Source organism: Cupriavidus pauculus, assembly GCF_008801835.1.
In the GTDB taxonomy this organism is placed as follows: domain Bacteria; phylum Pseudomonadota; class Gammaproteobacteria; order Burkholderiales; family Burkholderiaceae; genus Cupriavidus; species Cupriavidus pauculus.
On sequence record NZ_VZOW01000024.1, the window covers coordinates 1 to 56546 of the forward strand.

General features: G+C 63.4%; 52 protein-coding genes and 1 pseudogene (1 of these 53 running past the window's edge). 41 read left to right on the forward strand and 12 right to left on the reverse strand.

What is annotated here, in order from left to right; genetic code table 11:
- The 4 genes and pseudogenes from F7R19_RS29835 to F7R19_RS20930 all read left to right on the forward strand — a co-directional run.
- A pseudogene (locus tag F7R19_RS29835) lies at positions 1-186 on the forward strand (SEL1-like repeat protein); the annotation flags it as partial.
- A gap of 36 nt (positions 187-222) precedes the next feature.
- Entirely contained in the window at positions 223-1416 is a 1194-nt protein-coding gene (locus tag F7R19_RS20920) for a hypothetical protein (protein WP_150981861.1), read from the forward strand.
- A 1-nt stretch (position 1417) separates the two neighbouring features.
- Complete coding sequence (locus tag F7R19_RS20925; protein ID WP_223506087.1) at positions 1418-4930, forward strand: ImcF-related family protein; 3513 nt, start codon at positions 1418-1420, stop codon at positions 4928-4930.
- Between the two features lie 218 nt (positions 4931-5148).
- Positions 5149-5334 (forward strand): hypothetical protein, encoded by a 186-nt coding sequence (locus tag F7R19_RS20930; protein ID WP_061955897.1) that lies wholly within the window; start codon positions 5149-5151, stop codon positions 5332-5334.
- A 135-nt stretch (positions 5335-5469) separates the two neighbouring features.
- Here the strand turns inward: F7R19_RS20930 and F7R19_RS20935 are convergent, their stop codons facing one another.
- The 3 genes from F7R19_RS20935 to F7R19_RS20945 form a co-directional block, all read right to left on the reverse strand.
- The gene (locus F7R19_RS20935) at positions 5470-5847 is read right to left on the reverse strand and encodes a DUF427 domain-containing protein (protein WP_061955895.1); all 378 of its coding nucleotides are present in this window, start codon (positions 5845-5847) and stop codon (positions 5470-5472) included.
- A gap of 311 nt (positions 5848-6158) precedes the next feature.
- Positions 6159-6848, reverse strand: coding sequence for a GntR family transcriptional regulator (locus F7R19_RS20940; RefSeq protein WP_061955893.1), 690 nt, complete (start codon positions 6846-6848; stop codon positions 6159-6161).
- A 69-nt stretch (positions 6849-6917) separates the two neighbouring features.
- A complete protein-coding gene (locus F7R19_RS20945) occupies positions 6918-7673 on the reverse strand; it encodes a TerC family protein (RefSeq protein ID WP_061955891.1) in 756 nt (251 codons plus the stop codon).
- Positions 7674-7902: 229 nt separating this feature from the next.
- Between F7R19_RS20945 and F7R19_RS20950 the strand changes: the two genes are divergently transcribed.
- Together F7R19_RS20950 and F7R19_RS20955 are read left to right on the forward strand one after the other, a co-directional pair.
- The gene (locus F7R19_RS20950) at positions 7903-8919 is read left to right on the forward strand and encodes a 2-dehydropantoate 2-reductase (protein WP_150981862.1); all 1017 of its coding nucleotides are present in this window, start codon (positions 7903-7905) and stop codon (positions 8917-8919) included.
- 229 nt (positions 8920-9148) lie between these two features.
- Positions 9149-9883 (forward strand): GntR family transcriptional regulator, encoded by a 735-nt coding sequence (locus F7R19_RS20955; protein ID WP_061955887.1) that lies wholly within the window; start codon positions 9149-9151, stop codon positions 9881-9883.
- A gap of 136 nt (positions 9884-10019) precedes the next feature.
- On the opposite strand, the gene sucD is transcribed toward F7R19_RS20955, so the two are convergent.
- Together sucD and sucC are read right to left on the reverse strand one after the other, a co-directional pair.
- Positions 10020-10892, reverse strand: a complete 873-nt coding sequence (sucD, locus tag F7R19_RS20960) for a succinate--CoA ligase subunit alpha (RefSeq protein WP_061955885.1) — start codon at positions 10890-10892, stop codon at positions 10020-10022.
- Between the two features lies 1 nt (position 10893).
- The gene (gene sucC / locus F7R19_RS20965) at positions 10894-12105 is read right to left on the reverse strand and encodes an ADP-forming succinate--CoA ligase subunit beta (protein WP_150981863.1); all 1212 of its coding nucleotides are present in this window, start codon (positions 12103-12105) and stop codon (positions 10894-10896) included.
- Positions 12106-12483: 378 nt separating this feature from the next.
- Between sucC and F7R19_RS20970 the strand changes: the two genes are divergently transcribed.
- From F7R19_RS20970 to F7R19_RS20985, 4 genes are all read left to right on the forward strand, one after another.
- On the forward strand, positions 12484-14238 hold the full coding sequence (locus tag F7R19_RS20970) for a thiamine pyrophosphate-binding protein (protein ID WP_150981864.1): 1755 nt from the start codon (positions 12484-12486) through the stop codon (positions 14236-14238).
- 51 nt (positions 14239-14289) lie between these two features.
- Positions 14290-15522 (forward strand): formyl-CoA transferase, encoded by a 1233-nt coding sequence (gene frc / locus F7R19_RS20975; RefSeq protein ID WP_061955879.1) that lies wholly within the window; start codon positions 14290-14292, stop codon positions 15520-15522.
- Between the two features lie 131 nt (positions 15523-15653).
- Positions 15654-17735 (forward strand): acetate--CoA ligase family protein, encoded by a 2082-nt coding sequence (locus F7R19_RS20980; protein WP_150981865.1) that lies wholly within the window; start codon positions 15654-15656, stop codon positions 17733-17735.
- Between the two features lie 101 nt (positions 17736-17836).
- Positions 17837-18613 (forward strand): fumarylacetoacetate hydrolase family protein, encoded by a 777-nt coding sequence (locus F7R19_RS20985; RefSeq protein WP_061955875.1) that lies wholly within the window; start codon positions 17837-17839, stop codon positions 18611-18613.
- A 100-nt stretch (positions 18614-18713) separates the two neighbouring features.
- Here the strand turns inward: F7R19_RS20985 and F7R19_RS20990 are convergent, their stop codons facing one another.
- Together F7R19_RS20990 and F7R19_RS20995 are read right to left on the reverse strand one after the other, a co-directional pair.
- Positions 18714-19031 (reverse strand): HAD family hydrolase, encoded by a 318-nt coding sequence (locus tag F7R19_RS20990; RefSeq protein WP_061955873.1) that lies wholly within the window; start codon positions 19029-19031, stop codon positions 18714-18716.
- A gap of 102 nt (positions 19032-19133) precedes the next feature.
- On the reverse strand, positions 19134-20099 hold the full coding sequence (locus F7R19_RS20995; RefSeq protein WP_061955871.1) for a LysR family transcriptional regulator: 966 nt from the start codon (positions 20097-20099) through the stop codon (positions 19134-19136).
- Between the two features lie 214 nt (positions 20100-20313).
- Here F7R19_RS20995 and oxlT (F7R19_RS21000) point away from each other — a divergent pair, with 214 nt between their 5' ends.
- From oxlT (F7R19_RS21000) to F7R19_RS21020, 5 genes are all read left to right on the forward strand, one after another.
- A complete protein-coding gene (oxlT, locus tag F7R19_RS21000) occupies positions 20314-21657 on the forward strand; it encodes an oxalate/formate MFS antiporter (RefSeq protein WP_061955869.1) in 1344 nt (447 codons plus the stop codon).
- A gap of 36 nt (positions 21658-21693) precedes the next feature.
- Positions 21694-22605: a LysR family transcriptional regulator gene (locus F7R19_RS21005; RefSeq protein ID WP_150981866.1), complete on the forward strand. Its 912-nt coding sequence runs from the start codon at positions 21694-21696 to the stop codon at positions 22603-22605.
- 248 nt (positions 22606-22853) lie between these two features.
- Positions 22854-23075 carry a hypothetical protein gene (locus F7R19_RS21010; protein ID WP_061955865.1) on the forward strand — a complete coding sequence of 74 codons (222 nt, stop codon included), beginning with the start codon at positions 22854-22856 and terminating at the stop codon, positions 23073-23075.
- A gap of 629 nt (positions 23076-23704) precedes the next feature.
- Complete coding sequence (oxlT, locus tag F7R19_RS21015; protein WP_150981867.1) at positions 23705-25039, forward strand: oxalate/formate MFS antiporter; 1335 nt, start codon at positions 23705-23707, stop codon at positions 25037-25039.
- A gap of 171 nt (positions 25040-25210) precedes the next feature.
- Positions 25211-26227, forward strand: a complete 1017-nt coding sequence (locus F7R19_RS21020; protein WP_150981868.1) for a zinc-binding alcohol dehydrogenase family protein — start codon at positions 25211-25213, stop codon at positions 26225-26227.
- Positions 26228-26395: 168 nt separating this feature from the next.
- On the opposite strand, the gene F7R19_RS21025 is transcribed toward F7R19_RS21020, so the two are convergent.
- Both F7R19_RS21025 and F7R19_RS21030 read right to left on the reverse strand, forming a co-directional pair.
- Complete coding sequence (locus F7R19_RS21025) at positions 26396-27301, reverse strand: alpha/beta fold hydrolase (protein ID WP_223506095.1); 906 nt, start codon at positions 27299-27301, stop codon at positions 26396-26398.
- 283 nt (positions 27302-27584) lie between these two features.
- Entirely contained in the window at positions 27585-28205 is a 621-nt protein-coding gene (locus tag F7R19_RS21030) for a TetR/AcrR family transcriptional regulator (RefSeq protein ID WP_150981869.1), read from the reverse strand.
- Positions 28206-28486: 281 nt separating this feature from the next.
- Here F7R19_RS21030 and F7R19_RS21035 point away from each other — a divergent pair, with 281 nt between their 5' ends.
- The 21 genes from F7R19_RS21035 to F7R19_RS21135 all read left to right on the forward strand — a co-directional run bounded on the left by F7R19_RS21035 (position 28487) and on the right by F7R19_RS21135 (position 47731).
- On the forward strand, positions 28487-28870 hold the full coding sequence (locus tag F7R19_RS21035) for a helix-turn-helix domain-containing protein (protein WP_084003942.1): 384 nt from the start codon (positions 28487-28489) through the stop codon (positions 28868-28870).
- Between the two features lie 387 nt (positions 28871-29257).
- Positions 29258-30586 (forward strand): homogentisate 1,2-dioxygenase, encoded by a 1329-nt coding sequence (gene hmgA, locus F7R19_RS21040; RefSeq protein ID WP_150981870.1) that lies wholly within the window; start codon positions 29258-29260, stop codon positions 30584-30586.
- 17 nt (positions 30587-30603) lie between these two features.
- Positions 30604-31875 (forward strand): fumarylacetoacetase, encoded by a 1272-nt coding sequence (gene fahA, locus F7R19_RS21045; protein WP_150981871.1) that lies wholly within the window; start codon positions 30604-30606, stop codon positions 31873-31875.
- 206 nt (positions 31876-32081) lie between these two features.
- Positions 32082-32843 carry a beta-ketoacyl synthase chain length factor gene (locus F7R19_RS21050; RefSeq protein ID WP_150981872.1) on the forward strand — a complete coding sequence of 254 codons (762 nt, stop codon included), beginning with the start codon at positions 32082-32084 and terminating at the stop codon, positions 32841-32843.
- The gene (locus F7R19_RS21055; RefSeq protein ID WP_150981873.1) at positions 32836-33615 is read left to right on the forward strand and encodes a lysophospholipid acyltransferase family protein; all 780 of its coding nucleotides are present in this window, start codon (positions 32836-32838) and stop codon (positions 33613-33615) included. Before F7R19_RS21050 ends, F7R19_RS21055 begins: the two co-directional genes overlap by 8 nt.
- Positions 33602-33871 (forward strand): phosphopantetheine-binding protein, encoded by a 270-nt coding sequence (locus tag F7R19_RS21060; protein ID WP_061955851.1) that lies wholly within the window; start codon positions 33602-33604, stop codon positions 33869-33871. The genes F7R19_RS21055 and F7R19_RS21060 overlap by 14 nt, the downstream gene beginning before the upstream one ends.
- 46 nt (positions 33872-33917) lie before the next feature.
- Positions 33918-34178: an acyl carrier protein gene (locus tag F7R19_RS21065; RefSeq protein ID WP_150981874.1), complete on the forward strand. Its 261-nt coding sequence runs from the start codon at positions 33918-33920 to the stop codon at positions 34176-34178.
- A 12-nt stretch (positions 34179-34190) separates the two neighbouring features.
- A complete protein-coding gene (locus tag F7R19_RS21070) occupies positions 34191-34748 on the forward strand; it encodes a COG4648 family protein (RefSeq protein ID WP_061955847.1) in 558 nt (185 codons plus the stop codon).
- Positions 34741-36420 (forward strand): AMP-binding protein, encoded by a 1680-nt coding sequence (locus F7R19_RS21075; RefSeq protein ID WP_150981875.1) that lies wholly within the window; start codon positions 34741-34743, stop codon positions 36418-36420. The genes F7R19_RS21070 and F7R19_RS21075 overlap by 8 nt, the downstream gene beginning before the upstream one ends.
- Positions 36417-37169, forward strand: coding sequence for a glycosyltransferase family 2 protein (locus tag F7R19_RS21080; RefSeq protein ID WP_150981876.1), 753 nt, complete (start codon positions 36417-36419; stop codon positions 37167-37169). Before F7R19_RS21075 ends, F7R19_RS21080 begins: the two co-directional genes overlap by 4 nt.
- Entirely contained in the window at positions 37166-38200 is a 1035-nt protein-coding gene (locus tag F7R19_RS21085; RefSeq protein ID WP_150981877.1) for an LpxL/LpxP family acyltransferase, read from the forward strand. The genes F7R19_RS21080 and F7R19_RS21085 overlap by 4 nt, the downstream gene beginning before the upstream one ends.
- Entirely contained in the window at positions 38178-38594 is a 417-nt protein-coding gene (locus tag F7R19_RS21090) for an acyl-CoA thioesterase (RefSeq protein ID WP_150981878.1), read from the forward strand. Before F7R19_RS21085 ends, F7R19_RS21090 begins: the two co-directional genes overlap by 23 nt.
- Positions 38591-39211: an outer membrane lipoprotein carrier protein LolA gene (locus F7R19_RS21095; RefSeq protein WP_150981879.1), complete on the forward strand. Its 621-nt coding sequence runs from the start codon at positions 38591-38593 to the stop codon at positions 39209-39211. The genes F7R19_RS21090 and F7R19_RS21095 overlap by 4 nt, the downstream gene beginning before the upstream one ends.
- A 1-nt stretch (position 39212) precedes the next feature.
- A complete protein-coding gene (locus tag F7R19_RS21100; protein WP_223506363.1) occupies positions 39213-41576 on the forward strand; it encodes an MMPL family transporter in 2364 nt (787 codons plus the stop codon).
- On the forward strand, positions 41573-42802 hold the full coding sequence (locus tag F7R19_RS21105) for an NAD(P)/FAD-dependent oxidoreductase (RefSeq protein ID WP_150981880.1): 1230 nt from the start codon (positions 41573-41575) through the stop codon (positions 42800-42802). Before F7R19_RS21100 ends, F7R19_RS21105 begins: the two co-directional genes overlap by 4 nt.
- Complete coding sequence (locus F7R19_RS21110) at positions 42790-43377, forward strand: DUF3261 domain-containing protein (RefSeq protein ID WP_150981881.1); 588 nt, start codon at positions 42790-42792, stop codon at positions 43375-43377. The genes F7R19_RS21105 and F7R19_RS21110 overlap by 13 nt, the downstream gene beginning before the upstream one ends.
- Positions 43374-44564 carry a beta-ketoacyl-ACP synthase gene (locus F7R19_RS21115; protein WP_150981882.1) on the forward strand — a complete coding sequence of 397 codons (1191 nt, stop codon included), beginning with the start codon at positions 43374-43376 and terminating at the stop codon, positions 44562-44564. The genes F7R19_RS21110 and F7R19_RS21115 overlap by 4 nt, the downstream gene beginning before the upstream one ends.
- Before the next feature lie 2 nt (positions 44565-44566).
- On the forward strand, positions 44567-45055 hold the full coding sequence (locus tag F7R19_RS21120; RefSeq protein WP_150981883.1) for an ApeP family dehydratase: 489 nt from the start codon (positions 44567-44569) through the stop codon (positions 45053-45055).
- Positions 45052-45783 (forward strand): 3-oxoacyl-ACP reductase FabG, encoded by a 732-nt coding sequence (gene fabG / locus F7R19_RS21125; protein ID WP_150981884.1) that lies wholly within the window; start codon positions 45052-45054, stop codon positions 45781-45783. Before F7R19_RS21120 ends, fabG begins: the two co-directional genes overlap by 4 nt.
- The gene (locus F7R19_RS21130; protein ID WP_150981885.1) at positions 45780-47015 is read left to right on the forward strand and encodes a beta-ketoacyl-ACP synthase; all 1236 of its coding nucleotides are present in this window, start codon (positions 45780-45782) and stop codon (positions 47013-47015) included. Before fabG ends, F7R19_RS21130 begins: the two co-directional genes overlap by 4 nt.
- Before the next feature lie 20 nt (positions 47016-47035).
- Entirely contained in the window at positions 47036-47731 is a 696-nt protein-coding gene (locus tag F7R19_RS21135; protein ID WP_227461243.1) for a 4'-phosphopantetheinyl transferase family protein, read from the forward strand.
- A 34-nt stretch (positions 47732-47765) separates the two neighbouring features.
- Here F7R19_RS21135 and F7R19_RS21140 read toward each other — a convergent pair whose 3' ends face one another.
- Positions 47766-48500: an IclR family transcriptional regulator gene (locus F7R19_RS21140; RefSeq protein ID WP_061955821.1), complete on the reverse strand. Its 735-nt coding sequence runs from the start codon at positions 48498-48500 to the stop codon at positions 47766-47768.
- A 248-nt stretch (positions 48501-48748) separates the two neighbouring features.
- Between F7R19_RS21140 and F7R19_RS21145 the strand changes: the two genes are divergently transcribed.
- The 5 genes from F7R19_RS21145 (at position 48749) to oxlT (F7R19_RS21165) (ending at position 53991) form a co-directional block, all read left to right on the forward strand.
- Positions 48749-49027 carry a helix-turn-helix domain-containing protein gene (locus F7R19_RS21145; RefSeq protein WP_150981886.1) on the forward strand — a complete coding sequence of 93 codons (279 nt, stop codon included), beginning with the start codon at positions 48749-48751 and terminating at the stop codon, positions 49025-49027.
- A complete protein-coding gene (locus F7R19_RS21150; RefSeq protein WP_170292625.1) occupies positions 49027-50352 on the forward strand; it encodes a type II toxin-antitoxin system HipA family toxin in 1326 nt (441 codons plus the stop codon). Before F7R19_RS21145 ends, F7R19_RS21150 begins: the two co-directional genes overlap by 1 nt.
- Before the next feature lie 364 nt (positions 50353-50716).
- On the forward strand, positions 50717-51025 hold the full coding sequence (locus F7R19_RS21155) for a hydroxyquinol 1,2-dioxygenase (protein WP_150981888.1): 309 nt from the start codon (positions 50717-50719) through the stop codon (positions 51023-51025).
- 76 nt (positions 51026-51101) lie between these two features.
- The gene (locus tag F7R19_RS21160; protein ID WP_223506098.1) at positions 51102-51902 is read left to right on the forward strand and encodes an alpha/beta fold hydrolase; all 801 of its coding nucleotides are present in this window, start codon (positions 51102-51104) and stop codon (positions 51900-51902) included.
- A 766-nt stretch (positions 51903-52668) separates the two neighbouring features.
- Positions 52669-53991 (forward strand): oxalate/formate MFS antiporter, encoded by a 1323-nt coding sequence (gene oxlT / locus F7R19_RS21165; RefSeq protein ID WP_150981889.1) that lies wholly within the window; start codon positions 52669-52671, stop codon positions 53989-53991.
- Between the two features lie 40 nt (positions 53992-54031).
- On the opposite strand, the gene shc is transcribed toward oxlT (F7R19_RS21165), so the two are convergent.
- Positions 54032-56059, reverse strand: coding sequence for a squalene--hopene cyclase (gene shc, locus F7R19_RS21170; protein WP_150981890.1), 2028 nt, complete (start codon positions 56057-56059; stop codon positions 54032-54034).
- Positions 56056-56546, reverse strand: the 3' portion of a protein-coding gene (locus F7R19_RS21175; RefSeq protein ID WP_150981891.1) for a TetR/AcrR family transcriptional regulator. It continues 91 nt past the right edge of the window; 491 of the gene's 582 nt are visible here — the last part of the coding sequence; its start codon lies beyond the right edge, outside the window — the gene reads right to left on this strand; it ends in the stop codon at positions 56056-56058. The genes shc and F7R19_RS21175 overlap by 4 nt, the downstream gene beginning before the upstream one ends.

The following is a 56546-nucleotide window of genomic DNA, read 5'->3' on the forward strand; positions in this document are numbered from 1 at the left end:
TGGTGCGTACCGCATGTGGCCCGCATCAAGCCGGATGCGACGCGGTACTTCAAGGAAGGCGACGTGATGCCGCCGCTGGTTTATGAAGACCCGCGACCGATCCCCGGTCTTGACCGGTTACTTGGCAAGCGCCAGCGCATATCGGATGTCGGCTGGCAATTGATCTCCTACGACGTCGATGCCTGACCGGCCGGCGATTCCATGCACTCACCGATCCACTGAATGTCCTGGCCAGTTCCGAAGCTATGCGCAATCAAGCGCCCCGAGCCATTCCCGTTGCGTGTCTGGCTTCCCGTTTCGCTTACGTTCGCGGCAGCATCGGCAGCGCTGGTGCTCAGATTCTGGCCTGCAGGCAAAGCGACGCAAGACATGCTTTTCTGGGGAGAACTGGTCGGGGTGCCGATTATCGTGGCCTGCCTTGTACTCGGCTGGAAATTAATTCCATGGCAGCGCGAGCAACTCTTGGCCGAGGAGGTGGAGCGTGAACACGCGCGTATCAAATCGCTTTGGAGTACGTGGTCGCGTCGGCACCTCGTCATACGGCACGTCGCGACATTTTTACCGGTGAAGGAGAGCGCAATCGAGCTGGGCAGAATGGGTACTGAACTGCCTGTGAATCTGCAGCGAGCGGTGGGCTTTGCATGGCTGAAGCCCGATACGGATGAATCGCGTTTTATGCGCATCCTTTGTCTCATCGCGGATCGATTCCGGCCTGCGCTCGAGGGGTTGTCGGCAGTCCATGTCGTGCTTCTTCTCGATACTTTTGATAGCACGGCAGTGGATTTGGGAACGGCCGATGCAGCAAAGGTGTTCACCAGTGCGATGCCAGGGATTGATGTCAGTGTGGAGGCCGCGAAGGCGGCTGATTGCGCGGAATGGATCACTGAGCAGGTTGACACCATTGATGGTATCGCCCGCCTGATGGTGGCCATACAGCTATGGGATGCGGGCGATGCGCCTGGCAACTTCAGCGAGGGTGCCGTGGGGATCCTTATCGAGCCTTCTGCGCATGCCACAAAGCCGGTGAGACAGGTTGCGCCGGAGGCCGGCTCCATTCTTCGTCCCATGATCACAGGCAGCGATATGTTGAACGAGGACCTCGCGCAACTCGTTGCCGTGCAACTCGAAGGCAACCGGCTCACGCATCTCTGGTTTTCAGGGTGCGGTGAGGAAACCGCCGTCATCACGTCAACGCTTCACCAGCTTGCGCCGGATCAGCGAGTCGATCGTCAGCTAGACCATATGATCGGCTTGCCGGGGCCAGTCAGCGGCTGGATCGCACTTGGCACGGCACTAGAAGCAGCAACCGAAGCGGCCGGCTCGCATTTGGTTGCCTGGAAAGAGAGGGCTAACGAGACGATCCAGCTGTGCGTGGTGACTGGAACACCAGCGCATGAATCGGGCAAGGAAGCATAAATTGAAAAATTACGTGTTGGGTCGCTGGCTGGTCTTGATTGGCGCCTTGGGGGCTCTGATTGCCTTTGTCTTTTGGACAGTGAGCTTGCAAGATCTGCAGAACTGGTTTGCCCAGTACGGCCTGCAATTGGGTGCCGTGATGCTTATCGTCACGGCTTTGCTTGTCGTTGAACTCCCCGGGCGGCGACAAACACGGCTCGCCATGCAGGATGCCTCCAAGGAGCAGGGCCTGGAGCCGCCCGAGGCTAAGGACAAGGCTGTTTTTGCGGCAATGTCCGCGCAAGCCGCCGAGCTGGAAGGCTTGAGCAATCTGCGCGCCGTACTGCGGGCCGATTTCGGTTGGCGCTGGCGCCACAAATTGCCTTGGTTGATGCTAAACGGCGACAACGCTGCAATTGGCCGACTACTTCCAAATCTGAGGGAACAAGGGTGGTCGGTCAGCAACGGTGCCGTGTTGTTGTGGGGCCGATCGGGTGCCGACGGCCAACCCGACGCCGCGTGGCTCAAGCACGTATGCAAACTACGTCGCCGTCGACCAATTGACGCGGTCGTGCTCGTGACGGATGGCGACAAGGACCTGCCGACACAGCGGCGGGGCACCGACGCACCTGGCATTCGCCTGGCGCGCATCGCCGAGATCTTGCGCTGGTCCGCCCCCATTTATGCGCTGGAAGTTGGACCGACCAGCGCGTCATCCATCGGAGACGCCCCTGTAGTCTTTTGCGGTATGCCGGGGCATGCCAACGCCAGGTCTGTCGAGGCAGCGCTGCAAAACCAGCGTTGTGAACTATCGCGCCGCAGTCTGGCGCAATTGCCGCAGACTGGCCAAGAACGCTATCTCGGTAAGCTCTCCCAACGGTTGGACGACCGGAGCAAGGCGTTGGCGGAGTGGCTGGCTGGACTCGCAGGTGCTGCCCGCGGGCAACTGCTGGTTCGCGGAGTCGGTTTTGCTCCGGCGTTCGGGCTCGAGGGAAGCCAGGACGCCGACACCGATTTGCCGATCTGGCAATACCTGGCCGACGCTGCGCGCCGCCACCCCGGCCGCCACACCGCCTGGCATCCGCTGACGATCGGTGTCTGGCTTGCGCTGCTAGCGATCGGGCTATGGACTGCCGCCATGCTCATCTCAGGCCTGCGCAATGAGCACGACCTCCAATCCGCCCATCAAGCAGTCCACAACATTCAGTCAGCGCCCACCACCGCCGCGCGCCTCAAAGCCCTCGACACCCTCCAGCAGCAGATCCTGCGCTACGAGTACCGCGTCCAGCATCACGCGCCGCTCTTCACGCGGTTTGGGCTGAACCGTGACACGGAGGTGCTGGCCGCGCTGTGGAAGCCGTACGCCAAGGCCAGCCAGGACATCCTGGTGACGCCCGTGGCGCAAAACCTCGAATCCACGTTGGTCGATCTTTCGCAATTGCGGACGGATGGATTGAGCGAAGAGACCGCCAAGTGGGCGCTGGATGGCCGCGACACGCTCAAGGCTTACCTGATGCTGGCGCACCCGGAGCGGGTGGAGCCTGCGTTCCTATCGCAGAAATTGGCAGCGCACTGGTCCACCGATGCCAGGATCACCCCGGGCCAGAAGCAGGACCTGGCCGAGCGATTCGGGAAGTTCTACGCCGAACACCTCAAGGCCCATTCCGACTGGCGTATCGAGCCCCGCCCTGATCTGGTGGCCGGCGCGCGTCAGACGCTGCTGGCCGTTATCGGCGAGCGCAATGCTGTCGATACGGTCTACCAGAACGTCCTCGATGGCGCCGGCACCAAGTATGCCGATCAGACGCTGGCATCGCTGACGGCCGGTACGGACTCGCGTGGCCTGCTGCGCGCTTCGGCGACCGTGCCGGGTGTCTTTACCCGACAGGCCTATGAGGGCTACGTAGAGGCCGCCATCGAGAAGGCCGCCAAGCGCCAGGACGTGGCAAATGACTGGGTGATCACCGATGGCAAGCCGCAGCCGGCCCAGCAGACGTCGAGCGCATCGGCAACAGATTTCCGCAAGGCGCTGACCGAGCGGTATTTTGCCGACTACGCCGAGCACTGGCAGCAGTTCTTGAACGGGATGCAGTGGGAGCCGGCCGCGACGCTGCCCGGTGTCGTCGATCAACTCAAGCTGATGGCCGACGCGCGCCAGTCGCCGGTCATCGCGCTCATGAAGTCGCTCGCGTATCAGGGGGGCGCCGGCGCGCACAAGGATTCTCTGTCGGACACCCTGGTGGCCAAGGCGCAGGGGATTCTGGGTCGGAAGGACGAGGCCCCCGCAGCCATTAGGCCCGATCCGGCCGGCCCGCTCGCGGCAGCGTTTGGTCCGGTGCTGCGGCTGGTCGGGCAGGCCGGGCAGGGTGGTGGGAGTAGTGGTAGCACTGGCAGCAGCGACCTGAGCTTGCAGCGCTATCTCGACCGGATCACCGCAGTGCGTCTGCGCCTGCAGCAGTTGACCAACAGTGCGGACGCCGACATGCAGGCGCGGCAGATGGCCCAGTCGCTGTTCCAGGGTAAAGGATCGGATCTTGCCGACACGCAAGCCTATGGCCAGCTCATGGCAGCGAGCCTCGGCGCCGAATGGGCCGGCATGGGCGACACGCTGTTCGTGCACCCGATCGCCCAGGCACTGCAATCCGTCCTGCAACCGGCGCAGGCCAGCCTCAACGAGGCGTGGCGGCAGTCCATCGCACTGCCGTGGAACCGTGCATTTGCCAGCCGCTATCCCTTCGCCGACACGGCCAATGACGCATCGCTGCCCGAACTGGCGCGCCATATCCGTCCGCAGAGCGGTCTGATCAATGCCTTTCTGATGGCCGAACTGGCCGGCGTGCTGGTGTTGCAGGGCGACCAATGGGTGCCCGTCGGCAGCGGCGCGCACGGGCTGGCCTTCGACCCGGCTTTCCTTCAGTTCATCAACACATTGCAGCGCGTGGGCGCCCATCTGCTGGTGCTAGGCGACCCCCAGTACCGCTTCGAACTCAAGCCGATTCCGACGCCGGGCCTGACCGACACCGTGCTGACGATCGATAACCAGACGCTGCACTACTACAACCAGCGCGAAACCTGGCAGTCCATGACATGGCCGGCAAACAACCTGCAAGCGCCGCGCACGCTGCTGCAATGGCAGTCCGAGACCGCCAGCACGAACAAAAGCTTTGAGACCGAAGGTGTCTGGGCCTGGATCCGCATGCTGGAGCATGCGCGGGTGACGCCTGTGGATAGCGCGACGGTCCAGCTCACATTCCAGGCCGCGCCCGACACTTTAGGTGCAGGCCAAGGCAAGAACGGCAATGAGTCGGCAGACGCGGTAGATCGTCCGGAGCATCCAGAAAACCTGCTGCCGCGCGCAGCCCAGCTTGCCGCACCGGCTGACATGCGATATCCGATCCGCTACCAGATGCGCGCGGCCGTTGGGCGCGGGCCGCTGGAAGCGCTGGAGCTGCGCAATCTGCGGATGCCGGAAAGGATCTTTGTGGGAAGGGAGCGGCTGGCTCTAGCCGGAACCACGGCGGCAATGCGCAAGTAATCGCAATGAATTCAAATACAGCAGCGATTTTAAGTGCATCAAGATGCACAAATAGTAGCTAACGATCCGTCTCGCATTGAAGAGCGCTTGGTACGTGGCTTCTCACGCCCGCTGTTGCGCGATTGCATACGCACTATTACCTAATGCTGCAATGCGACAAAGCGTCTGCTACAATTCGGGAAAACCCCATAAGGGTTATCCCTGAAAGGAAGGACGCCATGAACACCCAATCCGATATCAAGCTGACCGATCAACTCGAACGCGACCTGATCGAGCGCGAACTGGGCACGCAAAGCCTGGGTTTTGCTAACGATGTGAAGCGCGTCATCGCCGCCGTGCAGAACGTTTTCACCCGTCTGCAGAACGAAGCGCGCAAGGCCAAGGTGGTCTACGCCAACGGCTGATCGGCCCAGGCAGACAAAAACGGGCGGCTCCACTTGCGCCCGCAAGCATTGAAAAACCGGCCGCCGCACACCGAATCCAGGTGTGCGGCGGCCGGTTTTTTTGCGTGGCCTTTTTGGGCTGTCTTGCGTTGCCCGTTATTCGCGGATTTCGATGCCGTCCACGCGATCCGGGTAGAACGCGACGAAACCGGCGATTTCGGCCACCGCGTCGTGCGGGTGTTCGTAAGTCCAGACTGCATTGTCGGCGCGCGCGCCGGCAGCGGAGATGCTGAAATAGGCGGCGTCGCCCTTGTACGGACAGTAGCTGCTGTGGGTGGTGCGGGACAACTGTGTCATATCGACGTCAGCCCGCGGGATGTACTGCACGGGCGGATACGACGCTTCCTTCAGTGTCAGCGCACGTCGGCTGTCGGCAATGACGCGGCCGCCTGCCGTGACCACCACGCGGCCAGGCTGTGGGGCGATCGAAATGGGATGGTCGTTGCCGGGAATCTTGACGGGCTTGTTTGTCATGATGGACCTCGGTTTGGCACGCAAAGTCGAAAAAAACCAGGCGCGGCAATCTGCCGCGCCCCGCGCCGACGGAATGTGCGGACGAACAATTTGCCGTTCGCGCCAGCGCCAATCATGAAAAAACCGCCACGGAGGGTGACGTGAGACCAAGGGGAGAGAGAGCCCCGGTCCTGCCAAGCACGATAGCGGTTATCGTCATTGCAAAAAAGGGCGCCAGCGGAACACACTTTTCGGCCCCATAAAACAATAGCCCCGAATGACGGGGCTATTTGTCGTGCATATCGGCGCGGGGCGGCCGTGTTTGCGTCCGCTTACATGCCCGACTGTTCCTCGATCCACAGCGACAACCGCACTTTGTACGCCTGCTGGATATGGCGACGCGCGATCTGTTCCGCCTGTTCCGGATTGCGGGCTTCCAATGCTTCGACCAGCGACATGTGTTCCTCGTACGATCCGCGCGCGCGACCCGGTACCGCCAGCGTCGAGCGGCCAAGCAACGCCATCGATTCGTGCAGCGAGCGCAGCGTTTTCAACAGATATCGATTGTGCGCGCAGCGATGCAGCGTCTCGTGGAACAGCCGGTTGTTCATTGCCAGCCGGTCGGGATCATCGGCAAAAGAGAGGTCGCGCTCGACAATATCGCGCAGCAGCGAGATTTCCACGTCGGTTGCATGGCGCGCCGCCAGCGCCGCGGCGGTGGATTCCAGCACCTCACGCATCACGTACAACTCGCTGACCATGCTCGCGTCCAGCCGGGTCACCATCATGCCGCGATTTGGCTCGTTGACGACCAGGCCTTCGGACTCCAGGCGCGACAGTGCCTCGCGAACCGGCGTACGGGACAAGCCGAGCGATTCCGCCAGTTCGACTTCACGCAGGCGCGTGCCCGGCGGCAGCTGGCCGGCCTGAATCGCCGCGCGCAACTGTTGATAGGCCCGTTCCGAACGTGGCAGGGAGGCACTCTGATCACCGTCGGTGCCGGCGAGGTCCGTGGGAAGCATGAAAACGTGATGTAGGGATGACAGCAGGACAGCCATCATACCGCGTCGCGCATCCGCCTCACTAGTGTGCTAGGTCGACGATGTGCTGTCCCGGGCCTTTGCGCGTCGCCGCCGCGCCAGCATGTTCAACCCTTCCACTGCCGTCGAAAACGCCATGGCCGTGTAGATGTAACCCTTGGGCACATGGTGGCCGAGCCCGTCGGCGATCAGTGTCATGCCGATCATGATCAGGAACGCCAGCGCCAGCATGACGATGGTGGGATTTTTGTTGATGAAATTGGCCAGAGGGCCGGCTGCTACCAGCATCACGGTCACGGCGGCGATCACGGCGACGAACATGATCGGCACGTGATCGGTCATGCCGACGGCGGTGATGATGCTGTCGATCGAGAACACCAGGTCCAGCACCAGGATCTGGCCGATTGCGGCGGCAAAGCCCGGCACGGCGCGCGCCAGCGCGGCGCCCTCGTGTTCCGGTTCCGGCGCCACGTGCTGATGGATCTCGCGCGTGGCCTTCCAGACCAGAAACACGCCGCCAGCGATCAGGATCATGTCGCGCCACGAAAAGCCCTTGCCGAACACCGTGAAGACCGGTTCGGTCAGGGCCACGATGATCGCGATCGTCGCCAGCAGGCCCAGACGCAGGATCAGCGCCAGGCCGATGCCGATGCGGCGTGCTTTCTCGCGCGTCTCTTCGGGCAGCTTGTTGGTCAGAATCGAAATGAAGATCAGGTTGTCGATGCCGAGCACGATCTCCATGGCGACCAAAGTGGCCAGTGCGGCCCAGGCGGCCGGATCGCGCGCCAGTTCAAGCAGCGTTTGCATGCGGACTCCAGGCTCCGAAACGTTCGTGGATGGGGGCCGAAGAGGGCCCACGTGGCGACGACAAGCGGACGACGGGAGACATGGTAGCGCACAGCACGGCACCCACGAAGCCAATACAGCACCAAAAAGGCGACCCGCTGCAATAAGTGGGTTGTGGAACCGTGAGAGTGAAATATAGTATGTGATATACCAATATATCCGTATCAAAAACCATCGAGGAGACAACCCCATGAAGATTTGTATCTACGGTGCCGGCGCGATCGGCGGTTATATGGGCGCACAGTTGGCGCTGGCCGGCGCCGATGTCAGTTTCATCGCACGCGGCCCCCATCTTGCGGCCATGCAGGCCAACGGCGTCCGACTGCAGATCGAAGGCGAGGAGCGTGTGGCCAAGGTGCGCTGTACCAACGATCCGCGCGAACTCGGTCCGCAGGACTACGTATTCATTACGCTCAAGGCCCATCAGGTGCCGGGCGTAGTTGGCTCCATGCAAGCTTTGCTAGGACCGGACACCGCGGTGGTCACCGGCGTCAACGGCATTCCCTATTGGTATTTCCACGAGCACGGCGGCGAGTTTGCCGGCCGCACGCTGGAAAGCGTTGATCCCGGTGGCACGCAATGGCGGGGCCTGGGCCCGGATCGCGCCATCGGCTGCGTGCTTTACCCGGCCGCCGAAATCGTGGCGCCCGGCGTGATCAAGCACGTATATGGCAAGAAGTTTCCGATCGGAGAGCCGGACGGCAGCCGCTCCGAACGCGTCGTGCGCCTTTCGGAATGGATGGTCAAGGCCGATATGGATGCGCCGGTACGCGACAACATCCGCGATGAAATCTGGCTCAAGCTGTGGGGCAATCTCTGCTTCAATCCGATCAGCGCGCTGACGCATGCCACGCTCGATGTCATCACGTCCGATCCCGCCACGCGCGCGCTGTCCAGGCAGATGATGCTGGAGGCGAAGGCGATTGCCGAACGATTCGGCGTGCACTTTCGCGTCGACGTGGAACGCCGCATCGATGGGGCCGGCTCGGTGGGGGCGCACAAGACGTCGATGCTGCAGGACCTGGAAGCGGGCAGGGCGATGGAAATCGATCCGCTGCTGACCGTGGTGCAGGAAATGGGCCGCATGACTGGGCAGCCGACGCCGATGATCGACGCCGTGCTCGGACTGATCAAGCAGCGGGACCGCATGGCGCAGACGGCAGTGGCCGAACGCGCGCCCGACGCCAAGGTGGCGCGGGCGGCGTGAAAGCAGCGGCCCGTGTGATGGCAGTCTTCGGCAGTCTGGTCATAGTGATATACCATATACGAAAGGCCGGACGCGTCCCTTTATGATGGCAAGCGCGCGGCATGGCGCCAGATTGATGAGCAATTCGCATGGCGCCATGCCAAACTTAACGCAATGACGTTCATAAAAGGGTGTGTGCCGCCGGACGCCAGCTTGGCGTTCGGGGCGCCGGCCATTGACGAGTGCATTCATGTCTGCCCAAAGCCAACCCGAAATCCAGCCCCAGGCCGCGCCGCAAGGCGGTTTGTCCCTTTCGCTGCAACCGATTAACGCCGGCGCCAGCCTGCGCGACCAGGCCTACGCGATGCTGCGCCAGGCGATTGCCGATGCCGATATCTATCAGTCGCGCGAGGAAGTCCGGCTCGATGAACGCGTGCTGTCCGAAGCGCTGGGCGTCAGCCGAACGCCGATCCGCGAGGCGATGACCCTGCTGGAGCAGGAAGGATTTCTGCGCACGGTGCCGCGTCGCGGCATCTACATCACGCGCAAGACCAAGCGCGAAATCGTCGAGATGATTCAGGTCTGGGCTGCGCTGGAAAGCATGGCCGCGCGCTTGGCCACGCAGCATGCGTCCGATGAGGAGATCGGTCGCCTGCGGCATATGTTCGACAGTTTCCGCGACGCCACGCCCGCCGAGCATATCGAGGAGTACTCGGATGCCAATATCGCCTTCCATCAGGCCATCGTGCAGTTGTCGAAGTCGCAGATCATCATGGACCAGATCAAGAATATTTTTGTCCATGTTCGCGCGATCCGGAAGATGACCATCTCGCAAAGCGACCGCGCGGCGCGTTCGATCGTTGACCATCTGCGCATCATCGAAGCGCTGGAAAATCGCGACACGGAACTGGCCGAACGTCTGGTGCGCCAGCACTCGCTGGATCTGGCCGAGTACGTGGAAAAAAACTGCGATTTCCTCGACTGAACGTCGATCGCCAAAGCGGCGCGAGGTCTTTCGTTGCCCATTGCCGAATCATCGTCCGATCAATCGGACGCTTGGCGATGCGAAGTAAAAAAGGCGCGGACACTCCGCGCCTTTCCTTTGTCCGCCGCCACAGTGCTTAGCGCATTGCCGCCGCCATGGTCTGCCCCAGCTCCGCGGGTGACGCGGCAACGTGGATACCCGCGGCGCGCATGGCCTCGATCTTCGCTTCCGCGGTGCCCGCGCCGCCCGAAATAATGGCGCCCGCATGACCCATGCGTCGTCCCGGCGGCGCAGTGGTGCCGGCAATGAACCCGACCACCGGTTTGTGCGTGCGGGCGTCGCGCAGAAACTGCGCGGCGTCTTCCTCGGCCGAGCCGCCGATCTCGCCAATCATGATGATGCCTTCGGTTTGATCGTCGGCCAGGAACATTTCCAGGCAATCGATGAAATCGGTGCCATTGACGGGGTCGCCGCCAATGCCGATGCAGGTTGATTGTCCAAGGCCCGCCGCCGTGGTTTGCGCCACAGCCTCGTAGGTCAGCGTTCCCGAGCGCGAAACCACGCCGATCTTGCCCGGCGTATGGATATGGCCCGGCATGATGCCGATCTTGCACTGTCCCGGCGTGATCACACCGGGACAATTAGGTCCCACCAGCCGGCTCGACGAGCCCGACAGCGCGCGTTTGACGCGCACCATGTCGAGCACGGGGATGCCCTCGGTAATGCAGACGATCAGCCCAATGCCGGCATCGACGGCTTCCAGGATCGCATCGGCGGCGAAGGGCGGCGGTACGTAGATGACCGACGCATCCGCGCCGGTCGCCCGGGCAGCCGCGGCAACGGTGTCGAATACCGGCAGGCCCAGATGCGATTCGCCGCCTTTGCCGGGGGTGACGCCACCCACCATTTTCGTGCCGTAAGCGAGTGCCTGTTCGGAATGGAAGGTGCCCTGCGCGCCGGTGAATCCCTGGCAGATCACGCGTGTGTCGCGGTGGATCAGAACGGCCATGTCACTTGCCTCCTTTCGATTGCACGGCGCGCACGGCGGCCACGACTTTTTCGGCCGCATCGGCCAGATGGTTGGCCGACAAGATCGGCAAGCCGGAATCGCGCAGGATCTTCTTGCCGAGGTCGACATTGGTGCCTTCCAGCCGCACGACCAGCGGCACCGTGAGATCCACCTCGCGCGCCGCGGCGACCACGCCTTCGGCGATCACGTCGCAGCGCATGATGCCGCCGAAAATGTTCACCAGGATGCCTTCGACCTTGGGGTCGGCAAGGATCAGGCGGAACGCGGCGGTCACGCGTTCCTTGGTGGCGCCGCCGCCCACATCGAGAAAGTTGGCCGGTTCGCCGCCGTAGAGCTTGATGATGTCCATGGTTGCCATGGCAAGGCCCGCACCGTTCACCATGCAGCCGATATTGCCGTCCAGGCGCACGTAGTTCAGCGCATGCCGGGCGGCTTCGGATTCCGCCGGGTCTTCCTCGCTTTCGTCGCGCATCGCGTCGATGTCGGGATGGCGGAACAGGGCGTTGTCGTCGAAATTGAACTTGGCGTCGAGCGCGATGACGTCTCCGCTGCCCGTCACCACGAGCGGATTGATCTCGACGATCGATGCATCGAGTTCGGTGAACGCGCGATACGCGGACAGAATGAAGCGCGTCGCCGCGCCAACCTGCTTGCCGGACAGCCCCAGACCGAAGGCCAGGCGCCGCGCGTGGAACGGCTGGATGCCGCTGGCAGGGTCGATCGCCACCTTGAGGATTTTCTCGGGCGTTTGCGCGGCCACTTCCTCGATTTCCATGCCGCCTTCGGTGGAAGCCATGATCGTGATGCGCGATGTGGCGCGATCGATCAGCATCCCCAGATACAGCTCGCGGGCGATGTCGCAACCTTCCTCGATATAGAGTCGGCGCACTTCGCGGCCGGCGGGCCCGGTCTGCTTGGTCACCAGCGTCTTGCCGAGCATCTGCGCCGCGTTGGCGCGGACATCGTCGATCGACTTGACCACGCGCACGCCGCCTTTGCCGGAAGCATCGCCGACAAACCGTCCGGCGCCGCGCCCGCCGGCGTGGATCTGCGATTTCACCACCCACACTGGCCCACCGAGCTTGCGCGCTGCATGCGCGGCTTCGTCAGGAGTAAACGCCACGCAGCCGTGCGGGACGGCCACGTCGTAGCGCCTGAGCAATTCCTTTGCCTGATATTCGTGAATGTTCACGTGTCTCCTCGCTTGTTGGCGTCACGTGCCGCAGGTCGGGGCCCGCCTGTTCGATTCTCCATGACGTGGAATATGGTATGTAATATATCAACAAGAAAATCAAGCGAAATCGCGATAGGGGAGATGAGGAAAAGCGGCACCGAGCGACCTAAAACGGTTTCGCATCAATGCCCTCACATTGATCGCACTCCCTTATATCGTGCGGGTTAACGCGATATCCCCAGAACCGATTGCCGCGCTGCGTCATGGAAAGTCGGAACCGCGCTGCATTTTCTCCTTGTTGTTTGGTGGTATATCACATACCGTATGTCATCAAGATCGACCGCTTTCCAATGCGTAACGATCGGCGATTCCCAAGTCCAATGAGGAGACCAAGACATGTCCGCTGTCGTATCCACCCGGCCCGACTCGACCACGGCCGAAGACACGCTGAAGCAAAAGTCCCGCGAAGCGGGTGTCGTATCAGGCGGCCACTTGGTGGCGCGAGCGCTGAAGAACGAGGGCGTCGATACGATCTTTACGCTGTGCGGCGGCCACATCATCGATATCTATGACGGCTGCGTGGATGAGGGCATTCGCATCATCGACGTGCGACACGAGCAGGTGGCCGCGCATGCCGCAGACGGCTACGCGCGCCAGACCGGCAAGCTTGGCTGTGTTGTGACGACCGCCGGCCCGGGCTGCACCAATGCGGTCACCGGCGTGGCGACGGCATTCCGTTCGGAAAGCCCGATCATCCATATCGGCGGCCAGGGCGCGCTGAGCCAGCACAAGATGGGCTCGCTGCAGGATCTGCCGCATGTGGACATGATGGCGCCGATCACCAAGTTTTCCGCCAGCATTCCCAGCACTGAGCGTGTGGCCGACATGATCTCGATGGCTGCGCGCGAATGCTTCAACGGCGCGCCTGGCCCGGCCTACCTGGAAATTCCGCGTGACGTGCTTGATCGCGAGGTCGATCTGTCGCGCGCGGTCATCCCGCGCCCGGGTCACTATCGCGCGTCGACCAGGTCGGTGGGCGATCCGCACGATATCGAGAAGCTGGCCGACATCCTGGTCAACGCAGAGCGTCCTGCCATCCTTTACGGGCAGCAGGTGTGGACCGCACGCGGCCATGAAGAAGCCATCGCGCTGCTGCGCGGCCTAGATATTCCGGGCTACTTCAACGGCGCGGCGCGCGGCCTCTTGCCGCCGGGCGATCCGCATCATTTCGACCGCACGCGCTCGCAGGCATTCGCCAATGCCGATGTGCTGATCATTGTCGGTACGCCGTTCGATTTCCGCATGGGCTACGGCAAGCGCATCAGCAAGGAGATCACGCTGGTGCAGATCGACATGGATTACCGCACCGTTGGCAAGAATCGCGAGATCGATCTGGGCCTGGTGGGCGATCCCGGCGCAATCCTGGGCGCGGTGCTGCAGGCGGCGAGCGGGCGCATCAAGAACGACAAGCGCCAGGCGCGAAAGAAGTGGATGGGTCAGTTGATGGAAGCCGAGGCGGTGGCAACGGAAAAGCTGATGCCGCTGTTCAAGTCTGAGAACACCCCAATCCACCCGTATCGCGTGGCCTATGAACTCAACGAGTTCCTGGCCGACAACACGATCTATATCGGCGACGGCGGCGACGTGGTGACCATCTCCGCTCAGGCCGTTCGCCCGCGCAATCCTGGCCAGTGGATGGATCCGGGCGCGCTGGGCTCGTTGGGCGTCGGCACCGGGTTTGCCATCGCGGCGGGCTTGGCCAATCCGGGCAAGGAAGTGCTGTGCTACTACGGCGACGGCTCGTTCGGCATGACCGCGTTCGATATGGAAACCGCCAATCGCTTTGGCGTGCCGTATCTGGCCGTGATCGGCAATAACTCCGCGATGAACCAGATCCGCTACGGCCAGTTGGCCAAGTATGGCGACGAGCGCGGCAATGTCGGGAATCTGCTGTCGGACGTACCGTTCTCGAAGTTCGCCGAGATGCTGGGCGGATACGGCGAGGAAGTGCGCGATCCGGGCCAGATCGCCAGCGCACTGCAGCGTGGGCGCGAGTCGATCGCCAAGACCGGCAAATCGGCCGTGATCAATATCTGGGTCGATCCGCGCGAATACGCGCCGGGCACCAAGAACCAGACCATGTACAAATAAGGCCGTCTGCACAGACATTGCCTTCACGAGAATACTCAAGGAGACAACGCCATGAACAACAAGGCTCTGGAAGGGGTCCGCATTCTGGACATGACCCATGTGCAGGCCGGCCCGTCGGCGACACAGCTGATGGCCTGGCTGGGCGCCGATGTGATCAAGGTGGAACTGCCCGGGCGCGGCGATATCACGCGCAGCCAGCTGCGCGATGTGCCAAACGCGGACAGCCTCTACTTCACGATGCTGAACTCGAACAAGCGCAGCCTGACGCTCAATATGAAGACGCCCGAAGGCAAGGCGCTGCTCGAAGACCTGGTGCAGCGCTGCGACGTGCTGGTCGAGAATTTCGGACCGGGAGTGCTCGATCGCGCGGGCTTCGACTGGGATCGCCTGCAGTCGCTGAATCCGCGCTTGATCTACGCATCGATCAAGGGCTTCGGCCCGGGTCCGTACGCCGATTGCAAGGCCTATGAAAACGTCGCGCAGTGCATGGGCGGTTCGGCCAGCACCACCGGCAGCGAGGACGGCGTGCCGACCGTAACCGGCGCGCAGATCGGCGATTCCGGCACCGGCGTGCATTGCGTGGTCGGCATTCTGGCCGCGCTGCTGCATCGCGAACACACGGGACGTGGACAGCGTGTGGAAGTGGCGATGCAGGATTCGGTGCTGAACCTGTGCCGCGTGAAGCTGCGCGACCAGCAGCGTCTGGCCGCGGGACCGCTGAAGGAATACCCGAACGCCGAATTCCACGACTATGTGCCGCGCGCCGGCAACGCGTCGGGCGGCGGCCAGCCGGGGGCGGCATTGCGCTGCGCTCCGGGCGGCGCCAACGACTACGTCTACGTGATCATCCAGCCGCAAGGCTGGGAGCCGCTGATGCGACTCTGCGGGCGCGAGGATCTGATCACCCATCCGCAGTTCGCCACGCCCGAGGCCCGTCTGAAGTGCCTGAGCGAGTGCTTTGGCATCGTCGAGAAGTGGACCAAGACCAAGACCAAGTTCGAGGTGATGGATGCGTTGAACGAGGTCGATGTGCCGTGCGGTCCGATTCTCTCGATGAAAGACCTGATCGAGGATGGCTCGCTGTACGAGCGCGGCTACCTGGTCGAACTGGACCATCCGGAACGCGGCAAGTATGTGCAGCTGGGTTGCCCGATTTCTCTGTCGGCGTCGCCGGTGCAGGTCGAACGCTCGCCGCTGTTGGGCGAGCACACCGATGAAGTGCTCGAATGGCTGGGCCGTACGCCGGCGCAGATTGCCGCATTGAAGGCCGCCGGGGCGGTGTAGCGCCGGCCTTTTTCCAGAAGTTTCTCCCGTGAAGTCTGCATGCCGCCCGCGTTTCCACGCGGGGCGGCTGCCCCGTTGCATGCCTAACGATACGCAAGCCGGAATCTCGCCGGAACAGATGGAGACCTGACATGGCACATAACAAGGATGCGGTACGCAAGATTCTTGCGACCGTCAAGGAGGAAGGGCGCAATGCGTTGACCGCGCCCGAAGGCAAGCTGGTTTGCGACGCCTATGGCATCACGGTGCCGGGAGAAGGGGTGGCCAAATCGCCCACGGGCGCCGTGGAACTGGCAACCAAGATGGGCTTTCCGGTGGTGCTCAAGATCGTGTCGCCGGACATCCTGCACAAGACCGAAGCCGGCGGCGTGCTGGTCGGATTGAAATCGGCCGCCGAGGTGGAGCAGGGCTATCGGACGATCGTCGATAACGCCAAGCGCTACAACGCCAATGCGGAAATCATCGGCGCCGTGACCGATCCGTCGTTCGGCAAGCTGGTGGCGTTTGGGCTGGGCGGCGTGCTGGTGGAAGTGCTCAAGGACATCACCTTCCGCATGGCGCCGGCCACCTACGACGATGCGCTGTCCATGCTCGATGGCATTGCGGCCGCCGAAGTGCTCAAGGGCGTGCGCGGCGCCGACCCCGCCAATCGCGAGGCGCTGGCCGGCATGATCCAACGTGTATCGGAACTGGTCAGCGACTTTCCCGAGATCTCGGAGCTGGACCTGAATCCGGTGTTCGCCAGCAAGGATGGCGCCATCGCGGCAGACGTGCGCATCGTGGTCGATTATTCACCGCAGCCCGAAAAATATCGGCCCAGCCAGGATGAAATCGTCCGCCAGATGAACCGCATCATGAAGCCCGATACGGTGGCGGTGATCGGTGCGTCGGCCGAAGACGGCAAGATCGGCAACTCGGTGATGAAGAATCTGATCAACAGCGGCTACCAGGGAAAGATCTACCCGATCCACCCCAAGGCCGAAGAGATCATGGGCATGACGGCTTACAAGAGCGTACTGGACGTGCCCGGCGATGTCGATGTGGCGGTGTTTGCCATCCCGGCCAAATTTGTCGCGCAGGCGTTGGAGGAGGTCGGCAAGAAGGGCATCCCGGGCGCCGTACTGATTCCGTCGGGCTTTGCGGAAACCGGCAACGTCGAAGGCCAGGACGAAATCGTCGCCATTGCGCGCAAGCACAATATCCGCCTGATGGGCCCCAACATCTACGGCTTCTATTACACGCCGAAGAACCTGTGCGCCACGTTCTGCACACCTTACGACGTGAAGGGCAAGGCCGCGCTGTCGTCCCAGTCGGGCGGCATCGGCATGGCCATCATCGGCTTTTCACGCTCGGCGAAGATGGGCGTGTCCGCAATCGTCGGGCTGGGCAACAAGTCCGATATCGACGAGGACGATCTGCTCACGTTCTTCGAGCAGGACGACAACACCGAGATCATTGCGCAGCATTGCGAGGATCTGAAAGACGGCCGCTCGTTCGCCGAGGTGGCGCGGCGCGTATCGAAGAAGAAGCCGGTGGTGGTGCTCAAGGCGGGACGCACCAGCCTGGGCGCGCGCGCTGCCAGTTCGCACACCGGCGCGCTGGCAGGCAACGACAAGATCTACGAGGACGTATTCAAGCAGGCAGGAGTGATCCGCGCCAGGTCGCTGCGAGATCTGCTGGAATTCGCGCGGGGCATTCCGAAGCTGCCGACGCCTAAGGGCGAAAACGTCGTGATCATCACCGGTGCGGGCGGCTCTGGCGTGCTGCTGTCCGACGCCTGTGTCGACAACGGCTTGTCGCTGATGACCATGCCTGACGATCTGGACGCCGCATTCCGCAAGTTCATTCCCCCGTTCGGGGCCGCGGGCAATCCGGTGGACATCACCGGCGGCGAGCCGCCCTCGACCTACAAGAACACGATCAAGCTCGGCCTCGAGGATCCGCGCATCCACGCGATTATCCTTGGCTACTGGCACACCATCATCACGCCGCCGATGGTGTTTGCGAAGCTGGTGATCGAAGTGAAGGAGGAAATGGCCGCACGGGGCATCGAGAAGCCAATCGTCGCGTCGCTTGCCGGCGACGTACAGGTCGAAGAGGCCGCCGAGTATCTGTACGAGCATGGCGTGCCTGCCTATGCCTACTCGACGGAAATCCCGGTGGCCGTGCTGGGTGCGAAGTACAAGTGGGCGAGGGGGGCGGGCAAGATCTGATGCGCGCAGCCGCGCTGGCATGACGGATCGGTAGTCGGCCCTCAACGGAACAGCTATCCGTTGAGGGCTTTTGTTTTCGCACAAGCGTACAAGGAGAGCCCATGCAGCAAGTCTGGATTCGATTCCGCAGTCCTCGCGGCGGTGTCAGTTTCGGTCGCGTGGAAGGCGATCGCGTGATCGTTTTCGACGGTCCACCCTATGCGGACCCGATGCCTACGGGCGCGGTGCTGCCGCGTGCCGAGCTGCAGCTGCTTGCGCCCTGCGAGCCCGGAAAGATCGTTGCGCTGTGGAACAACTTTCATGCGCTGGCGCGAAAGCTGGAAAAGCCGGCGCCGCTGCATCCGCTGTTTCTGATGAAGCCCGCCACTTCGCTGGCGGGGCCGGGCGACGCCATCGTGCGGCCTCCCAGCTATCGCGGCAAGATCGTCTACGAGGGCGAGCTTGGCATCGTCATTGGCAGGAAATGCCGCAACGTCAGCGTGTCCGAGGCGGCGTCATGCATCTTCGGCTATACGGTGGTGAACGATGTTACCGCTGCGGAGCTCATCGCGGAGGACCCCAACTTTCCGCAATGGACGCGTGCGAAGGGCTATGACACGTTCGGCTGCCTGGGTCCGGCCATCGTCACGCATTTCGACTGGCGCAGCGCCAGCGTGGTGACGCGGCTCGATGGCGCGGAGCGGCAGAATTATCCGCTGTCGGACATGATCTTTTCGCCCGAAGAACAGGTCAGCCGGATCTCGCAGGATCTCACGCTGATGCCAGGCGATGTGATCGCGGTCGGGACGTCGTTGGGCGTGGGATCGATGAAGGACGGCGCCGTGGTCGAGGTGTCGATCGACGGCATCGGCGCGCTGGTGAACCACGTCAAGGGATGAACGACGAGAGGAAAAGCAGCAAGGGCCCGTGCGGGCCCTTTTTGATCGTGGCGCTTTCAGTACCGCCGGGTCGCCGGCCGGCACATCGCGTAGTTTGCTGTCAGTTCATGCCCATGCCGTCCTTGGCTTTCATGTACTCGTTCTTCTTGTCGAAGATGAGCTGGCTGAGGAACGGCGCATCATAGGCATGGAGCAGATGCGCGTGATATTCCTCGATATAGCGCGTGACGCGGGTCTTTTCGCATTCGATGCCGCACAGCCAATCGAACATCGGCATGTCCCAGCGAAAGCGCAGCCCAAGCTCGGCGAACGCGGCGTTGTAGGCTGCCAGATGGACTTCACGATCATGGCGTTGCGTGTCGGTGCTGGCCGGGGAGGTTGCGGTGAAGGCAGGCGCGTCGGACTGGACGTGGTTCATGATCGTCTCCTGAAGTTGCACTCATGGTGAGCCGTGGTATGTGTGCAGCTTAGGCGGCGAGAACGATTTACGATAATTAAAGTTTCAGCTAAAAATCATAAGTCATTGCTTATGGATGGAATGACTTGCCAGGCGCGGCCGGATCAGGCCTTCTACGCCGGTAATCTGCTGGATCAGCGTGTGACCTTCTTCCATCAGGAAATGCTTGAACGCGAGCGCCACCGGCGGCAGCCGCTTGTTCTTGCGATGGACCACGTACCAATTCAGCATAACCGGAAAACCTTCGATATCGAGCACAGCCAGCTTGCCCGTCTGCAACTCCAGCCCCACGGTATGCGCGGACAGAAAGGCGATGCCCATGTTGGCGATGACGGCTTGCTTGATGGTCTCGGTGCTCTTGATTTCCATCGCGATGCGCAAGTTCGACAGCCGGCCTGCGAAACCTTCCTGCATCGAGTTCCAGGTGTCCGATCCCTTCTCGCGCGAAACGAACGCTTCTTCTGCAAGGCCGGCCAACGGAATGTTGCGCTGCCCGACCAGCGGGTGATTGGGTGCTGCCACGATGACATAAGGGTGCGGCGCAAACGACTCCGCGATGGTGTCAATGCCCTCGGGCGGGCGCACCATGACCGCCAGATCAGTCAGATTTCCCGCCAGCTGATGTAATAATTCTTCGCGATTGTGCACTGCAAGATTTAAAGTCACCGCATCATGGCGATTCATGAATTCCGCAAGCAGGCGCGGAAAGAAATAGTCGCCCGCACTGATCACCGCGACATTCAAACGGCCTCCGGAAATACCCTTAAGCTGGGCCATCGCATCTTCGGCTTCACGAAATTGCTGAATGATGCTGCGGCTGTAGTGGAGCATCTCCGTGCCGGCCGGCGTGAGGTAGATGCGTTTGCCAAGCTGCTCGAACAGGGGCAGACCCACGTGATGCTCCAACTGCCGAACCTGTGTGGAAACAGCGGGTTGGGTGAGATGCAGCTCCTCGGCAGCGCGTGAAAAGCTCAAGTGACGGGCCACCGTTTCGAACACTTTCAGCTGGCGCAGCGTGGCATTTTTCATTGCACGAGTTCCTGCAATCTATAAAGGATCGTCAATGATCATAATAAAAAACTTTATGCCGTGCTGATCTAAGTTTGAAGTAGCATCAATTCACGAATACAACGTGCCGCAATGTCAGGCGCGCTCATTCAGTAGTGAAAGTCGGGCGTCCCCCAAGGCCAGCCCACACCTCGCGCCGCAGAGCGCGAATGACACTAATGCAAGGAGACACGACATGGCGCACACCGATGCGACAGGCCCCGTTGCGGGCGATTCCAATGGTGGCCTGCTCCGCAACCGCTGGTTCCAGCTCTTTATCGGCGTCCTGTGCATGGGCCTGGTGGCGAACCTCCAGTACGGCTGGACGCTGTTCGTCACGCCGATGAATGCCAAACATCACTGGGGCGACTCTGCGATTCAGGTCGCCTTTTCCATTTTTATCGTCACCGAGACCTGGCTGGTGCCATTGGAAGGCTGGCTGGTGGACCAGTTTGGGCCGCGTCCCGTGGTCGCGGTCGGCGCGATCTGCGCGGGCCTCGCGTGGGTGATGAACTCGTACGCGACTTCCTTGCCGATGCTCTATGCCGCCGCGGTCATCGCCGGTATCGGCGCCGGCGGCGTGTATGGCACCTGCGTGGGCAATGCGTTGAAGTGGTTTCCGGATAAGCGCGGTCTTGCGGCGGGACTGACGGCGGCTGGCTTCGGCGCGGGCTCGGCGCTGACCGTGATCCCCATCGCCAACATGATCCAGAAATCGGGATACGAACATGCGTTCCTTACCTTCGGCATCCTGCAGGGCGTACTGATCTTTGCCATGGCGATGCTGCTGGTGAGGCCGCAGCCGCCGAAGGGCGCCCGCGCGAACAAGGCCAATCTGACCAACCCGGTCGAGTTCACGCCGGGCCAGATGGTGCGCACGCCGGTGTTCTGGGTGATCTACGTGTCGTTCGTCGCGGTGGCCGCCGGCGGCATCATGGCGACCGCGCAACTGGGTCCCATCGCCAAGGATTTTGGGTTTGCCACGATGCCGGTGACCATGCTCGGATTTACGCTGCCACTGCTGACGATGACCCTGTCGATCGACAATCTGTGCAACGGCCTGACACGTCCGTTGTGCGGATTCATCTCGGATCGCATCGGCCGGGAAAACACGATGTTCGTGATTTTTATTGGCGAAGGGCTGTCCTTGATCGGCCTTATGGAATTGGGTCAGGACCCCTACTGGTTCATGTTTTTCGCCGCGCTGACGTTCCTGTTCTGGGGCGAGATCTTTTCGATTTTCCCGGCGCTGTGCGCCGATACATTCGGCAGCAAGTTCGCTGCGGCCAATGCCGGTACGCTCTACACCGCCAAGGGAACGGCCGCGCTACTGGTGCCGCTGGCGTCGGTGCTGTCGCATCAGGGCGGCTGGAACCTCGTTTTCAGCGTGGCGGCGTTCATGACCGTGGCGGCGGGATTGTCGGCCAAATTCCTGTTGCAGCCGATGCGCCGGCGCTTTATCACCGGGCACGCCAGCGCGCAGCCTGTCAGCGATACGGCCGCGTACCTGGCTGGTTTTTCGGCCGGCAAAGGCGAATAAAAACATCGGCAGACCCTGCCAGCAAGGAGCGGCACCATGAATGTTTCGCTTCCGCAATTGAAGGCGTTTGCGGCCGTGGCGCGACAGAAAAGCTTTACGCGCGCCGCTGCCGAACTGGGCCTCACGCAATCGGCCATCAGCCGCAGCGTGCGCGAGCTTGAAGAAGAAATCGATCAGCGGCTGTTCGACCGCACAACACGGCAGGTGGAACTGACCGATGCCGGCGAAACGCTCTCGCAGCGCATCTGCCATCTGATCGAGGAAGTCGAACAGACCCTGCGCGAAAGCCATGGCACCGGCAAGCCGTGCCAAGGGACGGTGCAGATCGCGACCGATCCTGTGCTGTCATCGATGAGCGTGCCGATTTGGGTGGCGGGGTGCCGTAAGGCATGGCCTGGAATCGGCATCACACTGCGGGACCGTTCGCATGAATGCGTGTTGCAGAGTGTCCGTAGCGGCGAAGTCGACTTCGGCATTGCCAGCAATCCCGCACCTTGTGATGACTTGTATTGCGAACCGCTTTGCGCTGATCCGCTGCAGGCGGTGCTGCCAGCGGATCACCCGCTGGCCTCACGTGAATCGCTCGGCTGGGGCGAACTGGCCGATGCCGCGGTGCTGACGCTCGATCACAGTTCGGGTGTGCAGCCAGCCGTGGAGGGCGCGCTTTCCACTTACCACGTGAGACCAGGATCGCTGCAGTTGCTGGGGCATTTCGCAGCGATCTTCGGCATGGTCGCCATGGGGCTTGGCATCGGCATCGTACCGTCGCGGTCGCTGGCGAGCGGCATCGCACCCGCCGCGGTGCTTCGCCCACTGCGGCCGCAGGTAGCGTCCAACGTGGTGCTGGTGCGCCGCAAGGCGCGCTCATTGAAGCCGAACGCCGCTGCTGTGTGGGATAACCTGCGGGCACAGGAATACGACCATGCGCTGCTGAAGAAAGTGGGGTAGGGTGATGAACGCCTTTCACGTGCCGCAGCGCTACAACGCCGGAAGTGGGCAGCACACCACCTAGCGTAGGGTCGACCAGCGACTTTTAAGGATCTTGCTCCGTCCTTTGCGGCGGCTGACGCACCCTCACGGGTGCGTTGTCGTTTTAGAGCGAACACTCTCGTGATATACCACATACAGAATATTTACAGACCTCGCAGTGCAGCATATAATGAATTCACCTTGATCTTCATCACTTAGGAGTTTTCATGAACGCCACGCTGCTTTCCCTCGCCGCCCTTGGTCTGATCTCGTTGGGCGTGACCGTTACCTATGTCCTGGCCACGTTCGTCCCGATGGGCTTGCTGACCACGGCACAGGACCATGGTCGCTTTGCAGGATTGGGTTCCACCGAGGACGCCTCCGGCATCGGCAGCATTGGCGGGTCAGTATCCGACGCCGTTCTGCAGCCCCGTTTCCTGCACGCCTGATCGCCGGATTCCCGGCACATCGTGCCGTACTGAGTCGTTTTGTTCAGAGCCTTGTAGCGGCCGGCAATACTGAACAATTTGCAGCATCCCCATTCCCACGGCCGTTTTCTCCTTTCCCCCGCCATATCCCGGACCGCGCACACCGCCGCGGCATGACGTCTAGCGTTTCCCATACATTCCTGCCATTCCCTTCGCATATGAATGCGAAGCGATTCAACGGCATTAGCGGTGAATTCGACTGAGATGATGTCTCAGGATTTTCCCTAGGCAGGGCGGGTTGCTACGCGCAAGCCAGCGTCGTCTCGCGTCGAGGTCGCTCGCGACATTGATGTTGGGCTGGCATCTAACTCATTGATACGCAATGTCGGGTATCTGGTGGCAGCCGGGCATTTCATGCGGCGAGCGCACCAGTCGCGAAAACGGCGTAAATCCCTGCATTTCAAATGTCTGCACGACATATCAGGTAGCCATCCGAATCGGCTTGACATGGTTGATATACCACATACTGTATAGCACTAGAACGACTCAGTCGTTCGAAGTCAGCGAACGCAGCAGTGGCAAAAACACAGAGGCATCGCATGCAGATGCCCATTCCACAACGGCAGTCACAACTGCCAGAAGGAGACACCATGGAAAGTCAGCAAAGCGCCGGCGGCGCCGGTACGCCAACGTCCTGGTATTCATCGCCATGGACGCAGCTTGTATTTGGTGTGATTTGCATGGCAATGATCGCCAATATGCAGTACGGCTGGACCCTGTTCGTCAATCCGATCGACGATAAATATCACTGGGGCCGCACCGCCATCCAGGTGGCGTTCACGATTTTTGTGGTCACGGAAACGTGGCTGGTGCCGATCGAAGGGTATCTGGTCGATAAATATGGGCCGCGTCCGGTGGTGGTAGGTGGCGGACTGCTATGCGCGATTGCCTGGGTGCTCAATTCGATGGCCTCGTCATTGCCGATGCTTTATTTCGCCGCGGCAGTGGGTGGCGTGGGCGCCGGCGCTGTCTATGGCACCTGTGTGGGCAATGCGCTGAAATGGTTTCCCCATCGCCGCGGGTTGGCTGCAGGGCTGACTGCCGCGGGGTTTGGCGCTGGCTCGGCACTGACCGTGGTGCCCATCGCCAATATGATCAAAAGCAGCGGTTACGAAGCCACGTTCCTGTATTTCGGGCTGGGGCAAGGCATTATCGTCGTGCTGCTGGGCATGATGCTATTACCGCCGTCGGTGAAGATCCTGTCCGATGTGAAAGCCACGCTCAAGGCTGCCGCGACCTATAACGCCTCACCGCGCCAGGTATTGTCTTCACCGATTTTTTGGGTGATGTACGCGATGTTCGTGATGATGGCGGCCGGCGGCCTGATGGCAACCGCCCAGCTTGGCCCGATCGCGAAGGATTTCGGGTTGCACGATTCGCCCGTTTCGATTCTTGGGCTGACCCTGCCGGCGCTGACATTCGCACTAACGATCGACCGCGTCCTCAATGGCTTGACGCGCCCGTTCTTCGGTTGGGTTTCGGACAATATCGGTCGCGAAAACACCATGTTTCTGGCATTCGCGGTGGAGGCGGTCGGCATTCTGCTGCTGGCAAAATATGGGCAGAATCCCACGCTGTTCGTGATCCTGACCGGTATCGTGTTCTTTGCCTGGGGCGAAATCTATAGTCTTTTTCCCGCGACCTGCGGCGACACTTTCGGTCCGAAATTTGCCGCCACCAACGCGGGTATGCTTTATACGGCCAAAGGTACTGCCGCGCTGCTGGTGCCTTTTTCGAGCGTGATCACAGCGGCCACCGGCGATTGGCATGCGGTCTTCATGCTGGCCTCGGGCATGGCGGCAATCTCCGCGCTGATGGCGATTTTCCTGCTCAAGCCGATGCGCGAGGCTCATGCAAAAAAGTTCGTCCAGGACAATTCGACGGCGTCGATGGGCTATCGCCCGGTGCCTGATGACCTGACCTGACCCGAAATCCGCAAATATGATGGCCCGCCGTGTGCGGGCTTTTATGCTTCTCGATTGTCAGAAAATTCAGGAAAGTGATTGCGATATTTTCCTGCTTATCATTTGAGTATAGGGCGACTACGATGCAGGCATCGCATTGATCAACTGGCGCGTTGCCAAAGGATGCCCGACATGAAAGCCATCGGCCTGACCCAATACCTTCCGATTTCCAATCCACAGTCGCTCGTCGATATCGAGATCGACAAGCCCGAAGCAACCGGTCACGATTTGCTGGTCAAGGTGGAAGCCATTGCCGTGAACCCGGTGGACACCAAGGTGCGCGCACCGAAGGACAAGATCGAAAATCCGCCGCGCGTGCTGGGCTGGGATGCGGCAGGCACGGTGGTCGCGGTCGGTTCGGAAGTGACGCTGTTCAAGGTGGGCGATCCGGTGTTTTATGCGGGCAGCATTACCCGCGCCGGCGCCAACAGCGAATTCCATTTGGTTGATGAGCGCATCGCTGGCCACAAGCCGGCGACGCTCGATTTCGCCCAGGCTGCGGCGCTGCCGTTGACCGCCATTACCGCGTGGGAAGCATTGTTCGATCGTCTGGGCATCTCGCCGAAGGGTGAGGATGCCGGTAAATCGGTGCTGATTATTGGCGGCGCCGGCGGCGTCGGCTCCATCGGTATTCAACTTGCCAAGGTGCTGGCGGGAATGACGGTTATCGCGACGGCGTCGCGTCCCGAATCCGAAGCGTGGTGCCGCCGCCTGGGCGCCGACCACACCATCGATCATCGTCAGGACATGCCGTCGCAACTTCGCGCACTGGGCTTCGCGCACGTCGACTATATCCTTTGCTTCAACGATACGGATCGCCATTTCAAGGCAATGTCCGAGGCTATCGCACCGCAGGGCAAGATCTGCTCGATCGTCGAAAATGCGGGACCGTTGGCCATCGGCGACCTGAAAAGCAAGAGCGCTACCTTTGTTTGGGAATTCATGTTCACGCGCGCCATGTTCCAGACGCCCGACATGATTGCTCAGCATCGCCTGCTTAACGAGGTGGCGCGGCTGATCGATGCCGGCAAGCTGCAAACGACCGTTGGCGATAACCTCGGGAAAATCAACGCCGAAAACTTGCGCCGTGCTCACGCTTTGCTGGAGGGCGGTCAGACCATCGGCAAACTGGTTTTGCAGGGATTTTGAATCAGCCTGATTCGCAATTAACTGCCGAGCAGCGCGCGCAACCAAGAAAAAGGGCCGAGACAGCTGAGGCTGTCCGGCCCTTCAAATAAGACCGCTCACAGAGCCAGAGGGTGAGAACACGCGGGACGGGACCTGCATCGCGAATGCCTCCGTCCTGCGTTTTCCCCGTCAACTGTCCATTTGCTCCAGATGCGGGGTCGCCGCGCGAGGCAGGGCGGGCCGTTCGCCGAGATTCCGCACAAACGCGGCGATACGGCCGATCACGGCATCGTCGCGCAGAATACGTCGGTGCCCCAGGCCATTCGTCGTCATCAACTTTGCGTCAGGCCAGGCGCCGGCAATGGCGGCGCCGTCTTCCCAGCGCACTTCCTTGTCGGTGCGATCGTGAATGATCAGCGCCGGAGGAACAGGACGTGTACGGCCCACGTCGGGCACATTGAACGAGGACCAGCTTGCGCCGAGCCATTGCTCGCTGCGCCGTTGCATGCGCGAAAGGATATGCGGCGCAATGCCGAGCTGCCACGCCAGCGCGGAGCATGCGTCGTGCATGTCCGCGGGCGATCCGATCATGACCACACCGCGCACGGGTAGGCCTTCGCGGATGGCCAGCGCCGCAGCCGCACCGCCCAGCGAATGGGCGATCACGCAATGCACCGGCCCGACATGCCATGCCACGGCGAGCAGCGAGCGTGCCATTTCCAGTGCGGAGGTTTGCTGCGGACCTTGCGCGCCAGCGTCGGAAGCGCCGTGCGACAGCGCGTCGAATGCCACCACACGCATGCCGGCCGCCAGCAGCCCCTTCACGACCGCATGCCATTGGCCAGCATTGCCGCCCCAGCCATGCGCGAGGAGGGCGATCGGCCCCTTGCTGCCCCATCGATAGACACGTACCCGACGACTTCCGCCCTGACCGGTGACCAGCGCCCATTCGGTGCGCGCGGTATCGAGCAGCCGCAGGCCTTCGGCGCTTGGCTTGCCACGGGGCGGGGTGAACCACAGGCGTTCCAGCGCGCGCGATGTGGCGACGGGGAAGAACAGGCTGCCCGCTTGCCAGCGCAGCCGGCGCCAGGCCATCGCGGCGGATTCCAGGGCAGTCTTGCGCGGCTGACTGGGGCTGCGCGGAAGTGTTTCCGTTTGGATGGGTTGAGATGCTGATGGCAATACTTGCGACACGACGAACACCTCCAACTGATATTTTTTGGCCCCAGATCGGTGATTGACTCGCAGGCCCATCATTTTTTGTAATTTAAGACCGACCAGTCGTGCTATTTTCTGTGCAAGAAAAGGCGGCAATCGTGCCTTTGGATACACTGCGCCGCGGTATGGGGAGACGACAGCCGGGGGAACCGCGCAGCCTTCAATTTCCCGCCATGGCCGCCTCGGCGCGATTCTCCTTCACGTCATTGACCAGCCGTGCAAATGCGCGTTGCGCCATTGCCTCGGCATCGCTGCGTCCCATCAATCTGAACGACGACTGGAACGACATGCCAATGCCCGACATCTCGAACGCAAACTGACGCGGGTCGGTGTCGCGCCGCAATTCGCCCTCGTCGACCGCATCGACGACGACGCGCACGATGGTACTGTGCCAATCCTTGAACGCCTGAACAAGCTTGTCCCGTATGGCGCCGGGACGATCTCGATATTCCTGCGACAGCGTCATGAACACGCAGCCGCCTTCGATCGCCGTACCGCCCAGCCACGCCATATAGCCTTTGAACAGCATTTCCATGCGCGGGATACCGCGTCGTTCCCGCATCGCCGGCTGCACCACGAGTTCCGAGAATCGCTCCATGGCGCGCGCCAGCACAGCCTCTTGCAAGGCCTCTTTAGACTTGAAGTGCGCGTACAGGCCGCTTTTCGACAGATTCGTGTCAGCGGCAAGCGTGGCCAGGGACAACTGGTCGAAACCCACTTTCGTGGCCGATTGCAGTGCCCGGTCGATAATCGCGGCGCGCGTGGAATTTCCCTTTTGCATGGACGCAGAATAGCACGACCGGTCGGTTTGTCAACTTGCCTTGTGTCGCACATGGACGATACTGATGTGACGTCAACGCAAAGCGGGCAATGTCGTTATGTGGGGGCGGAGGAGGAAGTTGTGCTTTATCCGTCTTCTGGATGAGAGTCCGGGACGCGAGATGGGGCCATCATAAGAAATCTGTAAAAGTGTTCCACAACAGACCTTACGGAACGCTTTACGTGCTCTATACTCGAATGCACGTCCGCGCACTTTTTTTTCACTGGTGACTGGAGACCGACATGAACAGTACAGCCGTGCCAAGAGGCGCTAGCGAACCGTTCCGGCAACTGCGGGCGTTGCGTCGAGCGCGCAAGCTCAAGCAGGAGGACGTCGCCCGTAAGGCCGGGATTTCCCGGGAGGCTTATCTGCGCGCCGAATCGGGTCAAGCTGATCCGCGCATGTCTACCTTCCTGGCGGCTTGCGAGGCGCTGGGCCTGGAAGTCGTACTCGCCCCGCAGCATCTTGCGGCCGACGTCAACGCGTTCATTGCCAGCCGTAACGGCGGCGTGACAGCTGCCTCGATGGCTGGCCAGCCAGCCGCTTCGCAGGCGCAGCCCGCCTCGCCGTCTCCCGGTGGATTTGGATCGGGTCCCACGTCGGGCGAAGGCCACAAGCCTGTCTGATTGATTCACCGGAATCCGTGGCGGACGGCCTGGCCTGTTCCGCCACGGTTCTTGCGGGCATCGTCTGCCGATGCCCTTGGCGCTTTCACGTGCCGCCTCGACCCCTACCGCATCCCCAGCGGTAGGTGGTCGCCATTCCGCGACGCCTCGCTGCGCCTTTCGCGCGCCATCCCTTGTCTAGCCCTGTTCCTGACCGCGCGGTCTTTGATCGAATGCGTTCGCCATTGCTCGTCTATCGTAATTGGGGTTTGACTTGCCGCAATGTCGTGGATTACGATTTGGTGAATCGATTTTATAATTCGTAATTGTGGGTGGCTACGTCGCGAAGATGCGCCACCGTCGCACGGCGTGCCGGCGCAAACCGGCAAGGTGTGAGAGGAAGACTTCATGACACAAGCACATTTGCAGACGGCTGATACGCAATTGGCCGCATACATGAGCGGGTTCGCCAATGAATTCGCGACAGAGGCGTTGCCGGGAGCGCTGCCAGTCGGACGCAATTCCCCGCAACGCGCGCCTTATGGCTTGTATGCCGAACAGATTTCCGGCACCGCGTTCACCGCGCCGCGCGCCCATAACCGTCGTTCGTGGCTTTATCGGATCCGCCCGGCGGCCATGCACAAGCCCTTCGCGCGCATGGATTCGCCGCGCTGGCTGAGTCATTTCGACGAAGTGCCGCCGTCTCCGAATCAGATGCGCTGGAGTCCGCCGCCGATGCCCTCGGTGCCGACCGATTTCATCGACGGCATCGTCACTATGGCCGGCAACGGCGGCCCGGAGGCGCAGACCGGCTGCGGCATCCACCTGTATCTCGCCAACCAGTCGATGCAGGACCGCTTCTTCTACAACGCCGACGGCGAAATGCTGATCGTGCCGCAGGAAGGCCGTTTGCTGATCGCCACCGAAATGGGACGTCTGACCGTGGAACCGCAGGAGATCGTCGTGATCCCGCGCGGCGTCCGTTTTCGTGTCGATTTGCCCGATGGCCAGGCGCGTGGCTATATCTGCGAGAACTTTGGTGCGCTGTTCAAGTTGCCGGACCTCGGCGTGATTGGCTCGAACGGCCTTGCCAACCCGCGCGATTTCCTGACGCCCGTGGCCAGCTATGAAGACCGCGAAGGCAAATTCGAACTTGTGGCGCGATTCCAGGGCAACCTGTGGCGCGCCGAGATCGATCACTCGCCGCTCGATGTCGTGGCGTGGCATGGCAACTATGCGCCGTACAAGTACGATTTGCGCCACTTCAACACGATTGGGTCGATCAGCTACGACCATCCCGACCCGTCAATTTTCCTGGTGCTGCAATCGCCCTCGGACACGCCCGGGGTCGACACCATCGATTTCGTGATTTTCGGGCCGCGCTGGCTGGCGGCGCAGGATACGTTCCGCCCGCCCTGGTTCCACCGCAACATCGCCAGCGAATTCATGGGACTGATCGCGGGCGTCTACGATGCCAAGGCTGACGGCTTCGCACCGGGCGGCGCCAGCTTGCACAACTGCATGAGCGGTCATGGCCCCGACGCGCAGACGTTCGAACGCGCGAGCGTGGCCGATACCAGCGTGCCCCATCAGATCGCCGACACCATGGCGTTCATGTTCGAGACCCCGGGCGTGATTCGCCCGACCCGCTATGCGGCCGATTCGGCGCTGCTGCAGCATGATTACTACACGTGCTGGCAGGGCCTGAAAAAGCATTTCAACCCCAACGTGCGCTGATTCGGAGTATCACCACAATGACTGCCCCCCATTCCAGCTGGGTGACGTCGGCCAACGACGGCCTGACCCATTTTCCGCTGCAGAACCTGCCATACGGTGTGTTTTCGACTGCCAGCGGCGCGCCGCGCGTTGGCGTGGCGATCGGCGACCAGGTCGTGGATCTGGCTGCGCTCGATGAAGCCGGGTTGCTGCCCGTAGCGGCCAAAGGCGCATTTGCGCAGGCCAGTCTCAATCGCTTCATTGCGCTGGGCAAGCCGGTCTGGTCGGAAACGCGTGCGCGCTTGCGTGCACTGTTGTCCGCGGACGACGCTCTGTTGTCGGCCAATGCGACGCTGCGCAGCAAGGCGCTGTTGCCAATGTCGACGGTGACGCTGCATCTGCCGGTGGAAATCCCCGGCTACACCGATTTCTATTCGTCACGCGAGCACGCCACGAACGTCGGACGCATGTTCCGCGATCCCGAAAATGCGCTGCTGCCAAATTGGCTCGAAATCCCGATCGGCTACAACGGGCGCGCCAGTTCGGTGGTGGTCAGCGGTACGCCGTTGCGTCGCCCGAACGGCCAGATCAAGCTGCCCAATGAGGCGCGGCCGGTTTTCAGCGCCTGCAGAAAACTGGACTACGAACTGGAAATGGCGTTTATCGTCGGCAAGCCGTCCGCACTCGGTGAACCGATCGGCACAGCGGATGCGCCGGACCATATGTTCGGCATGGTGATCCTGAACGACTGGAGCGCACGCGATATCCAGCAGTGGGAATACGTGCCGCTTGGCCCGTTCAACAGCAAGGGGTTCGGCACCTCGATCTCCCCTTGGGTGGTGACGATGGACGCGCTGGAACCGTTCCGGCGCGACAATCCCGTCCAATCGCCAGAGCCGCTCGCTTATCTGCGGCAACAGGGCCGCAACGCCTACGACATCTCGCTTGAAGTGGCGTTGACGCCCGCCGGCGCGCCGTGCCCGACGACGGTATGCCGCACCAATTTCAAGGCGATGTACTGGACCATGGCGCAGCAGCTGGCGCATCACACGGTGTCGGGCTGCAACGTGCGGGTAGGGGACCTGATGGGATCGGGCACGATCAGCGGCACGACCGCCGATTCCTGCGGGAGCCTGCTCGAAACCACCCGCAACGGCGCTGAGCCGGTGACGCTGGCTGGCGGGGTCGAGCGTGGCTTCCTGGAAGATGGCGACACCGTGACCATGACGGGGTGGTGCCAGGCAGACGGATATCGCGTGGGATTCGGCGAAGTCAGCGGGCAGATCCTGCCGGCAATCGTCACAGCCTGAGGCGGTCCGCCGGCCTTTGCGGCCGGCGCCGGAAGTAGCGGAAAGCACGGACCCGGTAAACTGCCGGGTCTGTTTGTTACACTTTTGCATTCTAGTTACCTTCTGGCACAGCCCGCCAATGCGCGCGCATGGGAGAATGCGTCGCCGACCAGATATGGAAAAAAGCTGGCGGCTGGACAGGTCATTATTCTCCCCACGCGCACGGCATGGCACTTCAATTCGACATTCGCGCATGGGCGGCCTGTGCGCCGGCACTGCAGACGCACGCCGACTGGCAGGCATGGAGCCAGGCTCCGTGGCTGCCACAGGGTGCCGATCTGCCTGCGCTTGCGGCGATGGCGCCGATGTTGCGCCGTCGCGTCAACGCGATCGGACGTGCCGCGCTGCACCCTGCCTATGACACGGCGGCCACGGACGAGGCGCTTGACAGCGCCGGTAGTGGCCAGACGCCGGCCGTTTTCGCTTCCCGCCACGGCGATTCTCATCGCGCCTACGAAATGCTGTGCGAACTGGCGGCGGACCAGCCGCTGTCGCCCACCGCATTCGGTCTGTCGGTCCACAACGCCATTGGCGCGCTGTTTTCGATCGATCGTGCCGATACCGCCAATGTGCAGGCGATAGCGGGCGGACGCGACACCGTCGAGACCGCCATCGTTGAAGCCTGCGGCTTGCTGGCCGATGGTGCCGACGAGGTGCTGGTCGTCTGCTACGATGCGCCGCTGCCCGGCCCGTACAGCAGTTTCATCAACGAGCCGCAGGCACTGTTTGGCTGGGCCTGGCGGATTGGCCGGCCCGGGAGTGGCTCCGCGTCCTTTTCGCTCGATATCGTCGGCGCGCACCGTTCGACCGACGCGACGCGTCCATTGCTTCCCCATGGTCTCGACGTGCTGCGCTTCATGCTCTCCGGCGAGCCGACGCTGCTGCATCGCGGCGAACAGGCCGAGTGGAGGTGGCTGCGGCATGGCTGAGCATCTCGACCGCTTCTGGCGCGTGCTGGCCACGGGCCTGTGTTTCGTCGTTTTTGGCGCCGGCGCGCTGCTGATCCGGGCGCTGGTTTTCCCGCTGCTGGCGCTGGCGCCATGGCCCGCCGGCCGACGCCAGCAGATCTGCCGGGACGTGGTTCACTACGCGCTGCGGTGCTTTCTGTGGCTGATGGCCGCCGTCGGCGTGATCCAGTATGACGTCCGCAACGGTGAGCGCCTGCGCCGCGGCGGCTTGCTGATCGTGGCGAATCATCCGTCGCTGATCGACGCCGTCTTCCTGATGGCGCTGACGCGTGGCGCCGATTGTGTCGTCAAGGCCGATCTGGCCAGCAACCCGTTTACGCGCGGCGCCGTGCGCGCGACCGGCTGGATCCGCAACGACTGCGGCGGCGCCGCGATGGTTGACGACTGCATCGCGTCGTTGCGAGCCGGCAGCAGCCTGATCATTTTTCCGGAAGGCACGCGTACGCACCCCGGCGCGCCCCTGCGGCTGCAACGTGGCGCCGCCAACGTGGCAGTGCGCGGCGGCTTCGATCTGACGCCCGTGGTGATTCATTGCGAGCCGCCTACGCTGACAAAAGGCGGCAAGTGGTATCGCGTGCCGTCGCGCCGTCCGCGCTTCGTGATCGACGTCCATCCCGACATCGAGGTCGCCCGCTGGGTGCCCGACGGGCTGGAGGCCGTGCAGGCGGTGCGCCGGCTGACCCATTCACTATCCGACTATTTTTCGAGGGAGATCCGTCGTGAACGCGCTTGAACAGGAAATCAAGGAACTCATCATCACTTCCCTGTCTCTTGAAGACATCAAGCCCGACGATATCGACGCCGAAGCGCCGTTGTTCGTGGAAGGGCTGGGGCTCGATTCCATCGACGCACTGGAACTCGGTCTGGCGCTGCAGAAGAAGTACGGCGTCACCATGAAGGGCGACAAGGAGGAAATCCGCGCCCGTTTCGCCAGCGTATCGACGCTGGCTGCTTTCATTGCATCGCAACGCGGCCGGGCAACGATCTGAGCCGCCGATGACAGTAGATTCTTGGCGGGGGAATACGGAGCAATCCATGACGCATGACGAAATCTTTGCACGCGTGAAGGCGGTGCTCGAACAGATGTTCGAGATCGCGCCCGAGCTGATCACGCTTGACGCACGCCTCTACGACGATCTCGATATCGACAGCATCGACGCCGTCGACCTGCTGGTCCGCCTCAAGCCGCTGTTCGCCCAGCCGCTGAAGCCCGAGCAGTTCAAGTCGGTGCGGACGGTGCGCGACGTCGTGCACACCGTGGCAAGACTGATCGATTCCTCGGCGACGACTGCCTGACACCGGACACCTATGGCCTGGCGCAAATGGGGGCTGGGGCTGCTGACGCTGGCCTATCCGCTCGTCATCTATGTTGGCTTGACGCACTACTCGCCGCGCGTGATGGCGCTGGCGCTGCTGGCGCTGGCCGCGTTGCGCGCCGGCACCAGCCGCGAGGCGGGCTGGCGTGCCATGGCGTGGCTGGCCTGCGCGCTGGCGGCCGTGGTCGCCATAACGGACCATGCGCTGCCGCTCAAGCTGTATCCGGTGCTGGTCAATCTGGCGATGCTGGGCGTGTTCGGCTGGAGCCTGCGACATCCGCCGACACTGGTCGAACGTCTGGCGCGCATGCGCCAGCCCGATCTGCCGCCGGACGGTGTGCGCTATACGCGCCGCGTCACGCAGGCCTGGTGCGTGTTCTTTGTCTGTAACGGGGCGATTGCCGCCGTGACGGCGCTGGCCGCCAGCGATCGCGTCTGGGCGCTGTACAACGGCGCCATTGCCTACGGCTTGATCGGCGCGATGTTTGCCGGTGAATGGATTGTGCGGCAACGCGTCATGGCGCGTCATGCGGAGAGCCGCCATGGTTGAACGCATGCGCGGCATCGCGACCGCAATGGATCGACTGGCGACGCAGCCGGAGCATGCCGATTTCGTCGCGCAAGCGGCCGCGTGGCGACAGGCGTTTGCTGGCCAGCCCGGCAAGCGCTGGGCGCTGTATCTCGACAGCACAATCGACTTTGCCGCCGCATTGCTGGGCGCTTGGCACGCCGGCAAGCATGTGGTGCTCCCCGGCGATACGCGCCCGGAAACGCTCGACGCGTTGCGGCCTGCCGTCGACGGCATGGCTGGCGGCCTTCCGCAAGGCCTGCGGCCCGTCCCGCTCTCGGCCGCGTCCGCGCTGGCGTGGCCGCCGCTGTCCGCCCGCGATACGGGGGTCACGCTGTTCACCTCGGGATCGACCGGCGTGCCGCTGGCCCTGGACAAGCGCCTGGCGCAGTTGGACGCCGAAGTGCGTGCGCTGGAGCAGGCGTTCGGCGCAGCGATTCCGTCGCAGGCGCGTGTTCTGGCAACGGTTTCGCATCAGCATATCTATGGGCTGTTGTTCATGGTGCTGTGGCCGCTGGCAGCGGGGCGCGCCGTGCCCCACGCGCGGCTCGCATTCCTTGAAGAAGTGGTCGAGCGGTGCGTGCGGGACACGACCCCCGCCGTGCTGGTCAGCAGTCCCGCACATCTGAAACGCATGCCGGCGATGCTCGACTGGCCCGCCACGCGAGGCGTGCTGTTCGCGGCATTCTCGTCGGGTGGCCCGCTGCCGGCGGAGGCAGGCAACGATGTGCTCCGTCATACCGGACTGTCGCCAATCGAGGTGTTCGGCAGTTCCGAAACCGGCGGCATTGCATGGCGCCAGCGCACGATGCATGACGACAAATGGACGCCGCTGCCAGGCGTGGCGTGGCGCTTGCAAGAGGGGCATCTTGCCGTGCGCTCCGCGCATTTGCCGGACGATGCGTGGTTCGTCTGCGCGGACCGCGCCTTGCCCACGCGCGACGGCTGTTTCGTGCTGGCGGGCCGCGCGGACCGCATCGTGAAGATCGAGGAAAAGCGTGTGTCGCTGATGCAACTGGAGCAGCAGCTTGGCGGGCTGCCATGGGTGGCCGAGGCGCGCGTGGCAATGCTCGACACCGCCGTGGGGACCCGCGTCGGCGCCGTGGTGGTGTTGAGCGATGTCGGACGCGAGCAGTTCGACACGCACGGTCGCGCGAGTATCATTCGGGCGCTGCGTGATGCGCTGGGCGCTGTCGCGGATCCGCTGGCGCTGCCGCGGCGCTGGGTTTTCGCACCGCAGTTGCCGTGCAATGCCCAGGGCAAGACCACCGAGGCGATGCTGCGGGAACTGCTCCGCAAGACGCTGCCCGCGGTGCGCTGGCTAGAAGCCGATGCCGCGTCGGCGCTTGCCGAACTAGACATTGCCGACGATCTGGCGGTATTCGACGGTCATTTTCCCGGCATGCCGGTGGTGCCTGGCGTGGCGCAACTCGATTGGGTCATGACGCTGGCGCCGCAGCGGCTGGACGTTCCGCCGCGAGCGCATTTCGCACGGATCGACGCACTGAAATTTCAGGCTGCGATCCGCCCCAACGCCACGATCCGCATGGCGCTGACGTGGCGCGCGCAAGCCAGCACGCTGGATTTTCGACTCACCTCTCACGCCGGCTCGCATGCGAGCGGCAAGATCATTTTTCACACTGCTGCGTCATGACCGCCGTTTTTCGTCCCATCGTGCTGGTTCCGGTCTACGACCACGAGCATGCCATTGGCGCCATGGTAGAGGCGATCCTGCGGCATCCGTGGCCCTGCCTGCTGGTCGACGACGGCAGCGGCCCGGCGTGCCGCCAGGTGCTGCGCGAGATTGCGGATCGGCATCCCGACCGCGTGCTGCTGGAGCGCTTGCCAAGCAACCAGGGCAAGGGTGCGGCAATGATGCGCGGTTTCCGTGTGGCTGCCGAGCTCGGCTACACGCATGTGCTGCAGATCGATGCGGACGGGCAGCACAACGCCGACGACATTCCACAGTTCCTCCGCCTGGCGCAGGAGAATCCCGGCGCAGTCGTGTCTGGCTGTCCGGTCTACGATCACACGGTGCCGCGCCATCGCTTTTACTTCCGTTACCTGACGCATATCTGGGTGTGGGTGACCACGCTGTCGCTTGATATTCGCGATTCCATGTGCGGGCTGCGCGCGTATCCGCTCGATGCGGTGATCGCGCTGATGGATACCGTCCAGCTCGGCCGGCATATGGAATTCGATACCGAAATCATCGTGCGGCTGTATTGGCGTGGCACGCCCGTCATCAACGTGCCGACGCGTGTCACGTATCCCACTGACGGCGTGTCGCATTTCCGGCTGCTGCAGGACAACGTGCTGATGACGGGCATGCTCGCCAAGCTCACGCTGGGCATGCTGTGGCGCATGCCGTCGCTGCTGTGGCGCAAGGTGAGGGCGGCATGAGCATCGCCCATCCCGATACCGCGCAGCGCAAACCGCGACGCCCGCGCGCGCAACACTGGAGCATGATCGGCGAGTCCACGTGCGTCTGGGGCATCTGGCTGCTATACGCGCTCTACCGCGTGTTCGGTCGCTTTCTGTTCCGTGCCGCGATGCTGCCGGTGGTGCTGTATTTCTGGCTGGCCTATCCGCTGGCGCGCCGCTCGTCGATGGAGTATCTGCAGCGCCTGGAAAGCGTTACGGGCGCCCTCGGCCAGCGGCCGACGTGGCGGCATTCCGTGCGGCATCTGTTCTCGTTCGGCGATACGATCCTGGACAAGCTGCTCGCGATCGGCCGGCATTATCGATTCGATCGCGTGAGCAAGGAAGGCGCTGACGTGCTGCTGCGTCAGATCGCCAGCGGGCAGGGCGGCATCATCATGACCGCACACGTCGGTTGCCTGGAGCTATGCCGGGCGATGGCCAATCGCATCGACGGGCTGCGGGTGACCGTGCTCGTCCACACCGCCCATGCGCAGCGGTTCAACCGGATCCTGGCGCGGCTCGATCCCGAGTCGACCCTTCAGCTCTACCAGATCGACGATATTTCGCCCGCCACCGCGCTGGAACTGGCCGCCAAGATAGAGGCAGGCGAGTTCGTGGCGATTGCGGGCGACCGCACGCCGGCTCACGGCGGCCGGGCCGTGCGTGTGCCATTCCTCGGTGCGCCGGCGCGTTTTCCGGTCGGGCCTTATGTGCTGGCTGCGTTGCTGAAATGCCCGTTGTTCGCCATGGGATGCGTGCGCCAGGGCGACGGCCATCTGATCCGCTTCGCTGAACTCGAGCGCAACGTGACGTTGCCGCGCGCTGCACGAGAGGCGCGATTTGCCATGCTGGCGCGGCGCTACGCGGGCTGGGTGGAAGGGCTCGTGGCGTTGTCGCCGTATGACTGGTTCAACTTCTACGATTTCTGGGCCGACGACCCCATCAGCGTCGGCCGGCTGGAACCGCAGCAGACGCAACGGGAGCGCCATGCCGAACGTACTGAGTCATGAAATCTCGCTGACGCCGGCCTTTCACGATCTGGATCCGATGGACGTGGTCTGGCATGGCAACTATCTGCGTTACTTCGAACAGGCCCGCTGCGCGCTGTTGCAGCGTATCGACTACGACTATCCGCAGATGCGCGATTCGGGCTACGCGTGGCCAATCGTCGACCTGCGCGTGAAGTACGTGCGCCCGCTGCACTATGGCCAGACGGTGGTGGTGCGCGCGACATTCGTGGAATGGGAGAACCGCTTGAAAATCGCATACGAGGTACGCGACGCCGCAACAGGCGAGCGGCTGACACGCGGGCATTCGATCCAGGTGGCCGTGGATTTGCGCACGCGCGAGATGCAGTACGTGAGTCCGCCGGTATTGCTGCAACGTCTTGGTGTGACGCCATGATGCGCCGCCATGCATTGGGCGTGATCGCCGCGCTGGCATGCCTTGCCGCCGCGCCGCTGCACGCCGAGGACCTGGCCGCGGCGGTGGCGGCACGACTGACCGATGCGCCGGTCATTCGCGGCCAGTTCGAACAAACGCGCCGCTTGGCGGGCTTCAGCCAGCCGCTGGTTTCACGCGGCGATTTCGTCGTAGCGCGTGGTCGCGGCGTGGTGTGGACCACGCGCGAGCCCGTGCCGTCAAGCCTGCTGGTGAGTCCGGACCGGCTGGTTGTGCGCGGTGCGGACGGCAAGATCCAGCAGCAGATGCAGGCCGATGCGCAGCCGGCAATGCGGATTGTCGGCGAGTCGATGATCGCCATGCTGCGCGGCGATTTCCGCGCGCTGTCGTCGCGCTTCGACGTGACGGGAAAGCTGATCGGCAAGCAGGCGTGGACGCTCACGCTGACACCGACAGATGCCGGCACGCGACGCGTCTTCGCTCGCATCGAACTGTCAGGTGACCAGTTCGTGCGCAATGTAAAGCTGGAGGAGGCGAGTGGCGACAGTAGCGTCGTGAAGATGATCGATCCCGTGGCGGCAAAACAGCTGGACGCGTCGGAGGCACAACGCTTTGAATGACGTGGCGGGCGGTGTCTCGATGCAGGGCGGTCTGACGCGGCGTGATCGCGTGCTGGCGATTGCCTGGCTGCTGCTCGTCATTGCACTGGTTGTGCATCAGGTGCAGTTCTGGCGCGCGTCGCGGCTCGATACCGATGTGATGGCGCTGCTGCCCACCAGCGAGCGCACCGCCACCGCTGACCGCGTGTTGCGACAGCTAAGCGATGGCGTGTCGCGCCAGATCGTCGTGCTGGTCGGCGCCGATGACTGGGCGCACACGCGCGCCGCGGCTCAGCGCTTCCAGCAGGTCGCCGCGCAAGACAACCAGTTGCTCGTGCCGGAGGACAAGCTGGGCGCATTCGATTTCGATGCGGCACTCGCGTTCTATCGTCCGTGGCGCGATCGGCTGCTGACGGATAGTCAGCGGCAGCGGCTGGCCACCACCAACGCGGAGACGCTCGCGCAGCAGGCGCTGACCCGGCTGTATCAATTTTCGATGGGGCCACGCCTGACGGAGTGGGCCGCCGATCCACTTGGGCTCTGGCAGGACTGGTGGCTCGAACGCGCATCCGCCACGCGCGTGCGCGAACGCGACGGCATGGCCACCGTGACGGGCGATGGCAAGGACTGGGTGCTGCTGACGTGTCGCATTACCAAGCCGGCATTTTCCGCCAACGGCAGCACCGACTACGGCGACCTGCTGCATCGCGCCGAATCCGCCGCGCGCGCTGGCGACGGTGGCGTGCGCGTGATCGCCGCCGGCATTCCGCTGCACACCGAGGCGGCGGCGTCGCAGGCCAACTGGGAAATGAACGTCATCGGCGCGGGCTCGCTTGCGGCCGTGCTGCTGCTGGTCTGGCTGGCGTTCCGATCATTGCGCCCGATCGTGCTGGTGGGATTGTCGCTGCTTATCGGCACCGCCATGGCGATTTCCGCCACCGCCATCGTGTTCGACCGCGTGCATCTGATCACGCTGGTATTCGGCGCCAGTCTGGTCGGCGTGGCCGAGGATTTCGGCATTCACTACTTCGTCGCACGCCAGGCCATGCCGCGCGCCGCGCCAGCAGCTGTCATGCGCTTCCTGCTGCCGGGCATGGCGTTGGCGTTGCTGACCAGCGTCGTCGCGTACCTGGCGCTGGGCATTGCGCCATTCCCGGGCCTGCGCCAGATGGCGCTGTTTTCAGCAGTGGGTTTGACGACGGCATTTCTGACCGTGCTGTTCTGGTTTCCGCTGCTCGATCGCGGCACGCCGCGTCAGACGCGCCTGTCGAACTGGCTCTCGAACAGCCTGGCGCGCTGGCCGCGCGTGCGCAACGATATGCGCACGTGGCTTGCACTGGGCGCGCTCGGACTTTTTATCGTGAGCGGTGTATGGCAGGTGCCGGTGGTCGACGATATCCGGCAGTTGCAGAGTTCTCCGCCCGCGTTGATGGATGCACAGCGCACGGCGGGCCGTCTCCTGGGCAGCCCAAGCCCCGCGCAGTTCGTGCTGGTGCGCGGCGCGACGCCCGACGAAGTGCTGGCGCGCGAAGAAGCGGTGAAGGCAAGGCTGGCCGATGCGGTAGGCCAGCACGCGTTCGATGGCTTCGTCGCGATTTCCGATTGGGTGCCGTCCGCGGCGCGCCAGCACGCCGACGCTGCGTTGGCCGATCGGCAGGAAGCAGCGGTCAGGGCAGCGGTCGCCAAGGCCCTTGGCGGATCGATTGCGGCGCCGGCCTCGGCGTCCGGTTCCGGCGCGCTGACGCTGCAGGCATGGCTGGCCAATCCGGTGTCGGATACGCTGCGCCATCTCTGGCTCGACCGGGAAGGAAGTGGTTACGCCAGCGTGATGCTGCTGCGCGGGATTGACGATGCGGCGGCCATTCCCCGGATCGCCGCGGCCGTGCGTCAGGTGCCCGGCGCGGAATGGGTCGATCGCGTCGCGGACATCTCGGCGCTGCTGCACCACTACCGCGTCCTGATGAGCTGGATGCTGCTGGCGGGCGCGCTCGCGGTGGGACTGTTGCTGGCATGGCGCTACGGACGTGCCGGCTGGCGCGCCTTGGCGCCCACGTTGTTGGCCGCGGCCTTCAGCGTAGCCGTGCTGGGCTGGCTGCATTTGCCGCTGCAATTGTTCTCGGTGCTTGCGCTGGCCTTGCTGCTGGGCGTTGGCGTCGACTACGGCATTTTTCTGCTGGAACATCCCGGCGACGGCGTGTCGTGGACGGCCATCGTGCTCGGGGCTGCCAGCACGCTGCTGGCGTTCGGCCTGCTGGCGTTGTCGTCCACGCCGGCGCTACACGCATTTGGCATGACCATGCTGTCGGGGGTGGGCGCGGTCTGGATGCTGTCACCGTGGTTTCGCCCGGACCCGATGCAAACTTCTTCACAAGGTGTACATCGATGAACCTGGAACAGGCGGAAGTCCTGATCATTGGCGCCGGTCCCGCCGGTTCGGTGGCGGCCGGTCTGCTGCGCAAACGCGGCGTGAGCGTGCTGGTACTCGAAAAAGAGACATTTCCACGTTTCTCGATCGGTGAAAGCCTGCTGCCGCAAAGCATGGCCTATATCGAGGAAGCCGGCATGCTGCAGGCGGTGGTCGAGGCCGGCTTCCAGTACAAGAACGGCGCGGCATTCGCGCGCGGCGATCGCTACACCGATTTCGACTTCCGCGACAAGTTCTCGCCCGGCTGGGGCACCACGTATCAGGTTCAGCGCGCGCATTTCGATGACGTGCTGATCCGCGAGGCGCAGAAGCAGGGCGCGGAAGTGCGCTTCCGGCATGTTGTGGAAGCGGTAGACGTGAGCGGGCCACAACCGGTTGTCACCGTGCGTGGCGATGACGGCCAGTCCTACGCTGTGCAGGCGAAATTCCTGCTCGATGCGTCCGGCTTTGGCCGTATCCTGCCGCGCCTTCTCGATCTCGAGTCGCCGTCTAATTTTCCGGTGCGCGCGGCGATCTTCACGCACGTGGCGGACGGCATCCCGACCGGCGATTTCGACCGCAACAAGATCCGCGTGGGCGTGCATCCGGTGCACGCCGATGTCTGGTACTGGACAATTCCGTTTTCCAATGGTCGTTGTTCGCAAGGCGTGGTGGCCGAGAAATCGTTCATCGATCGCTACGACGGCGACGAGATGAGCAAGCTGCGCGCGCTGGTCAACGAAGACCCGGGGCTTGCCACGCTGCTCAAGGATGCGCAATGGGATACGCCGGCGCGTCAGATCGTCGGATATTCCGCCAACGTCCGCTCGCTGTGGGGCAATGGATATGCGCTGCTGGGCAACGCGGGCGAATTTCTCGATCCGGTCTTTTCGTCGGGCGTCACCATCGCTTTCAAGTCTGCCAGTCTTGCTACCGCGTGTCTGGTGCGGCAGCTCGCGGGCGACAGCGTCGACTGGGAAGCCGAGTACGCGCGCCCCTTGAAGGCGGGCGTCGACTGTTTCCGCGTATTTGTCGAAGCCTGGTACGAGGGACGTTTCCAGCGCGTGATTTTCCATCGCGACGCGCCTGCGGAGATTAGGCGCATGATTGCGGCGATCCTGGCCGGCTACGCGTGGGATCTCGATAATCCTTTCGTGGCCGATGCGCGTCGGCGCCTGAGTGTGCTGGAGCAGCTGTGCGACGAGTGATCGTTGCCGCGGCACTCGCGGCCGGCGTGTTAGTGGGCGCGGCCGGGCTGTCGGGCTGCGCGACGTCCCCGCTTACGCCGCCCACGCCGGCCGAAGTGCCGCTATTGCGGCTGTCGCCCGCGTCGCTGGGGCGCACCTTGAACGTGCAGCAGCAGATCACCGTGCAATATCCGTCGACGCAAGGCGAGCAGACGCGCGATATGCTCGCGCTGCTGGAAGCCGATGGCACACATACACGACTGGCCGCGATGGCCGGCGGACAAGTGCTGGCGCGCATCGATTGGGATGGACAGGATCTGCGCGTCACGCGCTCGCCGTGGGCGCCGCCCGAGCTGAAACCGGAGCGCATCCTGAGCGACATGCAGTTGTCGCTGTGGCCCGCGTCGGCGATTCGCGCAGCATTGCCGGCGGGCTGGCGGCTCGACGATGCGCCCGGTCTGCGCAGGCTTGTGTTGGGCAGCGAAGTGGTCGCGGAGATTCGATATCCCGATGCCCGCACCACGCTGTTCACGCAGCACCGCGACGGTTATCGCCTGGTCATTCGCACATTGCAGGACAACGGAGGTGCGCGATGAGTGTCTACCTGCATGACATGAACGTGGCGTGCGCGCTCGGCAGCGGCTGCGACGATGTACGCGCCGCGCTGTGGCGTACCGATGGACCATCCGGCGGCGAACTGACCGACCGCTATACCCCGGGCACGCCTTTGCATCTCGGCGCATTGCGCGCGCACGTGGACGTGGCCGATTTGCCGCCCGGCGTGCCTCCGGCACTCGCCAGCCGCAACAACGCCGTGCTGGAGCATGTACTTGCCGGCCTGCGTCCGGCGATCGACGCCGCAATGGCGCGCGTCGATCCCACCCGCGTGGCGATCGTGCTCGGCACCAGCACGTCCGGCATTCATGAGGGCGAACTTGCCGTGCGCGCACGCGCGCAAAGCGGGCATTGGCCTGCGGGATTCCACTATAGCCAGCAGGAACTCGATTCCCCGTCGCGCTATCTGGCTCACCGTTTGGGGGCGGCCGGACCGGCCTATTCGATATCCACGGCGTGTTCGTCCAGTGCCAAGGCGCTTACCGCCGCGGCGCGGCTGCTCGAACACGGCATGGCCGATCTCGCCATCGCCGGTGGCGTCGATACGCTGTGCGCATTCACGATCGCCGGATTCCGCGCGCTCGATTCGGTCAGTGCCGTCCGCTGCAATCCGTTGTCCGCAAACCGGCAAGGCATCAATCTTGGCGAAGGCGCGGCGTTGTTCCTGATGTCGCGCGAGCCCGGGCCAGTGCATCTGGCGGGCTGGGGCGAGACCTCCGATGCGCATCACATCTCGGCGCCGGATCCTAGTGGCGCAGGCGCGCGCACGGCCATGCAACAGGCGCTGAAACGCGCGGGCCTGAGTGCCGCGGACATCGACTATGTGAACCTGCATGGCACGGCCACCCCACAGAACGATGTGATGGAGGCGCGCGCGGTGCGGGACCTGCTGGGCGCGGACATACCGGTCAGTTCGACCAAGCCGCAGACCGGTCACGCGCTCGGCGCCGCGGGCGCCGTGGAAGCTGCGCTGCTGTACCTGACGCTGGTGGACAACCCGCGCGGCCGCTTGCCGGCCCACTGGTGGGATGGCGCGCTGGATCCGCAGATTGCGCCGCTGCACGTGGTTGGTGCGGACGAAACGCTGGGACGCCCGGTGCGTCACGCCATCAGTAATTCGTTCGCATTCGGCGGCAGCAATTGCGTGCTGCTCATGGGACAAGGCTAAAGATGTCTGCCACCGATCCGTTATCGAACCCACGGCAACCGTTGCCGCCGGTCGGCGAACTGATGCCCCATGCCGGGTCCATGCGGCTGATCGACGAACTGCTTTACGCCGATGACGTTTGCGGCGTGGCGCGCGCCACAGTGCGGGCCACGCAGCTGTTTGTGGACGATGCCGGCATGCCCGCGTGGATCGGCATCGAGTACATGGCGCAGACCGTCGCGGCGTGGGCCGGCATGCAGGCGCGCATGCACGGCATGGGCGGGGCGGCGGCAGGGTTCCTGCTCGGTTCGCGGCGCTTTGCCTGCGATGTGGCGGCGTTTCCGGTGGGCAGCGTGCTCACCATCCGCGTGCAACTGGAAATGTCGGACGGCGATGGCCTGTCGCTGTTCGCCTGCACACTTGACCAGGATGGCGCCGAAGTGGCGCGCGCCACGGTTTCCGTATATGCGCCCACTGATGCACGGGCATTTCTCGAAGGACCGCTGACATGACCAACCAGACCGTGCTGGTCACGGGATCATCCCGTGGCATTGGCCGTGCAATCGCCTTGCGTCTGGCGCGCGATGGCTACGACGTGGTGATTCATTGCCGGGCGCGACGCGACGAAGCCGAATCGGTGGCGGACGCGGTGCGCGCGTTTGGGCGCAATGCACGCGTGCTGTCGTTCGATGTCGGCGCGCGCCGGGCTGCAGCCGAAACGCTGCTGGCCGATATCGAGCAGCACGGCTGCTACTACGGCGTGGTGTGCAATGCCGGAATCGTGCGCGACGCGGCGTTTCCGGCGATGTCCGGCGAAGAATGGGACGAGGTGGTCCACACCAATCTGGACGCCTTCTACAACGTGCTCAATCCAGTGGTCATGCCGATGGTGCAGCGTCGTCGCCCGGGGCGTATCGTCACGCTGTCGTCGGTCTCCGGGCTGGTGGGCAACCGCGGCCAGACCAACTACAGCGCCGCCAAGGCCGGCATCATCGGCGCGACCAAGGCGTTGGCCATCGAACTTGCCAAGCGGCAGATCACGGTCAATTGCGTGGCGCCGGGCCTGATCGACACCGAAATGGTCGACGCGAACGTGCGTGACGAGGCGCTCAGGATCATTCCGGCCCGTCGCCTGGGCACGCCGGACGAAGTGGCGGCCACCGTGGCGTTTCTGCTGTCGCCGGATGCCGGTTACATTACGCGGCAGGTCATTTCGGTGAATGGGGGCATGTTCGGATGAAGCGGGTGGTGGTGACGGGCGCGGGCGCCGTGAGCGCCCTGGGCAACGACTGGGCCGCGGTGCGCGCGCGCCTGGCGGCCGGCCGCAACGCCGTGGTACGCATGGACGATTGGGCCGCGATCGATGGCCTCAACACGCAGCTTGCCGCACCGGTGCCGTCGTTCGAAGTGCCGCCGCACTACACGCGCAAGCTCATGCGCACCATGGGTCGCGTGGCGCAGATGGCGGTCGTGGCGAGCGAGTCCGCGCTGGCGGATGCGGGCCTTGCGGGCCATCCGATCGTCACCGATGGGCGCATGGGCATTGCCTACGGGTCGTCCACCGGCACGCCGTCCGCCGCGCAGGATTTCGCGCGGATGATGAGCGATCGCACGACCGACGGCATCAACGCCACCACCTACATCCGCATGATGGCGCATACCACGGCGGTCAATATCGGCCTGTTTCTCGGCGTGACGGGCCGGATCCTGACCACGTCCAGCGCGTGCACATCGGGCAGCCACGGCATTGGCTATGCCTACGAGACCATCGCCATGGGCCGTCAGGTGGCCATGCTGGCGGGAGGCGCCGAAGAACTCGACGCCACGGAGGCGGCCGTGTTCGACACGCTGTTTGCCGCAAGCACCCGCAACGACGCACCGCAGGCCACGCCGCGGCCGTTCGACGCCGCGCGCGACGGGCTGGTGCTGGGCGAGGGCGCGGGCACGCTGGTGCTGGAAGCGCTCGACCATGCCCAGGCGCGCGGCGCGCGAATCCTCGCCGAGGTCGTTGGCTACGGCACCAACAGCGATGGCAATCACGTGACGCAGGCCCAGCCGGAAACGATGGCGCAGGCCATGCGCATGGCGCTGGAAGACGCCGGATTGCAGGCGCAGCAGATCGGCTATATCAACGCCCACGGCACGGCGACCGAGCAGGGCGATCTGGCCGAAGCGCAAGCCACGCACATGGTCTTCGGCGACGGCACGCCGATCAGTTCGCTCAAGAGCTATCTTGGTCATACGCTTGGCGCCTGTGGTGCGCTGGAGGCGTGGATGACGATCGAAATGATGCGCGACGGCTGGTTTGCGCCGACCATCAATCTCGATACGCCGGATCCTCGATGCGCACCGCTGGACCATATCGTCGGCGCCGCACGTGGTCTCGACGTCGAATACGCCATGAGCAACAATTTCGCGTTCGGCGGCATCAATACGTCGCTGATCTTCCGTCGCTGGACCGATCCATCCTGAACCCGTCTGCACAACCCGTCATGCCGCTTGCCTTGCGTACCGGATCGGTCATGGCCTTCGCCGCCATGGCGCCTCCCGTCAGCCGCTGGATGTCCGCGGAGGAATTGGGACGCCTGTCCGCCATGCGCTCGCACCAGCGTGCCGAGCAGTTTGCGGCGGGCCGCTGGCTGGCGCGGCGCCTGCTGGCCATGACGTTTGGCGGCGAAGCATCCGAATGGGCGCTGTCGGCGGCCGAGGATGCTCCGCCGCTGGCCATGCATACCGGCGGTGCGGTTGGCATGCCGGTGTTCGTGTCGATTGCCCATGCGGCCGATCACCTGGCTTGCGCGGTTTCCGATGCACCGGTCGGGATCGATATCGAGCCGCTGCAGCCGCGCCGGCATCTGGATACGCTGATCGAGGCCACCACCACTGACGCCGAACGCGCCGCGCTGCCGGACCTGATGGCCGATAGCGATGCCCAGGCGCGCATGGTGGCGTTTTTCGAGCTATGGACGCTGAAAGAGGCGTGGATCAAGTGCCACGGCGGCAATCTGTTCCAGACCATGATGGCCCATGTGGTGGAGGCGCTGCCGTCGCCGCTCGATACTGCAAACGGCGTGACATGGCGCCGCAAGGACGTGGTGATGGCGCTGACGGCGTCCGTGCCGGTCGATGCGCTGGCCCTGCCGGATCCCAAGGGGTGGCGCCTGCATGCGCGCGAGGCGGCCGACTGAGCGTGCCGCCTGCGCGCGCCGTCGATTCGTCAATTCAGGTCTTTTCCAGCGATGCGCAGGCGGCGCGCAGCATCGCCGCATACCGCTCCAGGTGGGGCTCGATGCGGTACACGGGGCCCGCAATGGAAATCGCATAACACTCGCCCGATAGCCGCACCGGCCATGCCAGCGCCCCCACGTCGGGCATCGATTCGCCCAGGTTCACAAACGCCCCGCGCCCGCGCGACTGGCGCAGGTCATCTTCCAGGCTGCCCGCACTGGTCAGCGTGCGCGGCGTGAACGCCTGAAAGGCAAGCTGCGGCAGCACCGCCGCGCGCTCGGCGTCGTCCATGGCCGCCAGCAACGCCTTGCCGATGGAGTTGGCATGCAGCTCGCGCCGCTCTCCTGCCGTAGCGATATAGCGGATGGCATGCGGCGACTCCAGGACATCCAGATAGACCACGGCGCTGCCTTCGTGCAGTTTGCCGATCACCACGGTTTCGCCGGTCGCGTCGCGCAACTCCAGCATGGTGTCGTGCACGCGATCGAGCACCGGATCGTGGCGGGCAATCTGCTGCGCCATCGCCAGCAGGCGTCCGGTCGGGTAATAACCCTGTCGGCGCGCGGTTTCATAGAGATAGCCGAGCGAGGTCAGCGTGCGGATCAACGCCAGGCAACTGGAGGCCGGCACGGCCAGCAGCCGCGCCAGTTCGGAAAGCGACAACGCGCGCCGTTCGCGCGCGAAGGTCTCGATGATTTCTATCACGCGCAATGCCGTCTTCACGTTCATCGGCGAAGGCTTGGCTGCAGACAATTCTTGGCGCTCTGGCATGGCTGGTCTGGCGCGGATCGGCCGCGATTTCGGGACGCAGGACGTCGGGAAGGATCTGGGGCGGGACTGTACCACGGCGCAAAAACGGCGCGCTGCTACACAACCTATACGTTGTAAATAGATTTTACATCGTATAGGTTGTAGATTGAAAATACATCCGATAAGTAGTAAAACGTGGTTACAACCGATCCGTTGTGAAACGAGCCATGGCCGCCACCTATCCGATCCGCATCCTTAGCCAGTTACGCCCAGTCCTGCAGGGCTTACGCAAGTCTCGCGGCCTGACGCAGGCCGCGCTTGCAGCCAGACTGGGGGTGAGCCAGCAAAGCTATGCCCGCCTGGAAGCGAACCCGGGCCGCGCCAGCATGGCCCGCGTGCTCGCGGCCCTGCAGGCACTGGAAGTGGATCTGGCGCTGACGCCGCGCGGCGATACTTCCGCCACGGCACCCCGCCCGAAAAAAGCCAAACAGAAAGAGGACTGGTAATGGGACGACGCGCGCAACGGCGCAGACTCGGCGTATGGATGAACGGTTGGCGCGCGGGCGTCTGGGAGCAGGGCGCCGATGGCGAGGCGTTTGCCTACGACGAAGACTGGATGGCCAGCCCGCAGGGCCGACCGCTCTCGCTTTCGCTGCCATTCCGTGCCGACAATGCGCCGTACCGCGGCAGCATCGTGACTGATTATTTCGACAACCTGCTGCCCGACAGCGATGCCATCCGGCGGCGTCTGGCATTGCGCCATCGCACGCAAGGCACCGGCCCGTTCGATCTGCTGGCCGCGCTGGGCCGCGATTGCGTAGGGGCGCTGCAATTGCTGCCGGACGACACCGTGCCGGAGGGCCTGCACCGGATCGAGGGAACCGTGGTCGGCGAAGCCGCCATCGCGCGCCTGTTGCGCGACACCACGCGCAACACGGCGGTGCTGGGACAGCCCGACGACAGCGGCGATCTGCGCCTGTCGATTGCCGGTGCGCAGGAAAAGACCGCGCTGCTGTATCGAAACGGCAAGTGGCTGCTGCCGCATGGCAGCACGCCCACCACGCATATCCTGAAGCTGCCGTTGGGATTGGTCGGCAACATGCGCGCCGACATGCGCACTTCGGTAGAGAACGAATGGCTCTGCGCGCAACTGGTCGGGCATTTCGGATTGCCGATCGCGCGGTGCGACATCGCCAGATTCGAGGACCAGAAAGTGCTGGTGGTGGAACGCTTCGACCGCCGGCTGGCGCCGGACGGCAAATGGATCGTGCGGTTGCCGCAGGAGGATTTCTGCCAGGCGCTGGGCATTTCGCCGCTATCGAAATACCAGGCCGATGGCGGCCCCGGCATCGGCGACATCATGGCGGTGCTGGCCGGCTCCGAGGCGCCGGCCCACGACCGGCGCAATTTCTTTGCCACGCAGGTGTTGTTCTGGATGCTGGCGGCCACGGACGGCCACGCCAAGAACTTCAGCCTGTCGATCGGTCCCGGTGGCCGTTATTGGTCCACGCCGCTGTACGACGTGCTGTCCGCCTTTCCGATCATGGGGCGAGGCGCCAGCCAGCTTGCGCCGCAGAAGGCGCGCATGGCAATGGCGGTGAGAGGCAGCCAGAACCACTATCGCATCGCTGAAATCATGCGGCGGCACTGGCTGGATCAGGGACGCCAGGCAGGCTTGCCGGCCGAGGAGGTGGAAACCGTGCTGGCCGCGCTGAAAGGCGCCGTGGAACACGCCATCGCGATGGCCACCGCACAGTTGCCCGCCGACTTTCCGGCCGATGTGGCCGACCGTGTCTTCAAGGGACTTCGGGCGCAGGCGCGCAAGCTCTGACGCGCCGACCCCGCTCGCCGGGGCACCGTTTCTCGCTCTTCCTGGTAGCGAACTGCCGGCGCATTGGACGCCGCCCCGAGCCGGCCCTTACGTCGGCTGCACCATCAATCCTTGCCCCCGTTGTCTTGCCGGCTCCCCCTGAAGCCGCCATGCCGCGTGTCGTCCAGACCGTGGCTTTGTACCGCTTTGTATCCCGGCGTGGCGCCGATACGTCTCCTGACGAAAATGCGCGCCTCGCCATACGGGCCAGATACTTCGGACGCCTTAAATACGTTCCATGGCAGGACGCAACGCGAAAACGCAAGCAGATCCGGCCACGCAGTCTTCAAACTCCATTCACTTTCGTTATCAAAGGAAACCGATCATGTCCGCTCAACTCGCCCGTCGTCTCGTTCTTGCCGTTGCCCTGGTTGGCGCCGCCGCCGGCGCCCAGGCTTCCGTTGGATCGCGCGATCCGTACACGGATGGCGCCCGCTCCGTCACCAGCGCCCGCGACCCGTACAGCGAAGGCGCCCGTAGCGTGCAAGAACCGCGCAGCCCGTATAGCGACGGCGCTCGCAATGTCGATCCCTACCTGGACGGCGCGCACAAGGTGGCAGGGCTGGACCGCACCGGCGTATCCGCGCCGCCTGCGCGCCAGATCGACCCGTATCTGGACGGCGCCTACGTCTGACAGACATCTCATGGCCGGCGCGCTTGCGCGGGCTCATTTCCCAACCGTTGCGTATTTAAAGACCCAAGGACTCTCAATGTTGAACCGCACGCTCGTATCCGTTGCGCTGGTCGCGATGGGCATCACCGCAAACACGTCGGCATTCGCCGCACAATCGGCCACCCAAGGGACCGCCGCCGACTCCCAGGCGCCTTCCGTCGTCATCGTGCATGGCGCTTTCGCGGACGGATCGGATTGGGCGAAGGTGATTCCGATCCTGCAGGCCAAGGGCATCAAGGTGCAAGCCGTGCAGAACGGCCTGAATTCACTTGCCGACGATGTGGCCGCCACGCGGCGCGCCATCCGCAACCAGCCGGGCAAGGTCGTGCTGGTAGGGCATTCGTGGGGCGGTACGGTGATTACCGAGGCTGGCGCCAACGACAAGGTCTCCGCGCTGGTCTATGTGGCCGCGTTTGCGCCGGACGCCGGTCAGTCCACCGAGGAAGTAGGCAAGGCGGCGCCGCCGGCGCCGGGCATCAAGCGGCTGGTGGCCGATGCCGACGGCTACCTGTCTTTGCCGCCGGACGCGGTGGCCAGCGATTTTGCCCAGGACGTGCCGGCCGCGCAGGCTCGCGTAATGGCTGCCACGCAAGGGCCCATCCAGAGCAAGGCGTTTGCGGAAAAGACCACGGTCGCGGCATGGACCACGCGCCCGTCGTGGTTCATCGTCAGCGAGAAGGACCGCATGATCCCACCCGAGCTGGAACGTGCCATGGCGAGCAAGATCGGCGCAAAGGTGACCAGCCTGCCGACCAGCCATGTGCCGCAGCAATCGCGGCCGGCCGATGTGGCGAAGGTCATTCTCGACGCCGTCCACACGGTGCAGGCACAACGGTAAGCGCAGCCACGGGTGGGGCAGGTCGGTAGAGGCGGCGTCGGAAGTCGCATGGCGCGGGCGGCAGTACCGTGCTCGGCGTCCCCGCCGAGACCGAGGTACAACTGCCCACCCCGCCGCCCAGCCGTTTCCGCCGATTATCGACGGCGTTTTTCCATTCTGACAAAAATGTAATGATTAAATCAGCGGAAAACCATCGGCAAAGCGCAAACGAAGTAGAAACATCGGCTATAAATACGTTTCGTGTCGCGAGCTGGTGTCGCGCGCCACGTCTCCGCCCGCCTGTGCTAGCCTGCGGGCATTTTTTTGCCCATAGATAATCGATGCATTCGTATCTGTCGTGAATGGCAATAATCCATCCGAATTCGGAATAAATGATTGCCGATATGGTGAAAACCCTCTGTCCTTTTTATCTTGACTAAGGTGGTATATCACATACCTTATATCCATTCGCGCGAATGGTTGGGTAGCGGTGAACATTACATTTTTGTCATCCAAGCGGCGGACTTCTGATAACGGCAAGGTTTGGACGGAAGCTGCATGGCAGGAGTGAGGATGCTCGCCAAGTCAGGAATATGGCGGCTTTACGGGATATTTGGCGGCTATTCGTTAATCGCCGAAAAAACCGTCATTTTTGCTGCCGACAAAACAACGATGGCACAAGGAGGGACGAAATGTCTGCAATCATATTCAGACGACGATTGGCGTCGTGCGACCCCATGCGCGTATTTTCAGATAATGCATATCCAGTCATTCCGGAGGGCGCGAAATGAACCACGCATCTACGGGATCGCTGCGTCCCAATTCGCAGATTTCCGACCGCACGCGCTGGATCCAGCTGGCAGTGGGCGTTATCTGCATGATCGCCACCGCAAATATCCAATATGCCTGGACGTTGTTTGTTCCGGAAATCCAGGACACTTTTGGCTGGTCGCGGGCGAATATCCAGATCGCCTTTACCATCTTTGTCCTGGTGCAGACCTGGCTAGCGCCGATCGAAGGATATTTCATCGATAAATTCGGACCGCGCCTGATGGTGGCATTCGGTGCACTTTTCATCGGCGCGGCGTGGGCGATCAATTCGCAGGCAACGTCGCTGATGGGTTTCTACGTCGGCGCGGCAGTGGGCGGGCTGGGCGTGGGATCGATCTACGCCACCTGTATCAACAACGCCATCAAGTGGTTTCCAGACCGGCGCGGCCTGGCAGTGGGGCTGACGGCGGGCGGGTACGGCGCGGGCTCCGCCGCCACCATCCTGCCGATTGCGGCCATGATCGAATCGGCGGGATTCCAGAGCACCTTCCTGTTCTTCGGCATCCTGCAGGGCACGCTGGCATTCGTTGCGGCTTGGTTCCTGCGCGCGCCGCAAGCTTCGGAGGTCAAAGTCTCGCAGAAGATCGCCCAGTCCACGCGCGACTACACATTGCGCGAAGCGCTCAGCACCCGGCTGTTCTGGCTGATGCTGGTGATGTTTGTGCTGGTGGTGACCGGCGGCATGATGGCCGTGGCGCAGCTTGGCGTGATCGCCAAGGATCTGGGCGTCAAGGAATTCCAGGTCGACCTGCACTTCTTCGTCATGGCTGCATTGCCGCTGGCGCTGATGCTGGACCGCATCATGAACGGTATCTCGCGGCCGCTATTCGGCTGGATTTCCGACAATATCGGCCGCGAGAAAACCATGGTGATCGCCTTCACGCTGGAAGGGTTCGGCATCATCGCGCTCGGTTACTTCGGCAGCAATCCGTATGCGTTCCTGATTCTCTCCGGCGTGGTGTTTCTGGCCTGGGGCGAAGTGTATTCGCTGTTCTCAGCGTTGGCCGGCGATGCCTTCGGCACCAAGCACATCGGCAAGATCTACGGCGTGCTCTATACGGCCAAGGGGATTGGCGCGCTGTTTGTGCCGATTGGCAATCTGATGATGGAAGCCACCGGCACGTGGTCCACCGTGCTTTATACAGTGGCCACGATGGACCTGATGGCGGCGCTGCTGGCGTTCACGGTGCTCAGGCCAGTGTTCGCCAGCCACGTGGCCACATCCAGGCGAATGTTCTCGCAGGAGCAGGGCGGGGCGGGAACACAGGTGCCGGCGTAAGCCGCGTGTAGGCGGGGCGCCGCACCCCGCCCGGTGACGATCAGGCCGGCGTGCGCTCCGCGACAGCGGCGTCGGCCACGCGCACTGGCGCCTGCGGCATGCCTTGCGCCTGCGGCGCCCGGGTTTGCTGCGCGGGCTGCGTCCCGTGCATCAGCCGGCGATAGCGCCCCAACGCCCACAGCGGGAAATACGCGGTGTAGCCGTGATACTTCAAATGGAAGATGCGCGGAAAGCCCGGGGCGTTGTGGAACGGATGCATCCAGAAGCCATCTTCGCGCTGCGCGTCGATCAGGTACGCGACGCCACGCCGCACCGATTCCGATTCATGTTCGCCCAGCGCCAACTGGCCCAGTAACGCCCAGGCGGTTTGCTCCGCAAGGCTGCGGCCGTCGTTGGTGCCGGCCAGTTCGGGATGCAGGTAGCTGTCGTTCGTTTCGCCCCAGCCGCCGTCGGCGTTCTGTTTGCCGCGCAGCCACGCGATTGCGTTGCGCACCATCGGCAGGTTCTTGTCGACGCCGGCCAGCGCCAGGCCAGCCAGCACGCTCCATGTGCCGTAGATGTAGTTGGTGCCCCAGCGGCCCCACCAGCTGCCATCGCGCTGCTGCGTGTCGCGCAGATAGGCAATGCATCGCTCGCGCACGGTGGCGTCCTGCGGGCGATTGGTGACGCCCAACGCCAGCAGCACGCGGCCGGACACGTCTTCGGTCGGCGGATCGAGCAGCGCGCCATGATCCGCGAACGGAATCGCGTTGAGGTAATTGCGGTCGCAGTTGGCATCGAATGCGCCAAAGCCGCCGTTACGCGATTGCAGGCCGATCGACCAGTCGAGCGCACGGTCGACATGCGGCTTGAAGCGCTGGCTTTGTCCGGTGCGCTTGCCGTGCGCGTGCAGCATCGCCAGCACCACGGCGGTGTCGTCGACATCGGGGTAATACGGGTTGGCGTACTGGAAAGCCCATCCGCCCGGCCTGGTGGCCGGCGCGGCGTTGTGCTCCCAGTCCCCGGCCAGGTCCAGCACCTGGCGTTCGGTCAGCCAGTCATAGCCGCGCGCGATGGCCTCGGCGGTGCGCGCGTCGGCCGGCGCCTGTTCCAGCGCCATGAGGCTCCAGGCGGTATCCCATACGGGCGACAGACACGGTTGGCAATACGACACGCCGTCGTCGCGATGCACGATCAGCTTCTTCAGCGCATCCATGCAATCGCGGCGCAAGGGATGGTCCTTGGCGTAGCCAAGCAGCACCATCATTTCGTAGGCGTAGACCATCGGCGGGAAGATGCCGCCGAAGCCGTCCTCGCCATTCATCCGTTCCTCGCTCCACTTCACGGCGCGTTCGATCGCCTTGCGGCGCAGCAGGCGCGGAATCAGCGGCTCGGCATGACGGACCAGCCGGTCGAGCTTCAGGAACAGGCCCGGCAGGCCGCGCTTGCGCGGGAAGTAGCCGGTTTCCAGTTCCGGCGGCGTGACAAACAGCTCCTGCACGTGAACGCCCAGCGGATTCCTGGCCTGCGCGCGGATCGAGCACAGCACCAGCAGCGGCACCATGGTCGTGCGCGCCCAGTAGGCCACCTTGTCCATGTGGATCGGCGCCCAGCGTGGAAACAGCACGAATTCCACCGGCATGAAAGGCGTGGCGCGCCACGGCACTTCGCCGAAGGTTGCCAGCAGGATGCGTGTGAAGACGTTCGACTTGGCCGCGCCGCCGTGCTGCAGGATGACATCGCGCGCGCGCTGCATATGCGGCGCATCGGGAGAATCGCCAGCGGCCTTCAGGGCAAAGTACGCCTTGACGCTGCACGACACATCCACCGCGCCGCCGTGATACAGGTCCCATGCGCCGTGGCCGTCGAGCCGCTGCAGATTGCGCAGATACCTGGCCATGCGCGCTTGCAATGCGGTGTCGATCTCGTCGACGAAATGCATCATCAGGATGTATTCGGCCGTGATGGTGGCGTCCGATTCAAGCTCGAAGCACCAGTGGCCGTCTGCATGTTGCAGATTCAGCAGCGCGTCGCGCGCACGGGTCAGGCTGGCATCCAGATCGGATGCCGAAAAATCTTGTGAGGTCATGCGTGTTCGGGGCGGCGATAGGTCATGTGGTCGAGCTGCTGCAGCAACGCCGCCCGTTGTGCGGAATCGATCGTACGGTGGCCCAGCAGATCGGCCAGCCAGAGGCCGTCGGCGGCCAGCCGGCAAAGTAGCAAGCGCGTGGCATCGCCGGAATGCGCCACGTCCTGCTGCAGCGATTCGGTTTCCCATTCCTGGTAGGGCGTGCGGAAATCGGGGCGGGCCATCACCAGCATCATTGCGGCGCGCCACAGCTCACGTTCGCCGCGCTCGACCAGCCCATCGGCCGAGGCGTGCAGATAGGCGCGGGTATTGCGTCCGTGCGGCTCGCCATCGGCTTGCGCCGCGGCGCTTACCTGGCCCTTGAAGCGATCGAGCACCAGGTTGGAGATGGCTTCCAGCAATTCCTGCTTGCTCGAAAAATGATGCTGCAGCCCGCCTTTGGACACCCCCGCGCGCGCGGCCACCGCGTTCAGCGTCACCGCACCGA

What these genes read in the sequence shown, in the direction of transcription:
- oxlT (WP_150981867.1), top strand. Translation starts at nt 23,705, where the DNA reads ATGGAAAGTCAGCAAAGCGCCGGCGGCGCCGGTACGCCAACGTCCTGG.
- F7R19_RS20920 (WP_150981861.1), top strand. Translation starts at nt 223, where the DNA reads ATGTCCTGGCCAGTTCCGAAGCTATGCGCAATCAAGCGCCCCGAGCCA.
- F7R19_RS21115 (WP_150981882.1), top strand. Translation starts at nt 43,374, where the DNA reads ATGAGTGTCTACCTGCATGACATGAACGTGGCGTGCGCGCTCGGCAGC.
- F7R19_RS20985 (WP_061955875.1), top strand. Translation starts at nt 17,837, where the DNA reads ATGCAGCAAGTCTGGATTCGATTCCGCAGTCCTCGCGGCGGTGTCAGT.
- sucD (WP_061955885.1), bottom strand. Translation starts at nt 10,892, where the DNA reads ATGGCCGTTCTGATCCACCGCGACACACGCGTGATCTGCCAGGGATTC.
- shc (WP_150981890.1), bottom strand. Translation starts at nt 56,059, where the DNA reads ATGACCTCACAAGATTTTTCGGCATCCGATCTGGATGCCAGCCTGACC.
- F7R19_RS21090 (WP_150981878.1), top strand. Translation starts at nt 38,178, where the DNA reads ATGCCGAACGTACTGAGTCATGAAATCTCGCTGACGCCGGCCTTTCAC.
- F7R19_RS21050 (WP_150981872.1), top strand. Translation starts at nt 32,082, where the DNA reads ATGGCACTTCAATTCGACATTCGCGCATGGGCGGCCTGTGCGCCGGCA.
- F7R19_RS20970 (WP_150981864.1), top strand. Translation starts at nt 12,484, where the DNA reads ATGTCCGCTGTCGTATCCACCCGGCCCGACTCGACCACGGCCGAAGAC.
- F7R19_RS20940 (WP_061955893.1), bottom strand. Translation starts at nt 6,848, where the DNA reads ATGCTTCCCACGGACCTCGCCGGCACCGACGGTGATCAGAGTGCCTCC.
- F7R19_RS21140 (WP_061955821.1), bottom strand. Translation starts at nt 48,500, where the DNA reads ATGAACGTGAAGACGGCATTGCGCGTGATAGAAATCATCGAGACCTTC.
- F7R19_RS21155 (WP_150981888.1), top strand. Translation starts at nt 50,717, where the DNA reads ATGTCCGCTCAACTCGCCCGTCGTCTCGTTCTTGCCGTTGCCCTGGTT.
- F7R19_RS20945 (WP_061955891.1), bottom strand. Translation starts at nt 7,673, where the DNA reads ATGCAAACGCTGCTTGAACTGGCGCGCGATCCGGCCGCCTGGGCCGCA.
- F7R19_RS20930 (WP_061955897.1), top strand. Translation starts at nt 5,149, where the DNA reads ATGAACACCCAATCCGATATCAAGCTGACCGATCAACTCGAACGCGAC.
- oxlT (WP_061955869.1), top strand. Translation starts at nt 20,314, where the DNA reads ATGGCGCACACCGATGCGACAGGCCCCGTTGCGGGCGATTCCAATGGT.
- F7R19_RS20980 (WP_150981865.1), top strand. Translation starts at nt 15,654, where the DNA reads ATGGCACATAACAAGGATGCGGTACGCAAGATTCTTGCGACCGTCAAG.
- F7R19_RS21030 (WP_150981869.1), bottom strand. Translation starts at nt 28,205, where the DNA reads ATGCAAAAGGGAAATTCCACGCGCGCCGCGATTATCGACCGGGCACTG.
- F7R19_RS21135 (WP_227461243.1), top strand. Translation starts at nt 47,036, where the DNA reads ATGCCGCTTGCCTTGCGTACCGGATCGGTCATGGCCTTCGCCGCCATG.
- F7R19_RS21010 (WP_061955865.1), top strand. Translation starts at nt 22,854, where the DNA reads ATGAACGCCACGCTGCTTTCCCTCGCCGCCCTTGGTCTGATCTCGTTG.
- F7R19_RS21020 (WP_150981868.1), top strand. Translation starts at nt 25,211, where the DNA reads ATGAAAGCCATCGGCCTGACCCAATACCTTCCGATTTCCAATCCACAG.
- F7R19_RS21035 (WP_084003942.1), top strand. Translation starts at nt 28,487, where the DNA reads ATGAACAGTACAGCCGTGCCAAGAGGCGCTAGCGAACCGTTCCGGCAA.
- F7R19_RS20990 (WP_061955873.1), bottom strand. Translation starts at nt 19,031, where the DNA reads ATGAACCACGTCCAGTCCGACGCGCCTGCCTTCACCGCAACCTCCCCG.
- F7R19_RS20950 (WP_150981862.1), top strand. Translation starts at nt 7,903, where the DNA reads ATGAAGATTTGTATCTACGGTGCCGGCGCGATCGGCGGTTATATGGGC.
- F7R19_RS21025 (WP_223506095.1), bottom strand. Translation starts at nt 27,301, where the DNA reads ATGGCCTGGCGCCGGCTGCGCTGGCAAGCGGGCAGCCTGTTCTTCCCC.
- F7R19_RS20955 (WP_061955887.1), top strand. Translation starts at nt 9,149, where the DNA reads ATGTCTGCCCAAAGCCAACCCGAAATCCAGCCCCAGGCCGCGCCGCAA.
- F7R19_RS21130 (WP_150981885.1), top strand. Translation starts at nt 45,780, where the DNA reads ATGAAGCGGGTGGTGGTGACGGGCGCGGGCGCCGTGAGCGCCCTGGGC.
- F7R19_RS20995 (WP_061955871.1), bottom strand. Translation starts at nt 20,099, where the DNA reads ATGAAAAATGCCACGCTGCGCCAGCTGAAAGTGTTCGAAACGGTGGCC.
- oxlT (WP_150981889.1), top strand. Translation starts at nt 52,669, where the DNA reads ATGAACCACGCATCTACGGGATCGCTGCGTCCCAATTCGCAGATTTCC.
- F7R19_RS21055 (WP_150981873.1), top strand. Translation starts at nt 32,836, where the DNA reads ATGGCTGAGCATCTCGACCGCTTCTGGCGCGTGCTGGCCACGGGCCTG.
- F7R19_RS21085 (WP_150981877.1), top strand. Translation starts at nt 37,166, where the DNA reads ATGAGCATCGCCCATCCCGATACCGCGCAGCGCAAACCGCGACGCCCG.
- fabG (WP_150981884.1), top strand. Translation starts at nt 45,052, where the DNA reads ATGACCAACCAGACCGTGCTGGTCACGGGATCATCCCGTGGCATTGGC.
- F7R19_RS21080 (WP_150981876.1), top strand. Translation starts at nt 36,417, where the DNA reads ATGACCGCCGTTTTTCGTCCCATCGTGCTGGTTCCGGTCTACGACCAC.
- F7R19_RS21075 (WP_150981875.1), top strand. Translation starts at nt 34,741, where the DNA reads ATGGTTGAACGCATGCGCGGCATCGCGACCGCAATGGATCGACTGGCG.
- F7R19_RS21070 (WP_061955847.1), top strand. Translation starts at nt 34,191, where the DNA reads ATGGCCTGGCGCAAATGGGGGCTGGGGCTGCTGACGCTGGCCTATCCG.
- F7R19_RS21145 (WP_150981886.1), top strand. Translation starts at nt 48,749, where the DNA reads ATGGCCGCCACCTATCCGATCCGCATCCTTAGCCAGTTACGCCCAGTC.
- F7R19_RS21065 (WP_150981874.1), top strand. Translation starts at nt 33,918, where the DNA reads ATGACGCATGACGAAATCTTTGCACGCGTGAAGGCGGTGCTCGAACAG.
- F7R19_RS21095 (WP_150981879.1), top strand. Translation starts at nt 38,591, where the DNA reads ATGATGCGCCGCCATGCATTGGGCGTGATCGCCGCGCTGGCATGCCTT.
- hmgA (WP_150981870.1), top strand. Translation starts at nt 29,258, where the DNA reads ATGACACAAGCACATTTGCAGACGGCTGATACGCAATTGGCCGCATAC.
- F7R19_RS21150 (WP_170292625.1), top strand. Translation starts at nt 49,027, where the DNA reads ATGGGACGACGCGCGCAACGGCGCAGACTCGGCGTATGGATGAACGGT.
- F7R19_RS21005 (WP_150981866.1), top strand. Translation starts at nt 21,694, where the DNA reads ATGAATGTTTCGCTTCCGCAATTGAAGGCGTTTGCGGCCGTGGCGCGA.
- fahA (WP_150981871.1), top strand. Translation starts at nt 30,604, where the DNA reads ATGACTGCCCCCCATTCCAGCTGGGTGACGTCGGCCAACGACGGCCTG.
- F7R19_RS21160 (WP_223506098.1), top strand. Translation starts at nt 51,102, where the DNA reads ATGTTGAACCGCACGCTCGTATCCGTTGCGCTGGTCGCGATGGGCATC.
- F7R19_RS21105 (WP_150981880.1), top strand. Translation starts at nt 41,573, where the DNA reads ATGAACCTGGAACAGGCGGAAGTCCTGATCATTGGCGCCGGTCCCGCC.
- frc (WP_061955879.1), top strand. Translation starts at nt 14,290, where the DNA reads ATGAACAACAAGGCTCTGGAAGGGGTCCGCATTCTGGACATGACCCAT.
- F7R19_RS21120 (WP_150981883.1), top strand. Translation starts at nt 44,567, where the DNA reads ATGTCTGCCACCGATCCGTTATCGAACCCACGGCAACCGTTGCCGCCG.
- F7R19_RS20935 (WP_061955895.1), bottom strand. Translation starts at nt 5,847, where the DNA reads ATGACAAACAAGCCCGTCAAGATTCCCGGCAACGACCATCCCATTTCG.